We start from the raw sequence: 57,671 nt of genomic DNA, 5'->3' as shown, positions 1-57,671 counted from the left end.
GCTGGCCGGCAGGCTCGACCGGACCGATCAGTCGGCGTACGCGACCAGCGAGGTGAGAGATGAGCTTCACCACCCGGCCCACCCTCCAGGGCACCTTCGGCATGGTGTCGTCCACACACTGGCTGGCCTCCCAGTCGGCGATGGCCGTACTGGAGGACGGCGGCAACGCCTACGACGCGGCCGTCGCCGGAGCCTTCGTGCTGCACGTCGTCGAACCCCATCTCAACGGGCCCGCCGGCGAGGTTCCGGTCCTGCTCGCCCCGGCCGGCGGCGAGGTACGGGTGCTGTGCGGACAGGGCGTGGCGCCGGCGGGCGCGACCGTCGCCCACTACCGGGCGCTCGGCCTGGACCTCGTGCCGGGCACGGGACCGCTGGCCGCCGCCGTGCCCGGCGCCTTCGACGCCTGGATGCTCCTGCTGCGCGACCACGGCACCAAGGACCTCGACGACGTCCTGAAGTACGCCGTCGGGTACGCCGAGCACGGCCACGCGCCCGTGGAGAACGTCGGCGCGACCGTGGAGACCGTACGGGAGCTGTTCGAGACGGAGTGGACCTCGTCGGCCGAGGTCTACCTCGCGGGCGGCCGGGCACCGCGCCCCGGTGCGCTCCTGCGCAATCCCGCCCTTGCCGCCACCTGGAAGCGGCTGCTCGCCGAGACCGCCGGGGTGGGCGGCCGCGAGGCGCGGATCGAGGCCGCGCGCGAGGTGTGGCGGTCCGGATTCATCGCCGAGGCGCTGCTGCGGCAGTCCGCCCGGCCCACCCTGGACAGCAGCGGCGCCCGCCACACCGGCACGCTCACGGCCGCCGACCTCGCCGGCTGGTCCGCGACGTACGAGACGCCGGCGACGTACGACTGGAACGGCTGGACCGTCTGCAAGGCCGGCCCCTGGAGCCAGGGCCCGGCCTTCCTCCAGCAGCTCGCGCTGCTCCCGCCCGAACTGCCCGCGTACGGCTCCGCGGAGTACGTGCATCTGCTGGTCGAGGGCTGCAAGCTCGCCATGGCCGACCGGGAGGCCTGGTACGGCGACGCGGCCGAGGTCCCGCTGGCCGACCTGCTGTCGGCCCCCTACAACGCCGGACGCCGGTCGCTGGTCGGCGACAAGGCGTCGTACGAACTGCGGCCCGGCAGCCCCGGCGGCCGGACCCCACGGCTGAGCACGCGCGCGTACGACATCGCCGCCGACGAGCCCGGGTTCAGTCCCCTGGGCGTGGGCGAGCCGACGGTCGCCGGGGCGGAGGTCGGCGCGGACGGGCTCACCCGGGGCGACACCTGCCACCTCGACGTCGTCGACCGGTGGGGCAACATGGTCGCGGCCACGCCCAGCGGCGGCTGGCTGCAGTCCAACCCGGTCGTGCCCGAGCTGGGCTTCCCGCTCGGCACCCGGCTGCAGATGACCTGGCTCGACGAGGGCCTGCCGAACGCGCTCACCCCCGGCCGCCGCCCCCGCACCACCCTCACCCCCTCGATCGCCCTGCGCGACGGGGTGCCGGTGCTGGCCTTCGGCACACCCGGCGGCGACCAGCAGGACCAGTGGCAACTGCACTTCTTCCTCGCCGTGGCCCTCCACGCGCGGGTGCGCGGCGGCCTCGACCTGCAGGGCGCGATCGACGCCCCGAACTGGCACAACGACTCCTTCCCCGGTTCCTTCTACCCGCGCGGCATGCGGCCGGGCAGCGTCACCGTCGAGTCCCGGATGCCGACGGAGGTGGTGGAGGGGCTGCGGCGGCGCGGCCACGACGTCACCGTCGGCGGCCCCTGGTCGGAGGGGCGGCTGTGCGCGGTCGCGCGTGACCCCGGGACCGGAATCCTGTCGGCCGCCGCGAACCCGCGGGGGATGCAGGGGTACGCCGTGGGCCGCTGACCGGGGGGAGCGCCCCGCGCGCACCGGTTCTTCATCCCGATTCCGCCTGGTGTGCACCGGCGGGGTGGGGATTGTCAGTGGGACGTGCTCTCATGGACGCATGATCGAGGACAGGGAACCCATCGACGGCATTGACGAGTTTCTCGCCCGCCGCTCGGCCGACGTGGAGGAGGCGGTCCGCAAGGCCGCCGCGGCCGAGATCATGCCCCGCTTCCGGCGGCTCGCCGCGCACGAGGTCGACCAGAAGGCCGGACCCCACGACCTGGTGACCGACGCCGACCGCGGCGCCGAGCGGTTCCTCACCGAGGCCCTCGGAGCCCTGCTGCCCGGTTCGGTCGTCGTCGGCGAGGAAGCGGTCCACGCCGACCCGGCGACGTACGGGGCGATCCAGGGCGACGCGCCGGTGTGGATCGTCGACCCCGTCGACGGCACCCGCCAGTTCGTGCGCGGCGAGGACGGCTTCTGCACCCTGGTCGCCCTGGCCCACCACGGCGTGCTGCTCGCCTCCTGGACGTACGCAGCGGCCCGCGACCAGTTGGCCACGGCCGTGCGGGGCGGCGGCGCCTTCCTCGACGGCGAGCGGCTGTTCGCCGGCCCGCCCGCCCCCGGCCGCGACCTCGAGGTGGCCACCTCCCACCCCGACTACACCACCGACGAGCAGAAGCGCGCCCTGCTGGCTCTGTGGACGGGCGGCGTCGCGCCGCGCGCGTGCGGATCGGCGGGCCTGGAGTATCTCGCCATAGCCCGGGGCGAGTCGGACGCCACGGCCTTCTCCTGGGAGGCGGCCTGGGACCACGCGGCCGGGCTGCTGCTGGTCGAGGAGGCGGGCGGCGCCCATCTCACCCTCACCGGCGAGCCGTTCCGCATCACCGGCGGCAACTCCCTGCCGTTCACGGCGGCTCGCGACGCGGCGACGGCCCGCCGGGTGGCGGACCTGCTGGCGGGAAGCGGCCCTTCGGCGGGCTGACGCGGGTGCCCCACCGGCCCGGGGAGGCTTTTCGGCGGGCGGGCGGCCGCTGCGGGTGGGGGGCTCGGGGCCGACGCTCGGCGGGCGGTCGCGGGCGCCGCGTTCGGCCCCCGCGCCGAGGGGCTTGTCGTACCCCCGGCATATCCTGAACCCGGGGGCCGCCGGTCTGCGGGGGCCTCCCGCTGACGAAGGGGTCGGAAGTGCCGTCGATGCTCGATGCGGTCGTGGTGGGAGCGGGGCCCAACGGGCTGACCGCCGCAGTGGAGCTGGCCAGACGCGGTTTCTCCGTGGCGCTCTTCGAGGCGAAGGACACGGTCGGCGGGGGAGCCCGCACCGAGGAGCTCACCCTTCCCGGCTTCCGGCACGACCCCTGCGCCGCCGCCCACCCCCTCGGCATCAACTCCCCGGCCTTCCGCGCACTGCCCCTCGAGCGGTACGGCCTGCAGTGGCTGCACGCCGACCTGCCGATGGCCCACCCCTTCCCCGACGGCAGCGCCGCCGTGCTGTCCCGGTCCGTCGCCGAGACCGCCGCCTCCTTCGGCCCGCGCGACGCGGGCGCGTACCGCAGGCTGGTCGAGCCGTTCCTGCCCCGGTGGGACACCCTCGTCCGCGACTTCATGTCCCTGCCGCTGACCGCGCTCCCGCGCGACCCGGTCATGCTCGCCCGCTTCGGCCTGGCCGGCCTGCCCCCGGCCGCCTGGCTGACCCGCCGTTTCCGCGACGAACCGGCCAAGACCCTCTTCGCCGGTCTCGTCGCCCATGTCATGGCACCGCTCAGCGGCTTCGCCACCGGCGCGATCGGCCTGGTCTTCGCCCTTGCCGCGCACGCCCGCGGCTGGCCGCTGGCCCGCGGCGGCTCCCAGGCGATCTCGGACGCCCTCGCCGCGTACTTCGAGGACCTCGGCGGCAGCGTCCACACCGACTACGAGGTCAAGCGGCTCGACGACCTGCCCCCGGCCCGCGCCTATGTCTTCGACACCTCGCCCACCGCCCTCGCCCGGATCGCGGGCTTCGGCGGGTACTACGCGGGCTACAAGTACGGCCCCGGCGCGTTCAAGATCGACTACGCGCTCGACGGGCCGGTTCCCTGGACCGCCGCGGAGGCCCGCTCCGCCGGCACCGTCCAGATCGGCGCGGACAGCGCGGAGATCGGCGCCGCCCTGCGCGCCGCCTCGCGGGAGCACCGCGCTCCGGACCGCCCCTTCCTGATCACGGTCCAGCCGGGCGTCGTCGACCCCACCCGCGCTCCGGCCGGCAAGCAGGTCTTCTGGGCGTACGGCCATGTGCCGCACGGCTGGAGCGGAGACCTCACCGACGTGATCGAGCGTCAACTGGAGCGCTTCGCCCCGGGGTTCCGCGACCGCGTCCTCGCCCGGGCGATCGCCGGCCCCGCCGAACTCGCCGCGCGCAATGCCAACTACGTGGGCGGAGACATCGCTTCGGGCGCGGTCTCCGGTCTGCAGATCATGCTCCGGCCCAGGCTGACCCTCTCGCCGTACACCACCCCGCACCCGGCCGTCTTCATCTGCTCCTCGGCCACCCCGCCGGGCCCCGGTGTCCACGGCATGTCGGGCCACAACGCGGCGAAGGCGGTGTGGCGGAGACTGCGGCAGACCGCGTAGGACGACGAAGCCCATTGAATGTTCAAATAGAATGGGTAGAGTACGGCACGCTCCGAAGTCGCCTGCCGATTCCCGGAGTTCCCGCGCGCCGCGCGGTCCGGTCGAGGCCCGCGCCCCCTCACCCCGCCCAGGAGGCCGACGCGCATGACCTCCGTACACAACCTTCCACCCGCACCCGCCGACCCCCGTGCCGTCCTCGACTCCGCCGCCCTGCCCGAGCCGGCCCGGGTCTGGCTGCGGGAGGCCGCGGCGAGCGTCGCCGTCCGGCCGAACGCGATCCGGGTCCTCTTCCCCGCCGCACGCAGACGCTGCGGGCAGCAGCCTCTGGACGCGCAGTGGAGCGTCGACGAGGCGGCCCGCGCCGTCCTGCTGATCTCCCTGCCGCAGCGCGGCCAGGACCTCGCCGACCAGGTGGCCGTCCTGTTCCGGCACGGCGACCCGGCCGAACAGCGGGCCGTGCTCAAGACGTTGCCCCTGCTCGACGACCGGGAGGCCGCACCTGACGGGGCCTTCGGTGAGATGGCCCTGACCCTCGTCCGGGAGGCCCTGCGCGGAGCCGGCGCCGATGTCCTCGAGGCCGCACTCGGGCCGTACGCGGCCGCCCGGCTGCCCGACCCCGAGTATCGCCGAGCCGTCCTCGGGTGTGTCCTCGGCGGGATCCCCCTCGACCGGGTGGCCGGGCTCGACACCCGCGCCGACCGTGAACTCGCCCGCATGCTCGCCGACCTGGCCCACGACCGGATCGCCGCGGCCCAGGACGTACCGGCCTGCGTCTGGCCGCTGGTGCGCGCCTTCCCCGACGTCGCGGACCTCCTCGCCGCCCGCGCCCGCGTCCTCGCGTCCACCGTGCCGGACACGGCGGCCCGTGCCCTCGCCGCAGCCGAGGAACTCGCCGCGGCCCAGGAACTCGCCGCGGCCCAGGAACTCGCCACGGCCGACGGACTCGCGGCGCCGCGCGAAGAGGCCTGACCGCCTGACGTCCTCCGGCCGCCGCGCGGACCGAAATCCGCCGGTGGCCCGGCGGCCCGCCTGGTATAGACACGGGCATGACCACCATCACGCTCGTGCAGGGTGACATCACCGAGCAGTCCGTGGACGCCGTCGTCAACGCGGCGAACTCCTCGCTGCTCGGCGGCGGTGGCGTCGACGGCGCCATCCACCGCCGGGGCGGCCCCGCGATCCTGGAGGACTGCCGCCGTCTGCGCGCCGGCCACTACGGCAAGGGCCTGCCCACCGGTCGGGCGGTCGCCACGACCGCGGGCGACCTGGACGCGCGCTGGGTCATCCACACCGTCGGTCCCGTGTACAGCGCGAGTGAGGACCGCTCGGCGTTGCTGGCCTCCTGCTACCGCGAGTCCCTGCGGGTGGCGGACGAACTGGGTGCCCGCACGGTCGCGTTCCCCGCGGTGTCGGCGGGCGTCTACGGCTGGCCGATGGACGACGCCGCCCGGATCGCCGTGCGGACGGTCCGTGAGGCGGAGACGGACGCCGAGGAGGTGCGGTTCGTGCTGTTCGACGAGGAGGCGTACGACGCGTTCGCGCGGCAGGTCCGATGAGCCGGCGGTGACACGCCGCCGGACGGCACATCCTGAAGATCCATGGCAATCCCGACATATTGTCTGAATATGACGAAATGCCATGTTCTGTATCTGGCGTGCACCGCCGCGATCGTCGGGACGTCGCTCGGTGCCGCCCCGTCGGCCGCCGCCCGGACGGCCCATGTGGTCCGGCCGGGGGAGTCGATCCAGAAGGCGGTCGACGCCGCCGTACCGGGCGACACCGTTTTCGTCGCCCCCGGGACCTACCGCGAGAGCGTCACCATCGGCACCGACCGGGTGACCCTGCGCGGCGCCGGACCCCGCACCGTGCTCCAGCCGGCCCCCGCGGCGACCAGGGCGGCCGGCACCTGCGCCGCGGACGGCAACGGCATCTGTGTGACCGGGACGAAGGACCGCAAGGTCCAGGGCGTCACCGTCACCTCCCTCACCGTCTCCGGGTTCACGAAGAACGGCGTCTACGCGAGTGCCACCGACGGGCTGACCGTGCGGAGGGTGACAGCGGAGAAGAACGGGGTCTGGGGCATCGCCGCCGAGGGCTCGGTGCGCACCGCGTTCCGCAGCAACACCGCGCGGGACAACGGCGACGCGGGTCTCTTCCTCGCCAACTCGGTCAAGGAGGAGCAGGGTGCGACCGACACACAGGGCACCGTGGTCCAGGGCAACCGCATGGAGGGCAACCGGATCGGCGTCACCGTCCGCCGGCTGCGCGACCTCACCGTCGCCCGCAACCGGATGACCGGCAACTGCGCGGCCGTCTTCGTCGTCGGCGACGAGAACAAGCCGAAGGCCGGACTTGTCACCGTGCGCGACAACCGCATCGAGCGCAACAACAAGTCCTGCCCGAAGACCCCGCGACTCGACGCCCTCCAGGGCTCCGGGATCGTCCTCACCGGCGCCGAGGACAGCCTGATCACCCGGAACGTGATCACGGACAACGCGGGCAGCTCCCCGCTCTCCGGCGGCATCGTCCTGTTCAAGAGCTTCGTGGGCACCACCAGCGAGCGGAACCGGATCAGCGGCAACGTGCTGAGCGGCAACTCCCCGGCCGACCTGGTCAACGCCGACACCGGCCAGGGCAACACCTTCGAGGGCAACTCCTGCCGGCTGTCCCGGCCCGCGGGCCTGTGCTGACCGGCCGCACCCACCCCTCCACGGCCGCACCCACTCCACCAAGGAAGGAAGGCGGACATGACGACCGCTGAAACCGCCGTGACCGCTGAGACCGCCCCACCGCCGTCCATGCGGCTGCGGGAGCTCGTGTTCGGTGCGGCCTGCGCCGCCGCACTGCGCGCCGCCGCCCGGCTCGGCGTCGCCGACATCCTCGGGGACGCCCCCCGGACGGTGGAGAGCCTCGCCGCCGATGCGCACTGCGCGACGGGCCCGCTGCGCCGGCTGCTGCGGACCCTGACCTGCTACGGCGTCTTCACCGAACGCCCCGACGGCACCTTCGCCCACACCGAGATGTCCCGGCTGCTGCGCGAGGACGACCCGCACAGCCTGCGCAACATCGCCCTGTGGTGCACCGAGCCGTGGACCTGGGACGCCTGGCCGAGGCTCGACGAGGCGGTGCGCACCGGCGGCAACGTCGTCCAGAACCTGTACGGCAAGGAGTTCTTCACCTATCTCAACGAGGACGCCCCCGAGTCCGCCGAGATCTTCAACCGTGCCATGACCACCTCCAGCGAGCAGTCGGCCCGGGAGGTCGCCGCCCTGCTCGACCTGTCGGGCTGCACGTCCGTCGCCGACATCGGCGGCGGCCAGGGGCACGTCGTGGCGAGCCTGCTCGACAAGTACCCGGCGATGCGGGGCAGCCTGCTCGACCTGCCCCGCGTGGTCGACCACGCCCTGCCCCGGCTGCGCGACGGCGGCGACCTCGCGCACCGCGCCCGGATCGTGCCCGGCGACGTCCGCGCGGCCGTACGCGTCAGCGCCGACGTCTACATCATCAAGAACATCCTGGAGTGGGACGACGCGAGCACGGCCCGCACCCTGGCCAACGTCATCGGCGCGGGCGGCCCCGGCACCCGGGTCGTCGTCATCGAGAACCTCGTCGACGACACCCCGTCGATGCGCTTCAGCACCGCGATGGACCTGCTGTTGCTCCTCAACGTGGGCGGCGCCAAGCACACCACCGAGAGCATGGTGAGCCGGATCACCGACGCCGGCCTGGTCATCGACGACATCCGGCCGGTCAACCCCTATCTGCACGCCTTCGACTGCCACGTCCCGGAGTGACGCGGCGGTCCCCGAAACCACCGGTCGCCGGGCCCGCAGCGTCGCGGGCCCGGCGGCCGGTGACCCCGGCGGGCTCAGCCGGCCGGGTCGCGCTCCCAGAGGTAGAAGCGCCGCGCCATGGCGTCCTTGGGGGAGCGCCAGGTCGCGGGGTCGTAGGCGCTGACGTACGCCGACAGGCGCTCGCTGACGTCCCGGAACTCCGGATGACCCGTCACCTTGGCGATGGCCGGTCCCGGCTCGCGCTCGGACTCGATCAGATGCATGTACACGTCGCCGAACTCGAAGAGGCTGCGCCGCACGACACCGACCAGGTGCGGCAGCTCCCCCCGGTCGGACTCCTCGAACACCTTGGCGATGTCCGGGGCGGACCCCGGGGCCATCCGGGCGACGATCAGGGCTTGGTGCATGGGGGAGTGTCCTCCGTCCGGCTCAGTCGGTCAGGCCGCGAGTGGTGCCCCGCTCGGCGGCGGCCTTCTCGATGCGGTCCCGGATCAGGGCCATCTGGACCTTGGAGTTCCGGTTGATGTTGTCGGTCATCCACTCGTCGTCGACCGGCGCGTCCGGCTTCATCGCGAAGTCCTGCGTCCAGATCATCCGCACTCCGGCCGGCACCTCCTCGTACCGCCAGTGGATGTCCATGTGGGCGAACGGCCCCGTCTCCACCCGGCGGGCCCGCACGCTCAGCGTGTCGCGGTCCGGCTCGCGCTCGGAGACCCAGCTCCACACCTTGCCGTTCTCGTCCGGGTGCATGGTCAGCCGGAAGGTCGTCCGGTTTCCCTCCCGGGAGAGGACCTCCACCGAGGCGTACTCGGTGAAGAGCCGCGGCCACCTCTCCAGGTCGTTGGTCATGTCCCAGACCAGGTCCAGCGGGGCGGCGATGGTGATCTCGTTCTGCGTGTGTCCGGTCATGGCGTCACGCCCCCGCCGGCAGCGCGCTGTTCACCTGGTCGAGGAACTCCCGCGGTGTGCGGCAGCGCTCCAGGTCCACGTCCAGCGCCGTACCGAACCGGTTCTCCAGCTCGCCCACGATGCCCAGCATGCCGAGCGAGTCGATGCCGAGGTCGCCGAACTCGCCGTCGGCGTGCTCCTTCAGCAGTTCCGGCGCGACGGTGATCCCGGCGGCCTTCTTCATCAGCCCGGCCAGCTCTTCCACGGTGATGCGGTCACTCATGCGGTACCTCTCCTCTGTGGTGTGCCCCGCTACGAGGCATTGGCGGCGCCGTGCCGCAGCACCAGCGCCGAGTTCGACCCCATGAGGCCCCGGCTGAGGACCAGCGCCGTGCGCACCTCGGCGGTACGGGCACGGCCGGTCACCAGATCGAGGTCATGGCAGATGTCGAACACGTGGGGGGTGGGCGGGATCAGGCCGTGCTCCATCGTCAGGACGGCGGCCGCGGCGTCCAGCACCGGCGCCCCGCCGTAGGCCCGGCCGATACCGGTCTTCGGCGCGGTGACCGGCACCTTCCTGCCGTGCGCGCCGAGCGCGTCGGCGAGGGCGAGGGCCTCGGCCCGGTCCGCCTCCGGCACTCCGAGGGCGTCGGCGAAGACCACGTCGATCTCCTCCGGCGCGCAGCGCGCCTCCGCGAGCGCGCCCCGGATCGCCTGCGCGAGCCCCTCCCGGGAGTCCGCCCAGCGGGACGCCCCGGTGAACGTGGCCGCATGGCCCTCGAGGGTGGCCTGCACCCGCGCGCCCCGCTCCCGGGCCGAGCACTCCGCCTCCACCACGAACATCGCACCGCCCTCCGCGGGCACGAACCCGCAGGCGGCGTCGGTGAACGGACGGTAGGCACGCGACGGGTCCTCGACGGTGCTCAGCGCGTCGTAGCCCAGCTGGCAGACCACCGAGTACGGGGCGAGCGGCGCCTCGGTCGACCCGGTCACCACCACATCGGTGCCGCGCCGCACCGCCCGCGCCGCGTGCGCGAGGGCGTCCAGACCGCCCGCCTCGTCGGCGGCGACGACCGAACAGGGCCCCTTGAAGCCACGGCGGATGGAGATCTGGCCGGTGCTCGCGGCGTAGAACCAGGCGATCGACTGGTACGGCCCCACGAACCGGCTGCCCTTCCCCCACAGCTGCTGCAGCTCCCGCTGGCCGAACTCGCCGCCGCCGGAACCGGCCGCGGTGACCACGCCCACCGAGTACGGCGCGTCGACCGTGTCGGCCCGGCCGAGCCGGGCGTCGTCCAGCGCGAGATCCGCCGCGGCCATCGCGAAGTGGGTGAACCGGTCCGTCTGGACGAGGAAGCGCTCCTCCACGGCGGCCGCCGGGTCGAAGTCCCGGACCTCGCCGGCCACCCGCAGCGGCAGGTGCTCGCACCCGTCGCGGGTCACCCGGTCGAGGACGCTGATGCCTTCCTGGGTGGCCTTCCAGAAGGCCCGGGTGCTGGTTCCGTTGGGCGCCACGACACCGATTCCGGTGACGGCGGCACGCCGTGGATGCGGTTCGCTCATCGTGTCCTCTCCCTCTCCCTCGGCCGGGTCAGGACCACCGCGGACTGGAACCCGCCGAACCCGCTGCCCACGGAGAGCACACTGTGCAGCGTCCGTTCGCGCGCGACCCGCGGCACGTAGTCCAGGTCGCACTCGGGATCGGGGGTCTCGTAGTTCGCGGTGGGCGGTACCACCTGGTGGGCCAGGGCCAGGACGCAGGCGACGACCTCGATCGCGCCGATCGCGCCCAGCGAGTGACCCACCATGGACTTGATGGAGCTCATCGGAGTGGCGTGGGCGTGCTCGCCCAGGGCCCGTTTCACCGCGGCCGTCTCATGACGGTCGTTCTGCTGGGTGCCCGACCCGTGCGCGTTGACGTAGTCGATCGCGGTGGGGTCGAGGCGGGCGTGGTCGAGGGCGGACTCGATGGCCCGCGCCATCTCCAGGCCCTCCTTGGTCAGGCCCGTCATGTGGTAGGCGTTGCCGAAGGTGGCGTAGCCGCTCAGCTCGCAGTACACGTGCGCGCCGCGGGCCTTGGCGTGCTCCAGCTCCTCCAGCACCAGGACGGCGCCGCCCTCGCCCATGACGAACCCGTTGCGCTCGGCGTCGAAGGGGCGAGAGGCGTGCTCGGGGTCGTCGTTGTTCGGCGAGGTGGCCTTGATCGCGTCGAAGCACGCCATGGTGATCGGGGAGATCGGCGAGTCCGACGCACCCGCTATGCAGACGTCGGCCCGGCCCTCCTCGATCGTGTGGAAGGCGTACCCGACGGCGTCGAGCCCCGAGGTGCAGCCGGTGGAGACCGTCTGCACCGGGCCGCGCGCCTCGAACCGCTCGGCCACCGTGGCGGCCAGCGTGGCCGGCGTGAACGCCCGGTGCAGATGGGCGTCCGCCTCGCGGTGGTCGACGTCCCAGCGCTGCCCGCGGTGGCTGACCAGGACGTAGTCGTGCTCCAGGCGGGTGGTGCCGCCCACCGCGGTGCCCAGCGACACCCCGACCCGCCAGGGGTTCTCCCGGGCGAGGTCGAGACCCGCGTCCTTCACCGCCTCCGCCCCGGCGACCAGCGCGAACTGTATGTACCGGTCGCTCCGGGCGATCTGCTCCGCGTCCAGGCCGTGCGCGGCCGGGTCGAAGTCGCACTCCGCGGCGATCCGCGACCTCAGGCCGGCCGGGTCGAAGAAGGTGATGCCCCGCGTCGCGGTCCGCCCGTTCGAGAGCAGGTCCCAGAAGGCCGGCGCACCGATGCCGCCCGGGGCGACCACGCCTATGCCGGTGACCGCCACCCGCCTGGTCACGAGACCACCTCGGCGGTCTCCTCTGTGTCCACGTGTCCCAGCGGCGGGCTCGGGGCCAGCGGACCGAGGTGGAAGACGATCCGCGCCTCCACCTTCCCCACGTTGCGGAAGCGGTGGCGCATGTGCATGGGGATCAGCAGCCCCTGCTCCGGCTGCAGCGGCACGGGCTCGCCGTCGAGGTCCACCTCGAGCCGCCCGCAGAGGACGTACACGAACTCCTCGGAGTACGGGTGGTAGTGCTCGCCGATGCGGTCACCGGGCTGGATCAGGGCCACGCCCATGAAACCGCTGGTGGAGCCGACCGTGGCCGGGGTGAGCATGGCGCGCAGGTCACCGCCGCGCCGGGTGTTGGGCTCGACCTCGCTGAGATCCACGACTCTGGGACGGGAATGGTTCACGACGTTGCTCCGATCGTGTGCAGTGCGGACAGGCCGGACGGGCCGAAGAGGACTGACGGGTTCAGGCCTCGGGTGAACGGCGGTCGGTGACGAGGGCCATCCGGGCGGGCCCGGCGGAGCCCTTCGCGGCCGCGGTGTCCAGCAGCTTCTTCAGCTCGGCGGCCTTCGGCGCGAGCGCGGGGTCGTCGGCGCCGTGGCCGCCGCGCACGTCGACCAGCCGCACCACGACGTCGTCGCGCTGGAAGATCGTGCTGCGCACCACCGGGCCGTTCGGGTCGTCCGCGGCCGTCTCGTCCTGCCGGGCCAGCAGCTGGGCCAGCTCCAGGCCGCGGCCGGCCCGGGCCGGGTAGTACAGCGCGAGCCGCTCCGCCTTCGGGTCGTCCTGGTCCGCCGTGACGTGGTGGACGGCGGGCAGCGCCGCCCGGGTGAAGAAGACCCGGGCGGAGTCGGGGTCGTCGAGGTCCCGGTCCTGCTCCAGGTACGGGTTGATGGCGTCCTCGACGGCCCGCACCTCGGGCTGCCGGGCGACATGGCGCAGCGCCGCGAGCAGGTCGCCGCGCACCTCGATCGCGCGGACCACCCGGTTGCCGTGCATGAACAGGGACGTGCGGCAGAGCCGGGTGGTGTCGTCGACCTTCGGGTCGGGGGAGGCGTAGTCGGAGAGGATGCTCGCGACGGTCTCCTCGCTGCCCGGCTTGACGGTGAACGTGAGCGCGTGCCGGATCACCCCGTCGCCCATGCGGGGCGCGGACTGCAGGGTGCGGTCGGCGGCCGACGCCGGGCCACCGGTCTCCCGTACGACGTGGAAGCGCAGCGAGCGGGTGTCGCGCACGCAGTTGTGCAGCGGCTTCACCATCTGCACGTGTTCCTCGCTGTTCACCCAGGTGAGGAACGGCGGGGCGCTCTCCCACTCGCTGGTGATCAGCCACTGGGAGGGGTTCTCGATCGACTGGCACAGCTGGTCGCTGACGTGCCCGGGGACGGAGGCGACCTGGTTGCAGAGCTGCTCGTACGCCTCCAGGAACTGCTGCTGGGCGCCGTCGTAGACGTCCACCAGCAGCACGACCCGGAGCCGGGAGCCGTCGAACACGGACTGGGAGACCCGCTGCGACACCTGGCGGGTCAGCGGGGCGGAGGCGGGAGCGGAGGTGGTGGTCATGCGGCACATCTCCTTCGGAGGCGGGTGAGCGCTGCGAGGCGGACGTGACTCGATCCTGGGCCGGTCCCCACGGGCGCGCGATTCGGATGGACTACGTGGGTGACCGGCCGGCCCCCTGGGGGTGACGGAGGCTCACCTGAGATGGGCGAAGACCACCAGGTTGTCCGTGTAGTCCCGCACCGAGCGGTCGTACGCACCGGCGCAGGTGATGAGGCGGGCCTCGGCCCGGGGCGTGTCGCCGTAGACCCGCCGGCTGGGGAAGTCGTTCTTGGCGAAGGTCTCCACGCTGTCGACCTCGAAGTGCGCGGTGCGGTGGTCGGTCCGCAGGACGTCGAAGACGTCGCCCTTCCGGAGTGCGCTCAGCCCGGCGAAGACGGCGGCGGAGGTCTTCGTGTCGACGTGCCCGGCGATGACCGAGGTGCCGGTCTCGCCGGGGGTGGGGCCCTTGGCGTGCCAGCCGACGAGGTTGGTGTCGGCGGCGGGCGGGGCCTCGAGCCGGCCCTTCGCGTCGGTGGCGAGCGGGGTGAAGGGTGCGTCCACCGAGATCCTGGGGATGCGCAGCCGCACGGGTGTCGACCGCGGCAGATGCGGGCCCAGGGGCTGTCCGCCGCGCGCGGCGGGGACGGCGGAGCGCGGGGCGCCGGAGGAGTCGGCGGACTCGACGGCCCCGGGTGCCTGCGGCGCCTGCCGCGCCTGCGGCGGGCGGGACGAGCCGGACGACGACGGGTCGTTTCCGCCGACCAGGCTCACCGCGAAGATCAGCAGCGCCGTGGCGCACAGCACGGTCAGCGACGAACGGGACCCCTGACCGGCCGGCTCCGGGCCGTCGAGGAGGGGAGAGGAAGGGGGGACTGCCATCGAAGAACACCTCGGCTGGGGCACTGCGGGGATGCGGCCAGGACAGGGGGTGGGGCGGGGTTACGGGGAGGGGTGACGGCACTGGAGGGCCGGGGGGGCGGGGGGAACGGGTCGACGGTCCGGTCCCGGAAACGGCCGGCGCGGGTCGGACCGGCGGCCGCCACGCGATGCACCGGTGGCGGCCGCGGCTCTATCGCGTCCGGCACGGATCAGGCCAGACCGTGCGCCGACTTCTTACGGCGCGCGGTGTACAGGCCCGCTCCGGCCACCGCCAGGACTGCCAGACCGCCCGCGGTCACGGCAGGCGCGGCCAGCGCGCCGCCGCCGGTGTGCACCCCGCCGCTGGGCTTGTCCTTGCCGCCGCTCCAGGATCCGCTGTCCTCCTTGGACCAGGACGAGTCCTCCTCCTTGCTCCAGGAGGAGTCCTCCTCCTTCGCGCTGTCCTCCTTGGCCCCGTCCTCCTTGCTCCAGGAGTCCTTGCCCTTGTCGTGACCGTCGTTCACGGCGGTCAGCGCGCCGCCACCGGCGTGGACGCCGCCGTGGGGCTTGTGCTCCTTGCCACCGTCCTCCTTGCTCCAGCCGGAGTTCGCCTTGTCGTACGACGACGACTCCTCCTTGCTGTAGGAGGAGTCGCCCTTCTCCCAGTCACCGTCGGCCGCGTACGCGGGAGCGGTGACGGCGAGGACGGCCGAGGCGGCCGCCGTTGCCAGGATGATGCGAGCAGAACGCATATTCGGGTTCCTTCCGACACGGCCGGGCAGCTGTCGTTTCGTCAGCTGGAATGACCCGGCCCTGACGTGATCCACCGTCAGTCACCTCGGGCGCTGCCACCACTCGGGGCGCTCACGCGGGTGAAGGGACCCGGCAAACGAGTCGGCCGGCAGCGCGGGGGCTGCCGGCCGACGGGTCGCGCTCGGTGATGGTCAGGGGCTGGTCCGGGGCAAGGACAGTACGGCGGCGAGCGCCTGACGCAGCGTCGACTCGGGGTCCGCGTCCGGCCCCTCGGCACGCCAGGCGACGAAGCCGTCGGGCCGGACGAGTACCGCGCCCCCCGGTGCGACGCCGTGGCACTCCCGCCAGTCCGCCCCGCCCTCGGGCGTCAGCTCGGCATCGGGCCCGGCGCCCACCCGGTAGGGGACGAGCGGCACCGTCAGCCGGCCGGCGAGCCGCAGCGCGGCCTCGTGCCAGCCGGCGTCCGTCCCGGCGTCGCTGAGCAGGACCGGCGACCGCTCGTACAGGTCGAGGGTGGAGATCCGCTCGCCCTGCCGCCGCACCCACATGTGGGGTGCCCGGCTGCCGGGCTCGCCGGTCAGGGAGAGCTGCTCCGGGACGACGGGGGTCTCGGGGTCGGCGCCGACGACCGCGCCCCGCGGGTAGCGGTAGCCGAGGGCCACGTTGAGGATGCCGCGCTGGGGTCCGCCGCCGCCGGCGCCCGGCGGGGGCGCGAAACCGGGGTGGCTGTGCTCGGCCGACCGGGCGGCCGCACGGGCGCTGGTGGCCTCGGCCACCGGGCGGCGCTCGGCGTCGTAGGTGTCCAGCAGTCCGTCGCCCGCCCAGCCGCCGAGCACCGCCGCCAGCTTCCAGGCGAGGTTGTGGGCGTCCTGGATGCCGGTGTTGGAGCCGAAGGCGCCGGTGGGGGACATCTCGTGCGCGGAGTCCCCGGCCAGCAGGACGCGCCCGGACCGGTAGGCCCGGGTGACGCGCTGGGCGGCGTGCCAGGGCGCCTTGCCGGTGATCTCCACGTCCAGGTCGGCGACCCCGACCGCCCGCCGGATGTGCTCGACGCACCGCTCGTCGGTGAAGTCCTCCATCGTCTCGCCCTGTTCGGGGTGCCAGGGGGCGTGGAAGACCCAGTGCTCGCGGTTGTCCACCGGCAGCAGCGCGCCGTCGGCGTCCGGCCGGGTCAGGTAGCAGACGATGAAGCGGCGCTCGCCCACCACCTCGGCGAGGCCGCGCGAACGGAACGTCATGCTGACGTTGTGGAAGAGGTCTCCGGGCCCGCTCTGCCCGATGCCGAGCGCCTCCCGCACGGGGCTGCGCGGCCCGTCCGCGGCGACGAGGTACTGGGCGCGGAAGGTGGTGTGCTCGCCCGTCTCACGGCTCTTGACCAGTGCGGTGACCCCGTCGGCGTCGGTGTCGAACGAGAGGAGTTCGGTGCCGAAGCGCAGATCGCCGCCGAGCCGCTCCGCATGGTCGAGCAGGACCGGCTCCAGGTCGTTCTGGCTGCACAGGCACCAGGCGCTCGGGCTGAACCGGGCCAGCCCGCCCCCCGGGTCGATGTTCTTGAACAGCCACTCGCCGGCGTCGCCGACCAGGGTGGGCGTCTGCAGGATGCCGTGGTTGTCGGCCAGTGTCTCGGCGGCCCGGTGGATCGCCTCCTCGACGCCGGCCACCCGGAACAGTTCCATGGTGCGGACGTTGTTGCCGCGGCCACGGGGGTGGATGGAGGTGCCGGTGTGGCGTTCCACCAGGGTGTGCCGTACCCCGAGCCGGCCCAGGAAGAGCGAGGTCGACAGCCCCACCAGGGAACCGCCGACGACGAGGACAGGGATCTCGTGGACACTCTCGCCGGTTCGGCCGGCGCTTTCGTTCGTCATTCCCCATGCATTGCCCCGCACGGCGGACCGTGCCCCGGCGGGTACCCGCTTCACCCGCTTGACCCAGGCGATTCACCGAGCTGACAGGGGTGGTGACGCCTGCGCAGGTGAACGGGTGGCGCCGGCCGGCGCCACCCGTGAGGAGCATCGCCTGCTCAGCCCTCGATGCGGTGCGTGGTCCAGAACGACGTCAGGTCCGTGGTCGTGGCGGCCTGCGCGGCCGCCTTGAACTCGGCGGTGGTCGAGACGCCGTACCAGTGCGCGGTGGCGTAGTCCTTCAGGAGCTTGGCCATCGCGGTGTCGCCGATGAGGCGGCGCAGGTCGTGCAGGGCGCACTTGCCGTAGGTGTAGACGACGGTGCCGTACCGGGAGGAGTGGGCGTCCCAGTAGGCCATCGAGTTGGTGATCTTCTCGGCCGCCGAGGCCCACGAGACGCTGTTCCAGCAGTTGGTGCCGGTGCTGCCCAGGGCCAGGTCGGTGGAGTAGTCGGTGAACGACTCGTCCAGCCAGGGGCTGTTGTACTCGTCGTCGCCGACGATGCCGTACCACCACTGGTGGCCGATCTCATGGGTGAGCGCGGTGGTGCTGACCAGGTCGAGGACGAATCCCGGGTACTCCATTCCGCCGAACCAGAAGTTGTTGTCGATGACCGCGTCCAGCTCGCCGTACGGGTAGGCGCCGAAGCGTGCCGCGTGCGCGTCGACGGCGGTCTTCGCGGTGGTGAGCATCGAGTTCGCGCTGCTCGAGCTGATGCCCGAGACGGAGTAGACGTTCACCGGGACCCCGGCGGTGGAGGTGCCGGAGATCTTGGTGAACGGCCCCGCAGCCCAGGCGAAGTCACGGACCTTGGACGCCGTGGCGGTGGTGATCGTACGGCCGCTGGTGCCGGCGGTGTCGACCGAGGTGCCGGTGGCCGGGACCAGCAGGGTCGTCGGGTGGTCGAGGGTCACCTTGAAGTCGGCGGCCAGCGAGTAGAAGGACTCGCCGTTGTTCGTGTACGGGTCCAGGTGCCAGCCCGCCCCGTCCTTGACCGCGAGCACGGGCAGCGCGTTGCCGACGAAGCTGAACGACCCGTCGTACCCGAACCGGTCGGCGCCGCTGGGCACGGTGATGCCGAGGTCGAAGCCGACGGTGGCGCTCTGTCCCTGGGCGAGGGGAGCGGACAGGGTGATCGGCAGGGCGGTGCAGCTCACCGAGAGGGAGCCCGCGGTGCCGCCGGTGACGTTGGTGACCGTGACCGGCATCGCCGAGCAGGTGCCGTGGTAGTTGTCCCACAGCCGCAGGTACACCTCGCTCAGCGGGGTCGCGGAGGCGTTGGTGAAGGTCGCGCTCTCGTGCCCGGTCCAGACCGTGCCGGCGGTGTTGCTGCTGAGGCTGACGGTGTACGACGGCGAGACCGGCGTCCGGGTCGAGTCGGCGGGCGGGGTGGTGCTGTCCGCCGTGTTCAGGGCGATGTCGTCGAGGACGAAGCTGGACTGGAGGCTGGAGTCCTCGGTGCCGGTGAAGGCGAGGGTGACGGTCTGGCCGGCGAACGCCGACACGTCGATCGACTTCTGGACGTACCCGGTGTTCTTGTCGAGGTTCGAGTACGTCGCGAGGGTCGTCGAGCCGATCTTGGCCGTGAGCTTGTCGTACGCCGTGGAGGACGTCGTCTCGGCGGTGTCGATGTGCAGCCAGAAGGTGAGGGTGGCGCTCGCGCAGCCGGACGGGACGGTGACGCTCTGGGAGAGCGTGTCGGTGTGCGTGCCGCCGGTGCCGTCCAGCCAGGCGTAGTGGGTGCCGCCGTGGGCGCTCTGGCCGGTGCGGTCGGTGATCACGCTCGTGGACGACTGGGTCCAGGCGGTGGCACCGCTTTCGAAGTCGCCGGCCGCGACCACCTGGGCCGGGGTGCAGGCGGCTTCCGGTGCGGCCGTCGACGGGGGCGCGGACAGGACGAGGGCGGCCGTCGCGGCGAGGGCCAGGGCACTCGCGGCGAAGGCCTTGCGGGGGGTGGGTCTCACTCGGGGCTCCTTGTGGGGTTGTGCCGAAGGGAGAGCAGCGGTGAGCGACGGGTGGGGGAAGCCTGACAGATTTGACAAGTCCATGCCATAACAACAGGGCAAAGGAATCTCGCAGCGGGCGGCCGCTCCGCCGGCCAAGCCGACGAATCTCACACCCCCCAGAGCCCCGCTCACAGCCGCTCCGCCCCTGCTGTGCGCCACCCTTAACTCCCGGCGCCCCATCAGGGAGACACCTGCGTAATGCACACTTCGTACCGTCGACAAGGCCCTCACCAGGGCCGTTCAGCAGAAGGCGGCAGGACGAAAGGGGCGCCCGTGGCCGTGCCGGACCCGCGGACCGACAGCGCTACGAAGGTGCGCACGGTCTGCTCGTACTGCGGTGTCGGCTGCGGCATGGTCCTCGACATCGGCCGCGGCCCCGACGGACGCCGCGGCGTGCTGAAGGCGTCCGGTGACAAGGAGCACCCCGCGAACCGCGGCCGGCTGTGCACCAAGGGCGCCACCACCGCCGACCTGCTCGCCGCCCCCGGCCGCCTCACCACCGCCCTCGTCCGCGCCGAGCGCGGCGAGGAGCCCGAGCCGGCCCCCGTGGACACGGCCGTCGCCGAGACCGCACGCCGGCTGCGGGCGATCGTCGACGAGCACGGCCCCGACGCCGTCGCCCTCTACGTCTCCGGCCAGATGAGCCTGGAGGCGCAGTACCTCGCCAACAAGCTCACCAAGGGCTATCTGCGCTCCAACCAGATCGAGTCGAACTCCCGGCTGTGCATGGCCAGCGCCGGCACCGGCTACAAGCTCTCCCTGGGCGCCGACGGCCCGCCCGGCTCGTACGAGGACCTCGACAAGGCGGACGTCTTCCTCGTCATCGGCTCCAACATGGCCGACTGCCACCCCATCCTCTTCCTGCGCATGATGGACCGGGTCAAGGCGGGCGCCAAACTGATCGTCGCCGACCCGCGCCGCACCGCCACAGCCGCCAAGGCCGATCTGTTCCTGCAGGTCAAACCGGGTACGGACCTCGCCCTCCTCAACGGGCTGCTGCACCTCCTGCACGCATACGGCCACACCGACCCCGAGTTCGTCGCCGCGTACACCGAGGGCTGGGAGGCGATGCCGGAGTTCCTCGCCGGCTACCCGCCCGCCACCGTCGCCGAGCTCACCGGCATCCCCGAGGACGACCTGCGCGAGGCGGCCCGGCTGATCGGCGAGGCGGGCGAGTTCACCAGCTGCTGGACGATGGGCCTGAACCAGTCCACGCACGGCACCTGGAACACCAACGCCCTGGTCAACCTGCATCTCGCGACCGGCAAGATCTGCCGCCCTGGCAGCGGCCCCTTCTCCCTCACCGGCCAGCCCAACGCGATGGGCGGCCGCGAGATGGGCTACATGGGCCCCGGGCTGCCGGGCCAGCGGTCCGTCCTGGTGGATGCCGACCGCGCCTTCGCCGAGGAGGTGTGGGGGCTGGAGCCCGGCACGATCCGCGCCGACGGCGTCGGCAAGGGCACCGTCGAGATGTTCCGGAAGATGGCCGACGGCGACATCAAGGCCTGCTGGATCATCTGCACCAACCCCGTCGCCTCGGTCGCCAACCGCCGGACCGTCATCGAGGGCCTGGAGGCCGCCGAGTTCGTCGTCGCCCAGGACGTCTTCGCCGACACCGAGACCAACGCCTACGCGGACGTCGTCCTGCCCGCCGCCCTGTGGACCGAGACCGAGGGCGTCCTCATCAACAGCGAACGCAACCTGACCCTCGCCCGCGCGGCCGTCGACCCGCCCGGCGAGGCCACCGCCGACTGGCGGCTCATCGCCGACGTCGCCCGCGCGATGGGCTACGAGGACGGCTTCCGCTACGACAGCGCCGAGCAGATCTTCGAGGAGATCAAGCGCTTCCACAACCCGCAGACCGGCTACGACCTGCGCGGAGTGACGTACGACCGACTGCGCGAGACCCCCGTCCAGTGGCCGGCCGCCACCGCCGACGGCCCGGACCGCAACCCCATCCGGTACGTCGACGCCGACGGCTCCCTCACCTTCGCCACCCCTTCCGGCCGTGCCGTCTTCCACGCCCGCCCGCACCTCGCGCCCGCCGAGCTGCCGGACGACGACTACCCGTTCGTCCTGAACACCGGCCGGCTCCAGCACCAGTGGCACACCCTGACCAAGACCGCCAGGGTCGCCAAGCTCAACAAGCTCGACCCCGGCCCGTTCGTCGAGGTCCACCCCGAGGACGCGGCCGCGCTCGGCCTCACCGACGGCGACTCCGTGGAGGTCGCCTCCCGGCGCGGGCGCGCCGTGCTGCCCGCCGTCGTCACCGACCGGGTGCTGCCCGGCTCCTGCTTCGCGCCGTTCCACTGGAACGACCTGTTCGGCGAGTACCTCAGCGTCAACGCGGTGACCAGCGACGCGGTCGACCCGCTGTCGTTCCAGCCCGAGCTGAAGGTGTGCGCGGTGTCGCTGACGAAGGTGTCGACGCCCGTGACCGTGCAGTCGCCCGTCGTCCCCGAGCCGGCCCCGGTGATCGTCCCGACGACGGTCCGGCCGGCCGCCTCCGCCGCCGCCGTCTTCGGCCTCGACCCCGCCCCGCCGCCGGTCCTGACCGAACGCGAACGCCAGTACCTGGTCGGCTTCCTCGCCGGCATCCCGGCCGGCGCCCCCGGGGTCCCGGTCCTGCCGCCGGACGCCCCCTTCAGCCCCGAACACGCCCTGTGGGTCAACGGCACCCTCGCCGGCATGTACTCCCGCACGGGCGCCGCCCCCGCTCCCGCGCCGCAGGAGAGCCCCGGCCGCCGGGTCGTCGTCCTGTGGGCCTCGCAGACCGGCAACGCCGAGGAGTTCGCCGCCACCACCGCCGAGCGCCTCACTGCGGGCGGCCACGCGCCCTCCCTCGTCGCCATGGACGAGGCCGACCCCGCCGCCCTGCCCATGGGCGCCGACCTGCTGCTGATCACCAGCACCTTCGGCGACGGCGACGCCCCCGACAACGGCGCCGGCTTCTGGGACGGCCTCGCCGCGCTGGACACCGGGCTCCTTCAGGGCCGCCGCTACGCCGTGCTGGCCTTCGGGGACTCCTCCTACGACGACTTCTGCGGGCACGGCCGTCGCCTGGACGACCGCCTGGACGAGCTCGGCGCCGTACGGCTGGCCCCGCGCACCGACTGCGAACCCGACTACGAGCCGCAGGCCGAGGCCTGGCTGGACCAGGTCCTCACGGCGCTGAAGGAGGCCACCGAGTACGAGGCCCCCACGGCCGCCGTCGTCACCGAAGCCCCGTCCACCCCATCCGCGACCACCGCCCCCGCACGCCCCAAACGCCCCGAGCCCGTCACCGCCCGCCTCACCGGCAACCGGCTGCTGAGCCTGCCCGGCTCCGGCAAGGAGGTGCGCCGCTTCACCTTCGACACCCGCGACAGCGACACCCCCCTGGTGTACGAGGCGGGCGACGCCCTCGGCGTACGGCCGCTCAACTCCCCGGCGCTGGTGGAGGAATGGCTGAACGTCACCGGCCTGGACGCGCACACGCCGGTGCGGGTGGCCGGCGTCGGCGAGGTGGCCGTCGGCGAGGCCCTGCTGCGGCACCTCGACATCACCCGCATCGGCCCGGCCCTGCTCCGCTTCACCGCCGACCGCACCCGGGACCCGCGCGAGCTGCGCAAACTGCTGCGACCCGACAACAAGGGCGAGCTGGCGAAGTGGTCGTGGGGCCGGCAGGCCGTCGACGTGGCCGCCGAGTTCGGGATCCGGGCCGGCGCCCAGGAGTGGGCCGAGGTGCTGGGCAGGCTCCAGCCGCGCCTGTACTCCATATCCTCCAGCCCGCTCACCGACCCCCACCTGGTCTCGCTCACCGTCTCCGTGGTGCGCTACGAGAACCTGGCCGGCCGCCCCCGCCAGGGCGTCTGCTCGCCCTTCCTCGCCGACGCCGCACCCGGCACCGAGGTCCCGGTCCACGTCCAGCGCTCCCCGCACTTCCGCCCGCCCGCCGACCCCGCCACCCCGATGGTGATGGTCGGCCCCGGCACCGGTGTGGCACCCTTCATCGGCTTCCTCGAGGAGCGCCGCGCCCGCGGCCACCGCGCGCCCAACTGGCTGTTCTTCGGCGAACAGCGCCGGGCGACGGACTTCTACTACGAACAGGAGCTGACCGCCCTCCGGGCCGACGGCACCCTCCACCGCCTGGACACCGCCTTCTCCCGCGACCAGCGCGCCAAGGTGTACGTGCAGGACCGGATGCGCGAGCACGGCGCCCATCTGTGGTCCTGGCTCCAGGACGGCGCCCACTTCTACGTGTGCGGCGACGCCTCCCGCATGGCCAAGGACGTCGACCAGGCCCTGCGCGACGTGGCCGTCGTCCACGGCGGACTCGGCGAGACGGAGGCGGCGGCATATGTGAAACAGCTGGCCGCTGACAAGCGGTACGTGCGGGACGTGTACTGACGGTATTCGGCCATCGTGGCGTGTCCATGAGCGCTTTCCAAACAGGAGTGGACAAGATCTGACACACCTTCCGTGCAGAGCCGCACGGTCCTCCCCGAGGAAGGTCGTGGTCATGTCGCACCCGCACGAGCCGCCCATGAGCCGGTCGTTCGTCAGCCGCCGCCGACTGCTCGAAGGGTCGGCCGCCGCGCTCGGCGCGCTCGCCCTGTCCGGACCGCTCGGCTCGCCCCGGGCCGCCGCGGCGGACGGCACCGGGGAAACCCCCGAATGGAACGGCCGCATCGACGTCTTCCGGATCGGCACCGAGGACCCGCACACCACCCTCATGCCGTACGCGACCCTCGCCCAGGCCCTCGCCGCCGACCGCACCCGCTCGCCGTGGCGGATCGGTCTGGACGGCACCTGGAAGTTCGCCCACGCGGACCGCCCCGACGACCGCGACCCCGACTTCCACCGCACCGACCTCGACGACAGCGGCTGGGACACCATCCCGGTGCCCTCCGCCTGGCAGCTGCACGGCTACGACCGCCCCATCTACATCAACATCACCTACCCGTGGTGGGGCGCCAACGGCCTGGGCGAGGACGCCCAGCCGCCCTCCGCGCCCACCCGCCACAACCCCGTGGGCCAGTACCGCCGTACCTTCACCGTCCCGCGCGACTGGACGGGACGGCGGACGTTCCTCCACTTCGAGGGCGTCAAGTCCGCCCACTACGTGTGGATCAACGGCGAGCTCGTCGGCTACCACGAGGACTCCTACGACCCCGCCGAGTACGACATCACCGACCACCTCCGGGCGGGCACCAACCAGATCGCCGTCGAGGTCTACCGCCACTCGGACGGCGACTGGCTGGAGGACCAGGACATGATCCGGCTGAGCGGCATCTTCCGCTCGGTCTACCTGTACTCCACCCCGGCCGTGCACCTGCGCGACTTCCGCCTCGACACCCCGCTCGGCGACGACCACCGGACGGCCGACCTGTCGGTCACGGCGAGCGTGCGGGACTACGGCGGCCAGGGCGGCGGCCGGTACTCCGTCGAGACGCAGCTGTACGACGCGGGCGGGCACCCGGTGTGGCCCCGGCCGCTGACCCGGGCCGTCACGCTGGGCGCCGGAGCGGAGACGACCGTACAGGCCGCGCAGGCGGTGCCCGCGCCGCGCCTGTGGTCGGCCGAGGACCCGTACCTCTACACCGCCGTGCTGCGGCTGCGCGACCCGGCCGGCCGGGTGACCGAGACGCTCTCGCACCGGGTGGGTCTGCGCGAGTTCGCCCTCAGGGACGGGCTGATGCGCATCAACGGCAGACCCGTCTCCTTCCGCGGCACCAACCGCCACGAGATGCACCCGGCCCGCGGCTCCGCCCTCACCCGCGCCGACCTGGTCGAGGACATCCGCATCATCAAACGGCTCAACATCAACTCCGTCCGCACCTCGCACTACCCCAACAACCCGCAGTGGCTGGAGCTCGCCGACGAGTACGGCCTGTATCTGGTGGGCGAGACCAACCTCGAGACCCACGGCATCCGCGGCGAGTACCCCGGCGACCACGCCGACTGGACCGCGGCCTGCGTCGCCCGCGCCCAGAACATGGTCCACCGCGACAAGAACCACGCCTCCGTCGTCATCTGGTCGCTCGGCAACGAGGCGGGCGGCGGCTCCACCTTCACCGCCATGCACGACTGGATCCGCTCCTACGACACCACCCGCGTCATCCAGTACGAGGGCGACGACCGCCCGGGCATCAGCGACATCCGCTCCGAGATGTACGACTCCCCGTCCCGCGTCGAGCAGCGGGCGAAGGACACCGCCGACACCCGGCCGTACGTGATGATCGAGTACTCCCACGCGATGGGGAACTCCAGCGGCAACTTCAAGAAGTACTGGGACCTGATCCGCAGTCACGAGGTGCTGCAGGGCGGCTGGATCTGGGACTTCGTCGACCAGGCCCTCAGCTGGCCCACCCCGGCCCGCAAGCTGCTCACCGAGACCGGCCCCGCCGCGCTCAGGGGCGAGATCATCGCCCCCGCCGGCACCTTCACCCGCGAGGACGGCGTCTCGGGTGGCACGGTCTTCGCCCGCGACCCCCGCCTCGACCTCACCGGATCCCTCACCCTGGAAGCCTGGATCACCCCGCACGTCACCGGCTACCACCAGCCGGTCCTCGCCAAGGGCGACACCCAGTACGCGCTGAAGCAGTCGGGGCGGACCCTGGAGTTCTTCATCCACGGCGACGGCCAGTGGATCACCGCGAACTGGACGGTCCCGGAGGACTGGACCGGCCGCGAACACCACGTCGCCGGCGTCTTCGACGCGGACGCGGGCACGCTGACCCTGTACGTCGACGGCGAGGTACGGGCCACCCGCACCACCACCCGACGGCCGAGCACCAACACCGCCTCCCTGTCCCTGGCCACCGACGTCGACAACCCGACCCGCGAGTTCAGCGGCACCGTACGCCGGGCCAGGGTGTACGCACGGGCCCTCGGCGCCGCCGAACTCGCCTCCACCGGCCGTGGCCCCGCCGACGACGGCGTCCGGTTCTGGTTCGACGCCGCCACCGCAGGCCTCACCGAGAAACGCCCCCGCGACAAGACGTTCCACGCCTACGGCGGCGACTGGGGCGACAACCCCAACGACGGGGCCTTCTCCGGGGACGGCATCGTCACCGCCGACCGCGGGCTCACCGGCAAGTCCGCCGAGGTCAAACGCATCTACCAGGCCGTCCAGGTGACCGCGGGCGCCTCGCCCGGCGCGGTCACCCTCACCAACGAGCACCTCTTCACCAACCTCTCCGCGTTCGACGGCCGTTGGGCGCTCGTCGCCGACGGAAGGACGGTCCAGCGCGGCAGGCTGACCCGCGACCAGCTGGACGTCCCGCCACTGACCGGCAAGGCCGTCAGCGTCCCGGTCCGGCTGCCCGCCGCCCCCGCGCCCGGCGCCGAGTACTTCCTCGAACTCTCCTTCACCCTCAAGGAGCCCACGCCCTGGGCCGACGCCGGCTTCGAGATCGCCCGGCAGCAGCTCCCGCTCGACGCGGGCAGCCCGCCCGTCAGCCCGGTGCCGCTCACCGACGTCCCGCCCCTCTCCCACGCCGACGGCGACACGACCGTGACCGTCACCGGCGAGACCTTCTCCGTCACCGTCGACAAACGCACCGGCGTCATCACCTCCTACCGGTCCGGCCGCACCGACCTGATCGTCTCCGGTCCCGCCCCCAACTTCTGGCGCGCCCCCACCGACAACGACCGCGGCAACGGCCAGCACACCCGCAACCAGACCTGGCGCGACGCGGGCGCCCGCCGCACGGTGACCGGCGTCGCCGTCCGCGCCCTGCGCGACCGGGCCGTCGAGATCAGGGTCACCGGCACCCTGCCCACGACCACCGAGTCGGCGTACACCACCACCTACACCGTCTTCGGCAACGGCGAGATCAAGGTCGACAACACCCTCCACCCCGGCGCCGCCTCCCTGCCCTACATCCCCGAGGTCGGCACCCTGCTCCTCCTGCCCGGCCGGCTGGAGGAGCTGCACTACTACGGCCGCGGCCCCGAGGAGAACCACTGGGACCGCAACGACGCCACCGACGTCGGCCTGTACTCGGGCACGGTGACCGGCCAGCGGACCTCCTACCTGCGCCCGCAGGAGAACGGCAACAGGACCGACGTCCGCTGGGCCGCCCTCACCGACCGCGAAGGCAACGGACTGCTCGTCTCCGGCGAACCGCTCCTCGAGGTCAACGCCTCCCACCTCACCCCCGAGGACCTCTCGGTCGGCGCCCGCCACGACTACCAGCTCACCCCGCGCGCCGAGGTCGTCCTGCGCCTGAACCACCGGCAGATGGGCGTCGGCGGCGACAACAGCTGGGGCGCGCACACCCACGACGAGTACAAGCTGTTCGCCGACCGCGACTACTCCTACACCTACCGACTGCGCCCGCTGAGCGGCGTGGACAAGGCCATGGCGGCCTCGCGCCGGCCCACTGCGACGGGGTAGCACGCCACGAGCGGGAAGCCCTGGGTACCGTTTCCCGACGGAAGCAGGAAACGGTACCTACGGAAGAGGGAACCACCCATGGCCGAGCAGGACGAACGCTTCGACGTCGTGGTCCTCGGGGCCGGACCCGGCGGCTATGTCGCCGCGGTCCGCGCCGCCCAGCTGGGCAAACGTGTCGCGGTCGTCGAGGAGAAGTACTGGGGAGGCGTCTGCCTGAACGTGGGCTGCATTCCCACCAAGGCCCTCCTGCGCAACGCCGAACTCGCCCACATCTTCACCCACGAGGCGAAGACCTTCGGCATCAAGGCCGACGGACAGGTCTCCTTCGACTACGGCGAGGCCTACCGCCGCAGCCGCAAGGTCGCCGACGGCCGCGTCAAGGGCGTCCACTACCTGATGAAGAAGAACAAGATCACCGAATTCGACGGCCGCGGCACCTTCCTCGACCCGCACACCCTCCAGGTGACCGGCTACGACGGCGAGACCCGCACCCTCGGCTTCGAGCACTGCATCATCGCCACCGGCGCCACCCCCAGGCTGCTTCCCGGCACCCGCCGCACCTCCCGCGTGGTGACGTACGAGGAGCAGATCCTCGCCGAGGACCTCCCGCAGTCCGTCGTCATCGCCGGCGCGGGCGCGATCGGCATCGAGTTCGCCTACGTGCTCCACAACTACGGCGTGAAGGTCACGATCGTCGAGTTCCTCGACCGCGTCGCCCCTCTCGAGGACGCCGAGGTCTCCGCCGAACTCGCCAAGCAGTACCGCAGGCTCGGCATCGACGTGCTCACCTCCACCCGCGTCGAGACGATCGACGAGTCGGGACCGCAGGTCCGCGTCACCGTCACCGGAAAGGACGGATCCCAGCAGATCCTGGAGGCCGACAAGGTCCTCCAGGCGATCGGCTTCGCGCCGAACGTCACGGGCTACGGCCTGGAGAACACCGGCGTGCGCGTCACCGAACGCGGCGCCATCGACGTCGACGGCCGCTGCCGCACCTCCGTGCCCCACATCTACGCCATCGGCGACGTCACCGCGAAGCTGATGCTCGCGCACGCCGCCGAGGCGATGGGCGTGATCGCCGCCGAGACCCTCGCCGACGCGGAGACCATGGAACTCGACTACGCGATGATCCCGCGCGCCACCTACTGCCAGCCCCAGGTCGCCAGCTTCGGCTACACCGAGGCCCAGGCCAGGGAACTGGGGTACGACGTCAAGGTCGCGAAGTTCCCGTTCACCGCCAACGGCAAGTCGCACGGCCTCGGCGACACCACCGGCTTCGTCAAGCTCATCAGCGACGCCCGGTACGGCGAGCTCATCGGCGGCCACCTCATCGGCCCCGACGTCACCGAGCTGCTGCCCGAACTCACCCTGGCCCAGCAGTGGGACCTCACCGTCCACGAGGTCGCCCGCAACGTCCACGCCCACCCCACCCTGGGCGAGGCCGTCAAGGAGGCCGTGCACGGCCTGGCCGGCCACATGATCAACATGTAGGCCGGCCGGGACTCCCGGCGGGGCCGTTCACCCGGACGGTCCCGCCGCACTCGCCCTCGCCGCACGCCCGGGGTCTGCTGGCAGCAGTCACAGCACCCCAGCGACGGACGAGGGAGCCCTCCATGCCCGACTCAGGTGGCGCCGCCGACGCCGAGCTGGAAGCACTGAGAGCACGCATCGCGGCACTGGAGGCGGAGCGAGCCCCCCGCCCCTCCCACCACCGGATCCGCTCCATCGTCGCGGTCGTCCTCATCGTGCTGGGCTGCATCCTCGCCCCGCTGGGCGTGGTGGCCGCCTGGACGTCGAGCATCGTGGGCGACACCGACCGCTATGTCGACACGGTCGCCCCGCTCGCCTCCGACAAGGACATCCAGAACGCGGCCGCCAACCGTGTCACGAACGCGGTGATGGAACATCTCGATCTCACCGCACTCCTCCAGGACGCCGCCCCGGCCCAGCGCCCCCTGCTGGAGAAGGCCCTCGGCAAACTCGGCCCCTCCCTCGAAAGCGCGGTCCGCAGCTTCGTGCACGACAAGGCACAGGCCGTCATGGCCTCCGACGCCTTCGAGACGATCTGGACCGACGCCAACCGCAGGATCCACAGCGCCGTCGACAAGGCCCTCACGGGCAGCGGCGGCGGCGCGGTGAAGATCGAGAACGACTCGGTGAACCTGGACCTCGCCCCCGTCGTCGACCAGGTCAAGAAGCGGCTCGTCGACTCCGGCATGACGGTCGCCGGGAAGATCCCCGAGATCCACACCGACTTCACGGTCGTCAGGTCCGACGACATCGGCAAGGTCAAGACCTACTTCCGGCTGCTGGAGCTGGCCGGCGTGTGGGTGCCGATCGTGTCGGTCCTGCTGGTCGCCGCCGGCGTGGCGCTCTCCTCGCACCGCCGCCGCGTCCTGATCGTCTCCGCCCTGTGCTTCGCCTTCGCCACCCTCCTCCTCGGCGTCGCCCTGACCGTGTTCCGCGTCGTCTACCTCGACGCCCTCCCCGCCTCCGTCTCCCAGGGCGCGGCCGGCTCCGTCTACGACACCCTGACCCGCTTCCTGCGCACCGGAGTGCGGGTGGTGGTCGCCCTCGGCGTCGTCATCGCCCTCGCCGCCTGGCTGACCGGGCCCGGCCGGCATGCCCGCCTCGTCCGGCACCTGTGGCACGCGGGGCTCGGCGCCGTCCGCTCGGCGGCCGACCACGCCGGTCTGCGCACCGGCCCCGTCGGCCCGTTCGTCCGCCGCTACCGCACCTGGATCACCTGGATCCTCACCGGGGGCGCCGTCCTGGCCTATGTGCTGTGGCCGTACCCCACCGGCTGGGTCGTCGTCGGCCTGGCCCTCGCCCTCCTCTTCGCCCTGAGCATCGTCGACTTCCTGGCCTGCGAGACCCCGCCCGCGGAGACGGCGGCGCCCGCCCACGGAAGGGACGCCCCCACATGACCGCCCAGCCCCACGGGCCGACCGGCCACACCCAGGGCGAGATCGGCACCGCCTGGTCCACCCCTCCCGGCGGACCGCACCGGCCCGCGCCCGCCGCGCACGACGGCTCCGCCACCGGCGGTGTCGCCTTCGCCGGCGTGCTCATGCTGTGCGGGGGTCTCCTCGCCGTCCTCCAGGGCGTCGCCGCCCTCGCCGAGGACGACGTCTACGCCCGCCTCGGCGCCTACGTCTACGAGCTGAACCTCACCGGCTGGGGCTGGATCCACCTCGTCCTCGGCATCCTCGCCACCGCGACCGGCGCCGCCCTTCTGAAGGACCTGCGCCGGGCCCGCCCCGCCGGCATCCTCCTCGCCGGCCTCAGCCTGGTCGCCCAGTTCCTGTTCCTGCCGTACCAGCCGCTCTGGTCGGTGACGGTCATGGCGATCGACATCTTCGTCATCCGGGCGCTGGCGGCCGGACCGCGTCCCGCGGTGCCGCAGGACAGCCGGGGTTGATGTCGGATTCCCGCCAGCGCCGGGGGTGTCGGTGGCCGAAGCTTGACCCATGCGGAAAGCGATGCACACCGACCGGGAACGCTGCGTGCGCGCCGTGCAGTCGAAGGACGCGCGGTTCGACGGCTGGTTCTTCACGGCGGTCCTGACCACCGGCATCTACTGCCGGCCGAGCTGCCCCGCGGTGCCGCCCAGGCCGGAGAACATGGTGTTCCACCCGAGCGCCGCGGCCTGCCAGCAGGCCGGTTTCCGGGCCTGCAAGCGCTGCCGCCCCGACACCAGCCCCGGCTCCCCGGAGTGGAACCAGCGCGCCGACCTCGTGGCCCGCGCCATGCGGCTGATCGCCGACGGCGTCGTGGACCGCGACGGCGTGCCCGGCCTCGCCGCCCGTCTCGGCTACAGCACCCGCCAGGTCGAACGCCAGCTCCTCGCCGAACTCGGTGCGGGCCCCCTGGCACTGGCCCGCGCCCAGCGCGCCCAGACCGCCCGGCTCCTCGTCGAGACGACCGCGGTCCCCATGGCGGACGTCGCCTTCGCGGCCGGCTTCGCCTCCGTGCGCACCTTCAACGACACCGTCCGCGAGGTCTTCGCGCTCTCCCCGACCGAACTGCGCACTCGTGCGCTCAAGAAGGGACCGGCGCCGACGGCCCCCGCCGGCACGCTCCAGCTCCGCCTGCCCTTCCGCGCCCCCCTCAACCCCGACAACCTCTTCGGCCACCTCGCCGCGACCGCCGTACCGGGCGTGGAGGAGTGGCGCGCCGGAGCCCTCCGCCGCACGCTGCGCCTCCCCCACGGCCACGGCGTGGTCGCCCTCACCCCGCACCCCGACCACATCGGCTGCCGCCTCACCCTGTCCGACCTGCGCGACCTCACGGTCGCCATCAGCCGCTGCCGGCGCATGCTCGACCTGGACGCCGACCCGGTCGCCGTCGACGACCAACTGCGCACCGACCCGCTGCTCGCCCCGCTGGTGGACAAGGCACCGGGCAGGCGGGTGCCCCGGACCGTCGACGAGGCGGAGTTCGCCGTGCGCGCCGTGCTGGGCCAGCAGGTCTCCACGGCGGCCGCCCGCACCCACGCGGCCCGCCTCGTCACCGCGCACGGCGATCCGGTCGACGACCCGGAAGGCGGTCTCACCCACCTCTTCCCGACCCCCGAGGCGCTGGCCACGCTGGACCCCGAGTCCCTGGCGATGCCCCGCACCCGCCGCGCCACCTTCACCACCCTGGTCCGTCAACTGGCCGACGGAACACTTCACCTGGGCCCGGAGAGCGACTGGCCCCGGACCCGCGCCCAGCTCCTCGAGCTCCCCGGCTTCGGCCCCTGGACGGTCGACGTGATCGCCATGCGCGCCCTCGGCGACCCCGACGCCTTCCTCCCCACCGACCTCGGAATCCGCCGCGCCGCCCGGGAGTCGGGTCTCCCCTCCACCCCGGCGGCCCTCACGGCCCGCGCCGCGGCCTGGCGCCCCTGGCGGGCGTACGCGGTCCAGTACCTGTGGGCGACCGACAGCCACCCGATCAACTTCCTGCCCGTGCAACGGAGTCACCCGTGAAACAGCACACCGTCACCGACAGCCCGTACGGCCCCCTCACCCTCGTCGCGGACGACGGCGTACTGTGCGGCCTCTACATGACCGAACAGCGCCACCGGCCACCCCAGGGGACCTTCGGCCCGCGCGACGACACGCCGTCCGGCTTCGGCGAGGCGCAAGAACAACTCAAGGCGTACTTCGCCGGTGAGCTGAAGGAGTTCACCCTCCGACTCGAGCTGACCGGCACCCCGTTCCAGCAGTCCGTCTGGGACCGGCTTCGGCAGATCCCCTACGGCGAGACCCGCTCCTACGGCGAGCTCGCCGAGGCCCTCGGCAACCCGGGCGCGTCCCGCGCGGTGGGTCTCGCCAACGGCAGGAACCCCATCGGCATCATCGTCCCCTGCCACCGGGTCGTCGGCGCGAACGGCGGCCTCACCGGCTACGGCGGCGGCCTGGACCGCAAGCAGCGCCTGCTGGCCTTCGAGAACGGAACGGCCCTGTTCTGAACGTTCAGGAACCTTCAGGAACTTTCAGGAACCTTCAGGAAAGTTCAGGAACGTTCCTGAACGCCTCTACTCGCTCAGCTCCCGCAGCACCCGGGGCAGCGCGGTCCCGATCGGCTCCCGGACCACCTCGTCGGCGATGTCGTCGTACGGGGTCGGCTCGGCGTTGACGATGACGAGGCGGGCGCCGTGCTCGGCGGCGACCCGGGCGAGGCCCGCCGCCGGCTGGACCTGGAGGCTGGTGCCGACGGCGAGGAAGACGGTGCACGCCTTGGAGATGGCGACGGCCTCGCCGAGGACCACGGGGTCGAGGCTCTGGCCGAACATGACGGTCGCCGACTTCAGGATCCCGCCGCACCGCAGACACGGCGGATCGTCCTCGCCGGCCTCGACCCGGGCGAGAGCGTCCGCCATGGGGCCGCGGGCATGACACTTGGTGCACACGAACTCCCGTGCGGTGCCGTGCAGTTCGAGCACCTTGCGGGCGGGCAGCCCGGCGAGCTGGTGCAGCCCGTCCACGTTCTGCGTGATGACCCGCACCGGCACCCCGGCCCGCTCCAGCTCCACCACGGCCCGGTGCGCCGTGTTCGGCTCCGCCCGCAGCGCGCGGTTCCCCCGCCGCATCTGCCACGAGCGCCGCCGGATCTCCGGATCCCGCATGTAGTACTCGTACGTCACGAGCTTCTCCGCCTCCGGGTCCTTCCGCCACAGCCCCTGGGGCCCGCGGTAGTCGGGGATGCCGGAGTCCGTGGAGACGCCGGCCCCGGTGAGGATGGCTACGAGGGGCTTGGACATGGGGTCGAGGGTAGGACGGGGGATCAGGGGGGCGCGAACGGATATCCGGAGGCCTCAGCCCACCCGGTGGCCGTTCTCCAGCTCGACCGCGCCCGAGCCGTCGGCCAGCGCGTCCAGCGCGGCCAGGACGCGGCGGCCCAGCGAGCCGAGCAGATGCTCAAGGATCTCCTCGCGCGGGACCAGCCGCCAGGACAGCAGCTCCTCCTCCTGCAGACGGATCGCCCCGAGGTCGTCCGCCGTGAGGACGCCGCCGTCGTAGACGTACGCCACGAGCGGCGGCCGTCCCTGGCCGGTCGCCCAGTCCACCGTGAGCAGCCGTCCGAGCGGACGGTCGAGGCCGATCTCCTCGAGCGTCTCGCGGCGCGCGCCCTGGCGCGGGGACTCGCCCTCGTCGGACTCGACGGTGCCGCCCGGCAGTGCCCAGCCCTCGCGGTAGTTCGGCTCGACGAGCAGGACCCGGTCCTGCGCGTCCCGGAAGAGGACGGCCGCGCCGGCCAGGACGCGGGGCAGGGAGGCGATGTACGTGGCGAAGTCGGAGGCGCTGGAAGTAGTCACCTCCGCAGGGTATCCAGCACGGGCCGCCCGCCCCCGCCAGGTTCATCCGTACGTACGACAGTCCGCCCGTACCCGGGCGCCCCGCCGCCCGGAGCGCTGTCAGCCCGCCTCCGCGAGCCGCAGGGTCCGCTCCGCCAGCTCGCTGATCCGCACCCCGTCGAAGCCGAACACCGCGCTGCGCACGGTGTCCTCAAGCGGGTCCTTCCAGTGCGCGGGAATCGCCCGCGCGCCGGTCAGCACCCCGGCCACCGAACCCGCCGTCGCCCCGTTGGAGTCGGTGTCCAGTCCGCCGCGCACGGTGAGCGCGACGGTACGGGTGAAGTCGCCGTCGCCGTAGAGGAGCCCGGCGGTGAGGACGGCCGCGTTCGGGACGGTGTGGATCCAGCCGAGACCGGCCGTCTCCTCGCTCATCGTGGTGAGGGTGTCCTCCCAGGCCAGCCCGGCGTCGTGGAGGGCGGCCACCCGGCGCACGGTCCGGGCCAGGCGGCTGCCCGCCGGTACGACGGCCAGCGCCTCGTCGAGCGCGTGGCGCACGTCCGGCGCGGTGAACGCCGCCGAGACCAGCGCCGCCGCCCACATGGCGCCGTACACCCCGTTGCCCGTGTGTGAGAGCACCGCGTCCCGGCGGGCCAGCGAGGCGGCGCGGCGCGGGTCACCGGGGCAGGCCCAGCCGTGCACGTCGGCGCGGATGAGGGCCCCGATCCACTCCTGGTAGGGGTTGTCGTACGTGGCCGTGAGCGGCGGTCTCAGACCGCTCGCGAGGTTGCGGTAGGCGGCGCGCTCCGCCGTGAACGTCTGCAGATACGGCAGCCGCAGCAGCCACAGGTCGCCCACCTGCTCGGTGCTGAAGCCGAAGCCGTGCGTCTCCAGGAGGTCCAGGCCGAGGATCGCGTAGTCGATGTCGTCGTCGCGGCAACTGCCGTGCACACGGCCGCGTACACAACTGCGCCACTCCGGCCGCAGCGCCCGGGCCGTCTCCTCGGTGGGCGGCTCGGGGAGGTAGTCGACGAGGGGCAGGGCGCCGGCCTGCCGCAGATAGCCGTCGATGCGTGCGCGCGTCCACACCTCGCCCCGCTCGACCGGCTTGCCGAGCATGTTGCCCGCGATCCGGCCCAGCCAGCCGCCGAGGACGCGGTCGGCGAGATCGCGCGCGGTGCCCACAGGGGTCATGGCTCCGGTCTACCCGATTCCGGGCGCCTTCGCGCGGGTTTCGGCACGGTCCACAGACGGCCCTCAGGGTTGGTCCAGGGTGCGGGTATCGCATGACGGCGGGGGCGTCCGCCGGTTAAGGTCGCAGCGGCGCGACCGGCCCTGACGTGCGCGGGGCCCGTACAGCAAGGGGAAGAAACGGTGGCGGACACTGCAGCGCAGGGCACCCCGCGGGTGCTCGTGGCCGCGGACAAGTTCAAGGGGTCGCTGACGGCCGTACAGGTCGCCGAGCGGGTGACGGCCGGGCTGCGCCGGGTCGTGCCGGACGCCGAGGTGGAGGCACTGCCGGTCGCCGACGGCGGCGACGGCACGGTCGACGCGGCCGTCGCGGCCGGGTTCGAACGCCGGGAGGTACGGGTCGCCGGCCCCCTCGGGCACGAGGTCACCGCCGCGTTCGCGCTGCGCGGCGGCACCGCGGTCGTGGAGATGGCTGAGGCGAGCGGGCTGCAGCGGCTGCCGGCCGGTGTGTTCGCGCCGCTGACGGCATCGACGTACGGCTCCGGAGAACTGCTGCGGGCCGCGCTGGACGCGGGCGCGGCGACCATCGTGTTCGGCGTCGGCGGCAGCGCGACCACCGACGGCGGCGCGGGCATGCTGTCGGCGCTCGGGGCGCGGTTCCTGGACGAGGACGGGGAGCCGGTCTCCCCGGGCGGCGGCGGCCTCGCGGACCTGGCCCGGGCCGACCTCTCCGGCCTGGACCCGCGGCTGTCGTCGGTGGAGCTGATCCTCGCCAGCGACGTCGACAACCCGCTGACCGGCCCGAAGGGCGCGCCCGCCGTCTACGGGCCGCAGAAGGGCGCCTCCCCGGACGACGTCGAGGCACTGGACGCGGCGCTCGCCCACTACGCGGAGGTGCTGGAGGCGGCCGTCGGCCCGAAGGCGGCGGAGTACGTGGACGCGCCGGGCGCCGGGGCCGCGGGCGGCATCGGGTACGGCGCGCTGCTGCTCGGGGCCCGCTTCCGGGCCGGCATCGAGGTCATGCTCGACGTGCTGGGCTTCGCGCCGGCGCTGGAGCGGGCCGAACTGGTGATCACGGGCGAAGGGTCGCTGGACGAGCAGACCCTGCACGGCAAGGCCCCTGCCGGGGTCGCCGCGGCGGCGCGTGCCGCGGGCAAGGACGTCGTCGCGGTGTGCGGCCGGCTCGCCCTGCCTCCCGAAGCCCTGGGCCGGGCCGGGATCCGCAGGGCCTACCCGCTGACGGAGGTCGAGCCGGACGTGGCGACCTGCATCGTCGACGCCGGGCCGATCCTGGAGCGGGTGGCGGAGCTGATCGGGCGGGACTACCTGCTGTGAGGGCGGCCCGCTACAGCGGGGTCAGTGTGCCGTCGGCCGCGCGGTAGAAGCTGCCGCCGGTGTGGCCCCACACCCGGTACTTGTTCTGGAGCCAGTGCCTCGAGATCTCGTGCACGACTTCGGCGGCGCGCTCCCAGACCACGGAGTGTCCCGCGCCCTCCAGCTGGAACATCAGCTTCTTCGGCCCCTTCACGGCCGAGTAGAGGGCCGGGACGGAGAAGCGCACGGTCGGCGGGACCGGGGAGCCGGCCGGGGTGTTGACGGTCCGGTCCAGTTCGCCGTGGACGATGACGAGGGGGACCCGGTCACCGAGGACATGGGTGCCCGTCGGGTTCTGGTACGGCGCGGTCTCGTTGTTCCAGCCCCACCAGTAGGAGTTGCGGTACCGGTGGATGCCCTCGGCCCCGCCGTCCGGCAGCGGGCTCCCCCAGGAACTGCCGACCGGGTCGTTCGCCATCATGGCGGCCCACGCCCGGTCCACCATGTCGGGGTCCCGCTGGAACACGCTGCCCTGCTCGCGGTCCCACGCGAACTTGAAGCCCCTCTTGTCGCTGACGTGCATGGGGAAGCCGAAGGTGACGGGCGGCTGGGACACGGGCAGTACGGCGGCCTCCGCCGGCCTGCCGAACGGGTTCGCGGCGTCTTCCGACCAGCGCCCCAGCGGCGGGTAGACCGGGGCGAGCAGGAACAGGCTCTTGACGTGCTCGGGGTGCTGCAGGGTGTAGGGCCCCATGACCGGCCCGGCGGCGGACCAGCCGATGAAGTCGATCGGGGTCGTCATGCGGGGCAGCGCCTTGATGAAGGCGACCACCGTGGCCAGCTCCGCCCACTCGCTCTCGGAGTTGCCCAGCTCGTGCGGATACAGGGGCGGGCCGGTGTACGGGACCGGCAGGGGGTTGGGGGTCAGCACTCCCCGCTGCGCCGGATTGGCGTTACGGGGTTCGTCCATCTTGGGGCGGGGCGAGCGTCCGTTGCCCTGCAGGTCCATCAGGAACACGTCGTAGTGCAGCGCGGCCAGCTGCTGGGCCCAGCTGTACGTGATGTCGGACCCGGGGCCGGTCAGGTCGTACCCGGCGACCACCGGCACGCTTCTGCCGTGCAGCATCAGCACGGGTGAGCGGGGCTGGTGGCCCTGGGTGCCGTCGTACTCCCGGACGAAGAGGTTCACCTCGTCGCCCTCGTTCGCCGGAATCCTCGAGATGTGCGGGACCAGATGGTCCTTGGCGGTGGGTGCGGGCATGGTCGCCCTCCGATCCATCCTGATATGACAAACCGTGGGATTCCCCCTGATTCCACCGTCCTCTGCTTCCTCACAGCCTGCAACTGGGCATCGGAGCCAGGTAGTTGACCGGTCAAACGGGTGTGGCCCGAGCCTGGGGGGCTCGGGCCACACGCGTCGGCGGTGAGGGGGTCAGGGCAGCTGGGCCGCCCGTGCCTCGCGCCGGTTGCCGCGGAAGTTGTTCACCCGGCGGGCCGTGGCGAACAGCGGGATGACCGCGCCCATGACCAGCTCGAGCGCGCAGCCCGTCTGCAGGAGCAGCTGGCCGCTCGGGGCGTCGAAGGCCCAGGCCGCCAGCAGGCCCATGGACAGCACGATGCAGGAGAGCACCACGCCGGCGAGGCGGCCCCGCGGCTTCGGGTACTCGACCCGGCTCACCATCAGCCACGCCGTGCCGAGGATGGCGAGGAGCGTGGCCACGAAGGGCAGCTCGAGGAGCACGATCGAGACGACCGTCAGCGCGCCGAACGGGGAGGGCATGCCCTGGAACGTGCCGTTCGGCGGGCTCACGCAGGAGAAGCGGGCGAGCCGTAGCACCACTGCCAGGAGGACGACGATCGCGCCGACCGCGGCCACTCTCTGGTGCGCGTCGTCGGCGACCATGCCGTAGACCAGGACGAAGTACGCCGGGGCCAGGCCGAAGCTGATCAGGTCGGACAGGTTGTCCAGCTCGGCGCCCATGGGGGAGCTGCGGAGCTTGCGCGCGACGAGGCCGTCGAAGAGGTCGAAGACCGCCGCGCAGAGCATCAGGATGACCGCCGTGGCCGCGCTGTGGCGGGCCATGCCGGTCTCCTGGTCGCCGGTGAGGTGCGGGATCAGGATGCCGGTGGTGGTGAAGTACACCGCCATGAAGCCGCACGTGGCGTTGCCGAGGGTGAGGGTGTCCGCTATCGACAGGCGGAGAGAGAGGGGCATCTCCTCCTCTTCGTCCACCTCGTCGGCCTCGGGAACCCAGCCGGCCTGTGTCTCCGGGTCAATCACGGTCAATGCGAGTCACCCCCGCCACGGTCTTCTGCCCGACCTCGACCGCGACGTCCACGCCCTCGGGCAGGTAGATGTCGACGCGCGAGCCGAAGCGGATCAGGCCGAGGCGGTCGCCCTGCTCGACCTTCGTGCCCTCGGGGATGTAGGGCACGATGCGGCGGGCGACGGCGCCGGCGATCTGGATCATCTCGATGTCACCGAGCTCGGTGTCGAAGTGCCAGACGACGCGCTCGTTGTTCTCGCTCTCCTTGTTGAACGCCGGGACGAAGCCGCCGGGGATGTGCTCGACCGAGGTCACCGTGCCGGAGAGCGGCGCGCGGTTGACGTGGACGTTGAGCGGGCTCATGAAGATCGCGACCCGGGTCCGCCCGTCCTTCCACGGCATGATGCTCTGCACCACACCGTCGGCGGGGGAGATGACCCGGCCCGCGGCGATCTCGCGCTCGGGGTCGCGGAAGAACCACAGCATGCCCGCCGCGAGAGCGGTGGCGGGCACGGCGACGGCCTTGGCGACGCCCGAGCGGCGGGCGCGGACCAGGCTGACGGCTGCGGTGGCGACGGTCGGCAGAAGCCACGGCGATGCTCCGCGCGCGAGGCGTGCGCCTACCAGGCGGTCGCGGTGTGCAGAGGTTTGGCTGTGGGGCATGGATGACCTTCGTAGCGGATGATGCCGCGCTTCGACGGGGGGACGGCGGCTTTCCGGCGATCGTAGCGGTTCAGGACCGCAACTGGGTAAGTCACGAAGCCGAGTCGACGGCGGGGGCGGGCTGACGGGGTGTGATCTTCTTCTCGAAGAAAACACCCCCAACCCTGACATCTCGCGGACATCTATCCCTGGAACCGATACTCCTCGAGCAGTCTGCGCCCGATGATCATTTTCTGGATCTCGGCGGTGCCTTCCCCGATCAGCAGCATCGGGGCCTCCCGGTAGAGGCGCTCGATCTCGTACTCCTTGGAGAAGCCGTAGCCGCCGTGGATCCGGAACGCGTCCTCCACGACCTCCTTGCAGTACTCGGAGGCGAGATACTTCGCCATCCCTGCCTCGAGGTCGTTTCGTTCGCCGGAGTCCTTTTTGCGTGCCGCGTTCACCATCATGGCATGCGCGGCCTCGACCTTGGTAGCCATCTCGGCCAGCTTGAACTGGATCGCCTGGTGCTGGGCGATCGCCTTGCCGAAGGTGTGCCGCTGCTGGGCGTACCGGACGCCCAGCTCGAACGCACGCTGTGCGACGCCGCAGCCACGCGCGGCGACGTTGACCCGGCCCACCTCGACCCCGTCCATCATTTGGTAAAAACCTCGGCCGGTGACCCCGCCGAGCACCCGGTCGGCGGAAAGCCGCAGGCCATCCATGATCATCTCGGTGGTGTCGACGCCCTTGTAGCCCATCTTCTCGATCTTGCCGGGGATGGTGAGGCCGGGGCGGACCTCTCCGAAGCCGGGCTCCTTCTCGATCAGGAAGGTCGTCATCGACTTGTGGGGGGCGGTGCCCTCGGCGTGTCCTTCGTCACTTCGGACCAGGACGGCCACCAGAGACGACGTACCGCCGTTCGTCAGCCACATCTTCTGGCCGTTGAGGACGTACTCGTCGCCGTCCTTCACCGCCTTCGAGGTGATGGCGGACACGTCCGAGCCGAGGCCCGGCTCCGACATCGAGAACGCGCCCCGGATGTCGCCGGCCGCCATCCTCGGCAGGAAGTGGTCCTTCTGCTCCTGCGTGCCGTGCTGCTTGAGCATGTACGCCACGATGAAGTGCGTGTTGATGATGCCGGAGACCGACATCCACCCGCGGGCGATCTCCTCGACGCAGAGGGCGTAGGTGAGGAGCGACTCGCCCAGCCCCCCGTACTCCTCGGGGATCATCAGGCCGAACAGGCCCAGTTCCTTCAGGCCGTCGACGATCTGCTGCGGGTACTCGTCGCGGTGCTCCAGCTCGGTCGCGACCGGCAGGATCTCCTTGTCCACGAAGTCGCGGACGGTGGAGAGGATCTCCTGCTGGACGTCGGTCAGACCGGCGGTCTGGGCGAGACGGGCCATGGCTTACTTCTCCTGCTGCTTCGGCTCGGGGCGGCCCGGCTGCTCGCCGCCGCGCTCCTTGATGTACGTCTCGGTCGGCACCATCACCTTGCGGCGGAACACGCACACGAGCGTGCCGTCCTGCTTGTAGCCCTTGGTCTCGACGTACACGATCCCGCGGTCGTCCTTCGACTTCGACGGCCACTTGTCGAGCACGGTCGTCTGGCCGTAGACCGTGTCGCCGTGGAAGGTGGGCGCCACGTGCTTGAGCGACTCGATCTCCAGGTTGGCGATCGCCTTGCCGGAGACGTCCGGGACGGACATGCCGAGCAGCAGGGAGTAGATGTAGTTCCCGACCACGACGTTCTTGCCGAAGTCCGTCGTCTTCTCGGCGTAGTTGGCGTCCATGTGGAGCGGGTGGTGGTTCATGGTGAGGAGACAGAACAGGTGGTCGTCGTACTCGGTGACCGTCTTGCCCGGCCAGTGCTTGTACGTCGCCCCGACCTCGAACTCCTCGTAGGTGCGTCCGAACTGCATCGCGCTCAGGGCTCCTTAGTCGCCGGGGATCTCGAACTTCGACGTGCGCTGCATGCCGGCGGCCCGGCCCTTGCCGGAGATGACCAGCGCCATCTTGCGGCTGGCCTCGTCGATCATCTCGTCGCCGAGCATCGCGGAGCCCTTCTTGCCGCCCGCCTCGGACGTGTAGTAGTCGTACGCGTCCAGGATCAGCTCGGCGTGGTCGTAGTCCTCCTGGGAGGGCGAGAAGATCTCGTTGGACGCCTCGACCTGGCCCGGGTGCAGCACCCACTTGCCGTCGAAACCGAGAGCGGCGGCGCGCTGGGCGACCTCGCGGTAGCCGTCGATGTTGCGGATCTGCAGGTAGGGGCCGTCGATCGCCTGGAGGTCGTTGGCGCGGGCGGCCATCAGGATCTTCATCAGGATGTAGTGGTAGGCGTCCGCCGGGTAGCCGGGCGGCTGCTCGCCCACGACGAGCGACTTCATGTTGATCGACGCCATGAAGTCGGCCGGGCCGAAGATGATCGTCTCGACGCGCTGGGAGGCCGTCGCGATCTCGTTGACGTTGTTGAGGCCCTGGGCGTTCTCGATCTGCGCCTCGATGCCGATCTTGCCGACCTCGAAGCCCATGGTCTTCTCGATCTGCGTCAGCAGCAGGTCCAGGGCGACCACCTGCTGGGCCGTCTGCACCTTCGGCAGCATGATGCAGTCGAGGTTCTGCCCGGCACCCTCGACGACCGTCACGACGTCGCGGTACGTCCACTCGGTCGTCCAGTCGTTGACGCGCACGACCCTCGTCTTGCCGGTCCAGTCGCCCTCGTTGAGGAACTTGACGATGGTGTGCCGCGCCTCGGGCTTGGCCAGCGGCGCGCACGCGTCCTCCAGGTCCAGGAAGACCTGGTCGGCGGGGAGGCCCTGGGCCTTCTCCAGGAAGCGCGGGTTGCTGCCCGGTACGGCGAGACACGAGCGCCGGGGACGCAGGCGGTTGACGGTCATGCGGGGACCTCCAGGGGGTCGAGCTTGTTCGCTTTCCGGATCTCGTCGACGATGCGGCCGATGATTCCGGTGATGTCGAAGTCCTTCGGGGTGAAGACCGCTGCCACTCCGGCTGCCCGCAGCTGCTCGGCGTCCCCATTCGGGATGATGCCACCGGCGATCACCGGTATATCTGTGGCACCGGCCACACGGAGGCGGTCGAGCACGTCCGGCACGAGCTGGGCGTGCGACCCCGACAGGATCGACAGGCCCACCGCGTGCACGTCCTCGGCGAGGGCCGCGTCCACGATCTGCTCCGGGGTGAGCCGGATGCCCTGGTAGACCACCTCGAAGCCGGCGTCACGCGCGCGTACGGCGATCTGCTCGGCCCCGTTGGAGTGTCCGTCCAGGCCCGGCTTGCCCACCAGGAACCGCAGTCTGCCGGTGCCGAGGTCCTTCGCCGTCTCCTCGACCCGTCGGCGCACCTCGGACATCGCCGAACCTTCCTCCGCGGGCACCGCGACCGGCGCCGAGGAGACGCCCGTGGGGGCGCGGAACTCGCCGAACACCTCGCGCAGGGCCCCCGCCCACTCGCCGGTCGTGACCCCGGCGCGGGCGCACTCCAAAGTGGCCTCCATCAGGTTGTCGGTGCCCTTGGCGGCCTCCTTCAGCCTGTCCAGCGCCTTGCAGGGGCGCGGATGGTTGAAGGGTGCCTGGTAGCGGGTGTCGCGCCAGTGCTGGAGCGAGGCGACGACCCGGGCCTCGACGGCCGGATCGACCGTCTGGATGGCCGTGTCGAGGTCGGCGGTGAGCGGATTGGGCTCGGTCGTCTCGAAGATGTTGACGCCGACGATCTTCTCCCGGCCGGATTCGATACGGGCGCGGCGCTCGGCGTGCGAGGACACCAGCTGCGACTTCAGGTAGCCGGACTCCACGGCGGCCATCGCGCCGCCCATCTCCTGGATCCGCCCGATCTCCGTGAGGGACTCCTCGACCAGGTCGTCGACCTTCGCCTCGACGACCTTCGAGCCCTCGAAGATGTCCTCGTACTCCAGCAGGTCGCTCTCGTGGGCGAGGACCTGCTGGATGCGCAGACTCCACTGCTGGTCCCAGGGGCGGGGCAGGCCCAGGGCCTCGTTCCACGCCGGGAGCTGCACGGCACGCGCGCGTGCGTCCTTGGAGAGGGTCACGGCCAGCATCTCGAGGACGATCCGCTGGACGTTGTTCTCCGGCTGCGCCTCGGTCAGACCCAGCGAGTTGACCTGGACGCCGTAGCGGAACCGGCGCTGCCGGGGGTCCTCGATGCCGTACCGCTCGCGGGTGACCTTGTCCCAGATGCGGCCGAAGGCGCGCATCTTGCACATCTCCTCGATGAAGCGGACGCCCGCGTTGACGAAGAACGAGATCCGGGCGACGACATCGCCCATGCGCTCCTGCGGCACCTGTCCGGAGTCCCGGACGGCGTCCAGGACCGCGATCGCCGTCGACATCGCGTACGCGATCTCCTGGACCGGCGTGGCGCCCGCCTCCTGCAGGTGGTAGCTGCAGATGTTGATCGGGTTCCACTTCGGGAGGTGGGAGACCGTGTACGCGATCATGTCGGTCGTCAGCCGGAGCGAGGGACCCGGCGGGAACACGTGCGTGCCCCGCGACAGGTACTCCTTGACGATGTCGTTCTGGGTCGTGCCCTGGAGCCGGGTGACGTCCGCCCCCTGCTCCTCGGCGACGACCTGGTAGAGCGCCAGCAGCCACATGGCGGTCGCGTTGATCGTCATCGAGGTGTTCATCTGCTCCAGCGGGATGTCCTGGAACAGCCTGCGCATGTCACCGAGATGCGCGATCGGCACGCCGACCCGGCCGACCTCGCCGCGGGCGAGGATGTGGTCGGAGTCGTAGCCGGTCTGCGTCGGCAGGTCGAACGCGACCGACAGACCGGTCTGGCCCTTGGCGAGATTGCGCCGGTACAGCTCGTTGGACGCCTCGGCGGTGGAGTGGCCGGCGTAGGTCCGCATCAACCACGGCCGGTCCTTCTGACGCTCGCTCATGTACGCCTCTCAGATGTCGCGGCTGTGCCTGTCGGTCCGCTCCGCCGGCGCGTCACGGAACAGGTTGATGGCGTCGATGTGCCGGGCGCGCTTCTCCTCGTCGCGCACACCGAGGCCCTCCTCGGGGGCCAGGCACAGGACGCCGACCTTGCCCTGGTGGAGGTTGCGGTGCACGTCGTAGGCGGCCTGTCCGGTCTCCTCCAGCGAGTAGACCTTCGACAGAGTGGGGTGGATCTTGCCCTTCGCGACGAGCCGGTTGGCCTCCCAGGCCTCGCGGTAGTTGGCGAAGTGCGAGCCGATGATCCGCTTCAGCGACATCCACAGGTAGCGGTTGTCGTACTCGTGGTTGTAGCCGGAGGTCGAGGCGCAGGTGACGATGGTGCCGCCCTTGCGCGTGACGTAGACGGACGCGCCGAACGTCTCGCGGCCGGGGTGCTCGAAGACGATGTCGACGTCCTCGCCGTCGGTGAGCTCGCGGATGCGCTTGCCGAAGCGCTTCCACTCGCGCGGGTCCTGGTTGTGCTCGTCCTTCCAGAACTTGTAGTCCTCGGCGGTGCGGTCGATGATCGCCTCCGCGCCCATGGACCGGCAGATGTCCGCCTTCTGCTCGCTGGAGACGACACAGATCGGGTTGGCGCCGCCGGCCAGCGCGAACTGGGTGGCGTACGAGCCGAGGCCGCCGCTCGCGCCCCAGATCAGCACGTTGTCGCCCTGCTTCATGCCGGCGCCGTTGCGGGAGACCAGCTGCCGGTAGGCGGTGGAGTTGACCAGACCGGGGGCGGCGGCCTCCTCCCAGCTCAGATGGTCCGGCTTCGGCATCAGCTGGTTGGACTTGACGAGCGCGATCTCGGCGAGGCCGCCGAAGTTCGTCTCGAAGCCCCAGATGCGCTGCTCCGGGTCGAGCATGGTGTCGTTGTGGCCGTCGGACGACTCCAGCTCGACGCTGAGGCAGTGCGCGACGACCTCGTCGCCCGGCTTCCAGGCGTTGACGCCGGGGCCGGTGCGCAGGACGACGCCGGCGAGGTCGGATCCGATGATGTGGTACGGCAGGTCGTGCCGCTTGGTGAGCTCGCTGAGGCGGCCGTAGCGCTCCAGGAAGCCGAAGGTGGACAGCGGCTCGAAGATCGACGTCCACACGGAGTTGTAGTTGACCGAGGAGGCCATGACGGCCACCAGGGCCTCGCCCGGGCCGAGCTCGGGCAGGGGAACCTCGTCCAGGTGGAGCGACTTGCGCGGGTCCTTGTCGCGGGTGCTGATCCCCGCGAACATCTCCGTCTCGTCCTTGTGCACGGTGATCGCGCGGTACGACTCGGGGAGTGGCAGGGCGGCGAAGTCGGCCCGCGTCGCGTCCGGCGACTGGATCGCGTCCAGGATGTCCTGAGTGGTCACGGTGTTGCCTCCGGCGGTGAGCGCCCTGAGGGAGGGGCGCTGAGGGTTTCGTCGGTGTGCTGCTGAGGGTTCGGGAAGTGCCGTCGGTTCGGCGGTGGTGCTGTTCGGCAGCGCTTTGTGGCGCGGGAGGTTGCCTGTGACGCAGGCGTCCGGGCGCGCAGGCCATTGGCTTGCGGGGACAGCCGGCGTACGAAAGGTCTCTGCACGCCGGCCGCCCGGACACCTTCACGGTATGACACCCCGTGTCAGGTGGCAAGGCACTGAGTGCCAGTACCTGCCCTCAGATGAAATCTTTACGTAACAAATGAGCGATGATCGATCGAACGGGGCCGGAAATCCATCCGAAAAGAGCCCCTGACATGCCAAAACGGCCACCCGGTGGGGTGGCCGTCCGTGCAGCTGGGTGGGCGGTTCAGCGCTCCTTGAGGGCCTGCTCGATGGTGCGCATGACCTCGTCGAGCGGGGCGTCGGTACGGGCGACCGTCACCAGCACCTCGCCCTGGGGCGACACCGTCGCGGGCGCCTGCGCCGAGGGGGAGCCGGTGCTGCGGCCCGCCCCGATGCCGGTCCCGAAGGTCCGGCGGACGATCGCGAAGGCATGGTCGAGCTGGGCCTCCACATCGCCCTGGCCGCCCGCCCTGAGCCAGCGCCGCAGCACGTGGTTGTGGGCGGTGACCACCGCGGACGCGGCGACCTCGGCGAGCAGCGGGTCGTCGTTGGCGTCGTCGTCGTGCGCGTGCTCGTCGAAGTGACCGAGGAGGTAGCGGGTGAAGAGCCGCTCGTAGCGGGCCACCGACGCGATCTCCGCCTCGCGCAGGGTGGGCACCTCGCGGGTCAGCTTGTAGCGGGCGACCGAGATCTCCGGCCGGGCCGCGTACATCTTCATGACCTCCTTGATGCCACGGCACACGGTGTCGAGCGGATGCTCGTGCGCCGGGGCCGCGTTGAGCACCGCCTCGGCACGGATCAACGTGTCGTCGTGGTCGGGGAAGATCGCCTCTTCCTTGGAGCGGAAGTGGCGGAAGAAGGTGCGGCGGGCCACGCCGGCCGCGGCCGCGATCTCGTCGACGGTGGTCGCCTCGTACCCCTTGGTGGCGAACAGCTCCATGGCCGCGGCCGCCAGTTCGCGGCGCATCTTGAGCCGTTGGGCGGCCGCGCGGCTGCCCGCGGCACTCTCCGGCGCGTCGGGCGTGGCTGGTGTACGTGAGGACCTGGCGGGCTGGGGCATGACCCGAACGTACTGCATGTGCGCAGCTCGGTGCGCAGGTCCGGGGTTTCCCCCGCCCTTGACGGGCGGGGGTCCTCCGGTGGGGCCGAGCAGGCCGCCCCAGTCCCGGTCGTCCTCGTACCGGTCGGCGGCGCCGTCAGCGGCGGGCATATTCGCGGAAGCCGCGGCCGGTCTTGCGGCCGAGGCAGCCCGCGGCCACCAGGTGCTCCAGGAGCGGGGCCGGGGCGAGCCCCGGATCGCGGAACTCGCGGTGCAGGACCTTCTCGATGGCGAGGGAGACGTCGAGGCCGACGACGTCCAGCAGTTCGAAGGGGCCCATCGGGTAGCCGCCGCCCAGCTTCATCGCGGCGTCGATGTCGTCGAGGGACGCGTAGTGCTCCTGGACCATCTTGATCGCGTTGTTGAGGTACGGGAACAGCAGCGCGTTGACGATGAAACCGGCCCGGTCTCCGCAGTCGACGGCGTGCTTCTTGATCCGTCCGCACACATCGTGAACCGTCGAGTGGACGTCCTCGGCCGTCAGCACCGTACGGACGACCTCGACCAGCTTCATGGCCGGCGCCGGGTTGAAGAAGTGCATCCCGATCACGTCCTGCGGACGCGAGGTGGCGCGGGCGCAGGCGACGACCGGCAGCGAGGACGTGGTCGTGGCGAGGACGGCGCCCGGCTTGCACACCTTGTCCAGCGTCGCGAACAGCTGCTGCTTGACCGCGAGGTCCTCGGCGACCGCCTCGACGGCCAGGTCGACGTCGGCGAAGGCGTCGTAGGACCCGGCGGGGGTGATCCGCTCCAGGGTCCGCGCGGCGGCCTCGGCGGTCATCCGGCCCTTGTCGACGGAGCGGGCCAGGTTCTTGCCGATACGGGCCTTCGCCGTCTGCGCCTTCTCCTCGCTGCGGGCGGCCAGGACGACGTCGTAGCCCGCCTTGGCGAACACCTCGGCGATGCCGGAGGCCATGGTGCCGGAACCGGCGACGCCGACGCCGCGCACCGCACGGCCCGGGGAGCCGGCCCCGTCGGACACGGGCGTCAGCGCGTCCGGGACGACCGTCGCGCTGCCCGGCGCCTCGTAGGTGTAGAAGCCGCGGCCCGCCTTGCGTCCCGTCAGACCGGCCGCGCTGAGCTGCCCCAGGATCGGGGCGGGCGCGTGCAGCCGGTCGCGGGACTCGGCGTACATGGCCTCCAGGACCGTACGGGCCGTGTCGACGCCGATCAGGTCGAGCAGCGCGAGCGGGCCCATCGGCAGTCCGCAGCCGAGCCGCATCGCGGCGTCGATGTCCTCGCGGGAGGCGTAGCGCGACTCGTACATCGCGGCGGCCTGGTTGAGGTAGCCGAACAGCAGCCCGTCCGCGACGAACCCGGGGCGGTCGCCGACCGCGACCGGCTCCTTGCCGAGGTCGAGGGCGAGGTTGGTGACGGTGCTGACGGCGGCCGGCGCGGTCAGCACCGAGGAGACCACCTCGACCAGCTTCATGGCGGGCGCCGGGTTGAAGAAGTGCAGGCCGAGCACCCGCTCGGGGCGCGCCGACTCGGCGGCGAGCCGGGTGACGGACAGGGCGTTGGTCCCGGTCGCGAGGATGGTCTCCGGCCGCACGATCCCGTCGAGTTCACGGAAGATCTGCTGCTTGATCTCGTACGACTCCGGCACCACCTCGATCACCAGGTCGGCGTCGGCCGCCGCGCGCAGGTCGGTGGAGGTGCGGACCCGGGCGAGGGTGTCGGCGCGCTCCTCGGCGGTGAGCCGGCCGCGGTCCACGGCGCGGGCGGTGGAGGCCTCCAGGGCGGCGTGCGAACGGGCCGCCTGGGCTTCGCTGATGTCGATGCCGATCACCTCGCGGCCGGCCCTGGCGAGGACCTCGGTGATACCGGTGCCCATGGTGCCGAGGCCGATCACGGCGATCGTGCGGAGCGGGGAAGCAGGGGTGTGGGACAGGGGAGTGGCCATCGCGGGACTCCAGAAAAGAGGGTGACGACTGGGAACGCCCCCGGGTGCGCCGGGAGACCTCTGGGAGGTCCGGGCGCACCGGGTGCCGAAGAATCGAGTGCGGGTGTTGCCGGGCTGCGAGCGCACACGCCCGGTTCCGGTTGCCGGGAGCGCGCACACGCCCACCGAGCGAACGGGAGATCCGACCGGCCCTGTCCCGTGGCCGGGTCGTACAGCGGTACGAGGTACCGAACCGACTTCTCTCACGGAGGCTGCGTCACCAGGCCGCCGTGAGAGGTGCAGCGAGTGGGTGACTCGCTCGTCTGAGCTTAACCGGTCGGTAACGAGCGCGCCAGCCCTGCTTCTGTGACGTGTCCCGCCTCGCGCCCCGGGCCGCCCGGGGGTCACGAACGGCCGTCCGACGGGTCCTTGCGGCGGAGATGGAGGTAGACGGGGACGCAGGCGCCGACGCCCGCGACGCCGACGCCGGCCAGTCCGACGTACACCCCGGCCAGGACGGAGTGGTGGGCCAGCTGCTGGATGCCCAGACAGACGGCGACGAGGGAGCCGGTGATCAGCAGGGCGACGGTCGTCCTGACGGCGAGGAGCGCGCGGCGCGCACGGCGCACGGCGCGGGGTTCGCCGCCGGCCCTCGGGCGCGGGCTCGGTATGGCCGTGGGCGGATGCCCGTCCGGCGCGCCGTCGTGCTCGGTGACGTTCTCGTTCCCTGGGGTGCCGTGGGTGGCCATCGTCGTGCGCTTTCTGTGCGGGTGGATCGGGGTGGGGCGCGGGTGCGCCACCGCTCCGGGCGCTCGGGCCGGGAGCGGCGGCGCCGTCAGGGCGTCAGCCGGCCAGTGCCTCCGCGCCCTCGAGTGGTGGCGCGTAGGTCCGGCCGCCGCGCACGGGCGGACCGACGGTGCCCTCCCTGCGGGATCCGCGGGCGGGAACACCGCTGTCGTGAGTGCCGCGTTCGCGGCCCTCGTCGTGTTCCCGCGCCGGTGCGGCCTCGGGTCGGCTGCCCTCCCCGTGGAGCATCCGGCCCAGGACGACGAGGCGGGCGACCGCCCCGGCCGGCAGGTGCCGCAGGACGAGCAGGGCTCGTCCCGCGGTGAACCCCTCGCGGGCGGCGGTGTCGAAGTACAGCGGTGACGCCCACGGGGCCTCCCGGGGATCGCCCCCCTGGGCCCGCCGCCGGATCTCGGCCTCGATGTCCTCGAAGTACCGGGCGTCGGTCTCCAGCCACTCCTGCGGAGTGGGCGGAGCGGCATGGTCGATCAGACGTGCCGTGCGACGGTACGCCGTCACCTGGGGCATGCCTTCTCCTTTCTTCGTTCGGTCTCGACGTCGAAGAAGCCCTTCTCGAGCTCCTCCACACAGACGCCGGCAGCTGTCAGGCGTTTCCTGGCCCGCTTCATGAGCCTGCTGGTCCACCCCTGCGACCGCCCCAGGACCCCGGCGGCCCTGGCGTTGGTCCAGCCCAGGACGGCCACGAGCCGGTAGACCGCCCGCTCCCGCTGTGGCAGGTCGTCGACCGCGACCAGCCAGGGGCGGAACCCGTCGTCCACCTCGCCGAACCGGAAGCCGTACAGGGAGGTGAGGGGTATCAGGTGCACCTGGCCCGGGCCGGGGCGGCCCGCGTGCTCCCGCATGGCGTCGGCCGCGAGCTGCATGCTGACGTCCATGAGCCGCTCGTACGCCTCCTCGAGGCCGATGTCCGCGGGCAGGCGGGGCAGGGTCCTGGCGAAGGTCTCCAGGGTGATGGCCGCGACGTTGCAACGCGGGTCGTCGTAGGCCTCGAACGTGTCGAACTGCACCTGATGGAACAGATTGAGCATCAGTTCCCGGTGGTGGGACGGGTCGAGAGACAAAGTCGGACTCATTCGTTCAGGGCCCTTCGGACAAGAAACGACGGCGCCGCCGGCGCCTCGGTGCAGGAGCTCTCCGGCTCGCATCGATGGGTCACATCATCAGGGGGGTGGCCGGGGACCCTTTCCTGTCGGTCCCTCTGTCATCTGATGACTCGTTACTTATCAGTAGCAACGCTTCTTGATCGCTTTCTGGCAGCCCGCTGTGCGTGGCCAGGGGCAGGTGGGAGCGTGTCGACGGAAGCCGCTCCGCTGGTGATCGGGCGGCTCCGTCGCACTGTTGACCGGGATAGTACTGATGCCGCTGGTCATGTCTTTCTGCTGCCGGGATTCACCCTCGCGAACGATCGCCATTCGAAAAGTCGCCGAACATAGTCACCGCTGAGCGGAGTTGTTCCTTCTCCTTGCTCCGGCTGTCCGAGGCGCGCGTCATTGCCGCACGTCACTGGTCACAACGGGGTCGCGGAAGAGAGGGTCCCGCGCGCCTCCGGGGAAGGGCGGGAGAGCGGGTGCGCCCCCGGCGGGGCTCGCGACACGGCAGGCGATGCGCCCGCTCGTGCTTCCGTGCGCCCTCGCGCGCCGGACGGCCGCCGGGCCCACGGCCACCGCCCCGGGACCTGTCCTAGGCTCGGCCCCATGGACGAAGAGTTGCGGGCGCTCACGGAGCGCTTACGGAGGGAGTCGGGTGGCGCCGCGCTGTACGAGCGGCTGGCGGGCACACCGGACCACGACGAACTGGCGGGCGTGCTCACCGAGTCGGGGCGGCCGCTGTGGGCCCGGGAGGTCGCCGCCTTCCGGCTGGGACTGGTGGGGGACCGGCGCGCCTTCGAGGCGCTCGTCCTGTTCCTCAACCACCGCGACCCGCCCCGCTGCGCCTCCGCCGCCTACGCCCTGGCCCGCCTCGGCGACCCCCGCACCGCGCGCGCTGCGGCCACCCTCGCCACCAACGAACTGCGCGTCGCCTACGCCCTGCACCCCGTCCGGCTGCTGGTCGAACTGCGCGCGCCGGAGTCCGTGCCCGCGCTGATCACCACGCTCCGGCGGCGGCTGACCCCCCACGATCCCTACCGGCGGGTGGCGCTCGCCTGCGTGGAGGGCCTCGGCGCGCTCGGTGACGACCGCGCCCGCGCCGTACTGAACGAGGCCCTCGCGCATCCGGCGCTCGCGGAGGCGGCCGTGCACGCGCTGGCGCGGATTCCCCGGCAGCGGTGAGCCGCCGGGGACGGGTGCTCAGCCGCGGAAGCCCAGCAGTCCGTGCAGGGTGACGCCGCGGGCCGTCCGGGAGGCGGCCTCGGAGCCCAGCGGCCGGGGGTCGGGCCGGGCCGCGCACACCGCGTCGACCGAGCCGGTGCCGCGCGGGACCGTGCCGTCGGCCAGGTACTTCGCGAGGTGCTGGTCCAGGCAGGTGTTCCCGCTCAGTGTGACGCCGTGGTTCCCGCCGCCCTGCTCGACCACGAAGCTTGAACCGTGCAGCAGGGCGTGGACCAGCGCGCCGCCCTCGTAGGGGGTGGCCGCGTCGTTCGTCGCCTGGAACAGCAGGGCCGGCGGCGGCTCCCAGTTGGTGATGTCCACCGGACCCCGCGACCTGGTCGGCCAGAACGCGCAGGGCGCGTTGTACCAGGCGTTGTTCCAGGTCATGAAGGGCGCCTTCCGGTAGGTCGCCCAGTTGTCCCAGCGCCACTCGTGCCAGTCCCGCGGCCAGGAGGCGTCACGGCACTGCACCGCGGCGTAGACGCTGTAGCCGTTGTCCCCGGCGGCGTCGACGGCGGCGAAGCGCTCGTACGCCTTCACCAGCGGGCCGCTGTCCCCGTGGCGCGCGTACGCCGCGAACGCCGCGGCGAGGTGCGGCCAGTAGCCGTTGTAGTAGCCGCCGGGCAGGAAGGTGTCCTCCAGCTCCGCGGCGCCCACCTTGCCGCCGGCCGGCTTCCCGGCGAGATCCGCCCGCATCGCGTACCAGCGGGCCTCGACCCGCTCCGGGTCCGTGCCGAGCCGGTAGACGTCGTCGTGCTTCGCGATCCACGCCATCAGGGCGCGGTGACGGTCGTCGAAGGCGAGGTCCTGCGTCAGGTTGTCGTCGTACCAGACGCCCGTGGGGTCGACGATCGAGTCCAGCACCAGCCGCCGCACCCGCTGCGGGTAGAGCTTCGCGTAGACCGCGCCGAGGTAGGTGCCGTACGAGTAGCCGAAGTAGCTGAGTCTCGGCGCGCCGGTCGCCGCGCGGATCGCCTCCATGTCGCGTACGGCGCTGAGCGTGTCGATGTACGGCAGCACGCGCGCGTACTTCGTGCGGCACGCCTCGGCGAAGGCCCGCGCCCGCTTCAGGTTGGCCCGCTCGGCGGCCGCGCCGGCCGGCACCGGGTCCGGGCGCACGGGGGCGAAGTGCCCCGGCCGGCAGTTCAGCGCGGGCCTGCTCCTGCCCACGCCGCGCGGGTCGAAGCCGATGACGTCGTACTGGGCGGCCACCGCCTTCGGCAGCGCCGAGGCGACGAAGGAGGCGAGGGACAGCCCGCTTCCGCCGGGGCCGCCGGGGTTGACCAGCAGCGGCCCCTGGTACGTCTTCGCGGTGTGCGGGACCCGGGACAGCGCCAGGGTGATCCGCTCGCCCCCCGGGTCGTCGTGGTCGAGCGGCACCTCGAGGGAGGCGCACTGGAGTTTCGGCTGGCCGGTGGTGCCGCACTTCTTCCAGGCGACGTTCGCCGCCCGGACGGCGGGCGAGCCGGTCGCACCGGCGGGCGCGGCGGTGATCGTCCCGGCCACGACGGCGGCGGCGGCGCACAGCACGGCTGCGCGTTTGTTCATGGACTGCTCCCGGAACGAAAGGCGGCCTGGGTGGTCGGACCGTGCAGGTCACGGCCCACGCCGCATCGTTCCGGAAAGATCGTCCGGAAGAACCCGATCTGGTCGTACTTGACCCGATCGGGTCGCCGGATGCGCTCGGACGCGCTCAGATCAGGGTGAGCTGGGTCGGCCCGGGCGCGGTGGGCTCCTCCTCCTGTTCGGGCGGCCGGATCCGGCGGGGCATCCCCGCGTGCGCGGGGCCGATGCCGTACTCCTGGGCCAGCTCGTGCACCTGACGGGTGATCCGCCGCTGGTACCACTTCGGGGCGTAGGAACCGTCCGCGTACAGCCGTTCGTAGCGGCGCACCAGGTGCGGGTGGTGCTGTCCGAGCCAGGCCATGAACCACTCGCGGGCGCCGGGGCGCAGATGCAGCACGAGCGGGGTCACCGAGGTCGCCCCCGCCGCGGCGATCGCCCGCACGGTGGCCCGCAGCCGGTCCGGTGCGTCGGAGAGGAACGGGATCACCGGCGCCATCAGCACACCCACCCTGATGCCGTGTTCGGTGAGGGTCCGTACGACGTCCAGCCGGCGTTCCGGGGCGGGCGCGCCCGGCTCCACGGTGCGCCACAGGGTGGTGTCGGTGAAGCCGACCGATACGGAGATGCCGATGTCGGTGACCTCGGCGGACTGCTTCAGCAGGTCCAGGTCGCGCAGGATCAGCGTGCCCTTCGTCAGGATCGAGAAGGGGTTCGCGTGGTCGCGCAGGGCGGTCAGGATGCCCGGCATCAGCCGGTAGCGGCCCTCCGCGCGCTGGTAGCAGTCGACGTTCGTGCCCATCGCCACGTGCTCGCCGTGCCGGCGCGGTGAGGCGAGCTGGCTGCGCAGCACCTCGGGCGCGTTCACCTTGACGACTATCTGGGTGTCGAAGCCGATCCCGGTGTCCAGGTACGAGCGGCAGCAGTCTCGTCTTCTTCCCCATGCGTTTGCCGGCGAGGCTCGCCGGCGGCGGAAGAATCCGATCTGGATGGGCCTGTGCGTAGCGGGTGAAGAGGTCGGCGGGGACCGATTCGGATCGGCCGAGGTGTACCGCCAGGATGCCCACGCTCGCATCTGCCAGGCGAACTGGAGATCGGCGCACCCAGGGGGCGCTGGGCTTACTGTCAATCCCCTCGAACCGTGGAGACCTTCCTATGCAGCCAGCTCCTCGGTGAGGCTGGCCCAGTAGTCGTGTTCGTAGTCGATCGGGCTCTTGAAGCCGCACACGCTGTGTAGCCGGCGGCTGTTGTAGAAGTCGGTGATCCAGGTCGCGATCCGGATCCGGGCCTCTGCTCGGGTGGCGAAGGTGTGCCGGTGGATGTACTCGACTTTCAGCACGCTGTTGAACGCCTCGCTGACGGCATTGTCGAAGCACGAGCCGACCCGGCCCATGGACTGGAAGACGCCCAGTCGGCGGCAGGCCCGGCGGAACCTCCGTGAGCCGTACTCGCTGCCGCGGTCCGTGTGGAAAATGACACCGCGCACGTCGCCACCGCGGGTCGCCGCGGCCATGTGCAGGGCGGCGACGACCAGTTCGGCATCGTGGCGAGCGCCCATCGCATAGCCCAGCAGGCGGCGGGAGAACAGGTCGATGACCGTAGCCAGGTACAGCTTGCCCTCACCGGTTTCGATCTGTGTCATGTCCCCGCACCAGACCAGGTCGGGTGCCTCGGCGGTGAATTCGCGGCGCACGAAGTCCGGGGCGGCCGGCCGTTTCCCCGGCCGGGTCAGCCCCGCCGACCGCGCACCTTCCGTGCGACCAGGCCGAGCTCGGCCATGAGCTTCGCGATGGTGTTCACCGAGACCCGCCAGCCCTGCCTCACCAGCCTGATCCAGATCTTCGGCGAGCCGTAGGTGCCGCCGGAAGTGTCGAACTCCTCCTTCACCGCTTCGATCAGGTGCTGCCTGCGCAGCTCACGGCGGGTGGGCTGGTGGGTGCGGTGCTTGTAGAACCACGACTCGCTGACGCCCAGGGCACGGCAGGAGACGCGGTGCGAAATGCCGTGTTCGGTCCTGAAGTCGCTGATCACCCCGACGACGGACGCCGGGTCCGCCACGGCTACTTCACCCACAGGACCATGCAGCGTCTGAGGACATCACGCTCCATGACCAGTTCCTTGTTGTCCCGCTTGAGCTGGGCGTTCTCCCGCCGCAACCGCTCCAGCTCGTCATTCCCGCCGGCCGGTACGGTCCCTGCCCGACGGGCGCGGGAGACCCAGCTCGCCAGGGTGGTCTCGTTGATCCCCAGGTCCTCGGCGACCTCGGCGACCTCGGCGATCGTCTTGCCGGTCTCCGTGACGATCCGTACAGCCCTCTCACGGAACTCCGGATCGAACTTCCGTCGCTTCTCCGCCATGACTCCCAACTTCCCCTGCAGTCACGGTCTTCACGCTACGAGGGGAGGGACACACCGAGGCCCGCACGAACACGGCATACCCGCAAGAACAGAGGGGCAAGAACAGGCAACTCTTCCCCGGAACGGCCGTGGCGCCACCAGCGACGCGGCCGCCCGCATGTCCGCGGCGAAACCGAGGCTGTTGCGCTCATGACAAACCATTGCCTCATCTACTAAGCTCCTTAACCGGTTCGTTTCCGTGAATCGACTGGAGTCCCATTGGCATGCCTTGCCGCATGCCGTCCAGCCTGAACGGTCAGTCACCACCGCACACTCGCACGGTAGTTCGTGACCTTGGACAGGCTGTCGATGAAGGGGCCCGTCCGAGGCCGCGTGTGGCTTTCATCCCCCCCAACCACAGAGGAGACCCCTCGTGCGTCTGAAGCTACTCGCCGCCGTCACCGCAGCGGCCGCCGCCACCCTGACGTTCAGCACCTCCGCCCAGGCCAACCACTCCTGGGGCGGCTACCACTGGGCGCGCACCGCCAACCCGTTCACACTCAAGCTCGGCAACAACGTGTCCTCGGCCTGGACGAGCTACCTGAACACCGCCTCCAGCGACTGGTCCAGCTCCAGCGACCTGGACACCTCCGTGGTGGCCGGCTCGACGACCGGCAGCACCTGCGCCGCGACCACCGGACGGGTCCAGGTCTGCAACAGCACCTACGGAACCACCGGCTGGCTGGGCGTAGCCTCCATAACCCTCTCCGGCGGCACCCACATCAACTCCGGCACGGTCAAGGTCAACGACACCTACTTCAACACTTCGACGTACAACACGCCGTCGTGGAGAACCATGGTGATGTGCCAGGAGGTCGGCCACACCTTCGGGCTGGACCACCAGGACACGAACCAGACGAACACGAACCTGGGCACCTGCATGGACTACACGAACAACCCCGACGGTCCGCCCAGCAACCTCCACCCCAACAGCCACGACTACAGCGAACTCTCCACCATCTATTCCCACCTCGACTCGTCGAGCACGGTCAACGGGTCGGAGGCCGTGAAACAGGTCGGCAACGACAAGGCGAGCTGGGGCAAGCGAGTCGCACGTTCCGAGCACGCCGACACGTATGTCCGCGACTTCGGCAACGGCAAGTCAGTCGTCACCTTCGTGATCTGGGCCGACTGATACCCCACCGTCGATGAAGGGGTGGCCGGAGCGATCCGGCCGCCCTGCGCATCTGGGATTCACGTCTGCGCAGTCAGTGCGCTTTTCCGGACTACCGGTAAGACGGTGTCCTATGTGGTGAGGCGGACGAGTCGCTTGTAGCAGCAGACGGCTGCGGCGAGGCCGAGAAAGGCCAGGTAGTTGCGGGAGTGGCGTTCGTAGCGGGGGCTGAGTCGGCGGTAGCCGGACAGCCACGAGATCGTCCGTTCGATCACCCACCTGCGGCGGCCCAGCCGTTCGCCGGACTCGATGCCTTTGCGGGCGATGCGCACGCCGATGCGCTTGCCGCGTAACCATTTCCGCAGGTGAGGGATGTCGTAGGCCTTGTCGGCATGCAGGCGTTGAGGCTTGAAGTGGCGGC

49 protein-coding genes and 1 pseudogene are annotated in these 57,671 nt (G+C 71.7%); 17 read left to right on the top strand and 33 right to left on the bottom strand.

What is annotated here, in order from left to right; translation table 11 throughout:
* Nucleotides 1–59 precede the first annotated feature (59 nt).
* From ABT057_RS09780 to ABT057_RS09750, 7 genes are all read left to right on the top strand, one after another.
* Nucleotides 60–1,862 carry a gamma-glutamyltransferase family protein gene (locus ABT057_RS09780; RefSeq protein WP_352341950.1) on the top strand — a complete coding sequence of 601 codons (1,803 nt, stop codon included), beginning with the start codon at nt 60–62 and terminating at the stop codon, nt 1,860–1,862.
* Nucleotides 1,863–1,962: 100 nt separating this feature from the next.
* Complete coding sequence (locus ABT057_RS09775; protein WP_352341949.1) at nt 1,963–2,829, top strand: inositol monophosphatase family protein; 867 nt, start codon at nt 1,963–1,965, stop codon at nt 2,827–2,829.
* Nucleotides 2,830–3,038: 209 nt separating this feature from the next.
* Complete coding sequence (locus ABT057_RS09770; protein WP_352341948.1) at nt 3,039–4,451, top strand: phytoene desaturase family protein; 1,413 nt, start codon at nt 3,039–3,041, stop codon at nt 4,449–4,451.
* Between the two features lie 144 nt (nt 4,452–4,595).
* Complete coding sequence (locus ABT057_RS09765; protein ID WP_352341947.1) at nt 4,596–5,420, top strand: EboA domain-containing protein; 825 nt, start codon at nt 4,596–4,598, stop codon at nt 5,418–5,420.
* Nucleotides 5,421–5,497: 77 nt separating this feature from the next.
* Nucleotides 5,498–6,007 (top strand): O-acetyl-ADP-ribose deacetylase, encoded by a 510-nt coding sequence (locus tag ABT057_RS09760; RefSeq protein WP_352341946.1) that lies wholly within the window; start codon nt 5,498–5,500, stop codon nt 6,005–6,007.
* 69 nt (nt 6,008–6,076) lie between these two features.
* Nucleotides 6,077–7,141, top strand: a complete 1,065-nt coding sequence (locus ABT057_RS09755; RefSeq protein WP_352341945.1) for a right-handed parallel beta-helix repeat-containing protein — start codon at nt 6,077–6,079, stop codon at nt 7,139–7,141.
* A 57-nt stretch (nt 7,142–7,198) separates the two neighbouring features.
* Nucleotides 7,199–8,245 (top strand): methyltransferase, encoded by a 1,047-nt coding sequence (locus ABT057_RS09750; RefSeq protein ID WP_352341944.1) that lies wholly within the window; start codon nt 7,199–7,201, stop codon nt 8,243–8,245.
* A gap of 74 nt (nt 8,246–8,319) precedes the next feature.
* On the opposite strand, the gene ABT057_RS09745 is transcribed toward ABT057_RS09750, so the two are convergent.
* From ABT057_RS09745 to ABT057_RS09695, 11 genes are all read right to left on the bottom strand, one after another.
* A complete protein-coding gene (locus tag ABT057_RS09745) occupies nt 8,320–8,652 on the bottom strand; it encodes a TcmI family type II polyketide cyclase (protein WP_352341943.1) in 333 nt (110 codons plus the stop codon).
* Between the two features lie 22 nt (nt 8,653–8,674).
* Nucleotides 8,675–9,154, bottom strand: coding sequence for an SRPBCC family protein (locus ABT057_RS09740; RefSeq protein WP_352341942.1), 480 nt, complete (start codon nt 9,152–9,154; stop codon nt 8,675–8,677).
* Nucleotides 9,155–9,158: 4 nt separating this feature from the next.
* A complete protein-coding gene (locus ABT057_RS09735) occupies nt 9,159–9,416 on the bottom strand; it encodes an acyl carrier protein (RefSeq protein ID WP_352341941.1) in 258 nt (85 codons plus the stop codon).
* A 29-nt stretch (nt 9,417–9,445) separates the two neighbouring features.
* Nucleotides 9,446–10,696: a beta-ketoacyl synthase N-terminal-like domain-containing protein gene (locus ABT057_RS09730; RefSeq protein WP_352341940.1), complete on the bottom strand. Its 1,251-nt coding sequence runs from the start codon at nt 10,694–10,696 to the stop codon at nt 9,446–9,448.
* On the bottom strand, nt 10,693–11,967 hold the full coding sequence (locus ABT057_RS09725; protein WP_352341939.1) for a beta-ketoacyl-[acyl-carrier-protein] synthase family protein: 1,275 nt from the start codon (nt 11,965–11,967) through the stop codon (nt 10,693–10,695). Before ABT057_RS09725 ends, ABT057_RS09730 begins: the two co-directional genes overlap by 4 nt.
* Nucleotides 11,964–12,341 carry a cupin domain-containing protein gene (locus tag ABT057_RS09720; RefSeq protein ID WP_502973848.1) on the bottom strand — a complete coding sequence of 126 codons (378 nt, stop codon included), beginning with the start codon at nt 12,339–12,341 and terminating at the stop codon, nt 11,964–11,966. The genes ABT057_RS09725 and ABT057_RS09720 overlap by 4 nt, the downstream gene beginning before the upstream one ends.
* A gap of 85 nt (nt 12,342–12,426) precedes the next feature.
* Nucleotides 12,427–13,524, bottom strand: a complete 1,098-nt coding sequence (locus ABT057_RS09715; RefSeq protein WP_352341937.1) for a SchA/CurD-like domain-containing protein — start codon at nt 13,522–13,524, stop codon at nt 12,427–12,429.
* A 132-nt stretch (nt 13,525–13,656) separates the two neighbouring features.
* A complete protein-coding gene (locus ABT057_RS09710) occupies nt 13,657–14,382 on the bottom strand; it encodes a class F sortase (RefSeq protein WP_352341936.1) in 726 nt (241 codons plus the stop codon).
* Between the two features lie 209 nt (nt 14,383–14,591).
* A complete protein-coding gene (locus ABT057_RS09705; RefSeq protein ID WP_352341935.1) occupies nt 14,592–15,113 on the bottom strand; it encodes a hypothetical protein in 522 nt (173 codons plus the stop codon).
* Between the two features lie 192 nt (nt 15,114–15,305).
* Nucleotides 15,306–16,979, bottom strand: a complete 1,674-nt coding sequence (locus ABT057_RS09700; RefSeq protein WP_352341934.1) for an FAD-dependent oxidoreductase — start codon at nt 16,977–16,979, stop codon at nt 15,306–15,308.
* 155 nt (nt 16,980–17,134) lie between these two features.
* Nucleotides 17,135–18,979, bottom strand: coding sequence for a M1 family aminopeptidase (locus ABT057_RS09695; protein WP_352341933.1), 1,845 nt, complete (start codon nt 18,977–18,979; stop codon nt 17,135–17,137).
* 315 nt (nt 18,980–19,294) lie between these two features.
* Between ABT057_RS09695 and ABT057_RS09690 the strand changes: the two genes are divergently transcribed.
* The 7 genes from ABT057_RS09690 to ABT057_RS09660 all read left to right on the top strand — a co-directional run bounded on the left by ABT057_RS09690 (nt 19,295) and on the right by ABT057_RS09660 (nt 32,862).
* Entirely contained in the window at nt 19,295–23,410 is a 4,116-nt protein-coding gene (locus tag ABT057_RS09690; RefSeq protein ID WP_352341932.1) for a bifunctional nitrate reductase/sulfite reductase flavoprotein subunit alpha, read from the top strand.
* A 112-nt stretch (nt 23,411–23,522) separates the two neighbouring features.
* Nucleotides 23,523–27,404, top strand: a complete 3,882-nt coding sequence (locus tag ABT057_RS09685; RefSeq protein WP_352341931.1) for a glycoside hydrolase family 2 TIM barrel-domain containing protein — start codon at nt 23,523–23,525, stop codon at nt 27,402–27,404.
* Between the two features lie 78 nt (nt 27,405–27,482).
* Nucleotides 27,483–28,895, top strand: coding sequence for a dihydrolipoyl dehydrogenase (gene lpdA, locus ABT057_RS09680; RefSeq protein WP_352341930.1), 1,413 nt, complete (start codon nt 27,483–27,485; stop codon nt 28,893–28,895).
* Nucleotides 28,896–29,017: 122 nt separating this feature from the next.
* Nucleotides 29,018–30,331, top strand: coding sequence for a hypothetical protein (locus ABT057_RS09675; RefSeq protein ID WP_352341929.1), 1,314 nt, complete (start codon nt 29,018–29,020; stop codon nt 30,329–30,331).
* Entirely contained in the window at nt 30,328–30,825 is a 498-nt protein-coding gene (locus ABT057_RS09670) for a DUF7144 family membrane protein (RefSeq protein ID WP_352341928.1), read from the top strand. Before ABT057_RS09675 ends, ABT057_RS09670 begins: the two co-directional genes overlap by 4 nt.
* A gap of 61 nt (nt 30,826–30,886) precedes the next feature.
* The gene (locus tag ABT057_RS09665; RefSeq protein ID WP_352342155.1) at nt 30,887–32,377 is read left to right on the top strand and encodes an AlkA N-terminal domain-containing protein; all 1,491 of its coding nucleotides are present in this window, start codon (nt 30,887–30,889) and stop codon (nt 32,375–32,377) included.
* Complete coding sequence (locus ABT057_RS09660) at nt 32,374–32,862, top strand: methylated-DNA--[protein]-cysteine S-methyltransferase (RefSeq protein WP_352341927.1); 489 nt, start codon at nt 32,374–32,376, stop codon at nt 32,860–32,862. The genes ABT057_RS09665 and ABT057_RS09660 overlap by 4 nt, the downstream gene beginning before the upstream one ends.
* Before the next feature lie 66 nt (nt 32,863–32,928).
* Here the strand turns inward: ABT057_RS09660 and ABT057_RS09655 are convergent, their stop codons facing one another.
* The 3 genes from ABT057_RS09655 to ABT057_RS09645 all read right to left on the bottom strand — a co-directional run bounded on the left by ABT057_RS09655 (nt 32,929) and on the right by ABT057_RS09645 (nt 35,379).
* Nucleotides 32,929–33,654 carry a Sir2 family NAD-dependent protein deacetylase gene (locus ABT057_RS09655; protein WP_352341926.1) on the bottom strand — a complete coding sequence of 242 codons (726 nt, stop codon included), beginning with the start codon at nt 33,652–33,654 and terminating at the stop codon, nt 32,929–32,931.
* A 54-nt stretch (nt 33,655–33,708) separates the two neighbouring features.
* Nucleotides 33,709–34,209, bottom strand: coding sequence for an NUDIX domain-containing protein (locus ABT057_RS09650; RefSeq protein ID WP_352341925.1), 501 nt, complete (start codon nt 34,207–34,209; stop codon nt 33,709–33,711).
* Between the two features lie 99 nt (nt 34,210–34,308).
* Nucleotides 34,309–35,379: an ADP-ribosylglycohydrolase family protein gene (locus tag ABT057_RS09645; protein WP_352341924.1), complete on the bottom strand. Its 1,071-nt coding sequence runs from the start codon at nt 35,377–35,379 to the stop codon at nt 34,309–34,311.
* 213 nt (nt 35,380–35,592) lie between these two features.
* Between ABT057_RS09645 and ABT057_RS09640 the strand changes: the two genes are divergently transcribed.
* On the top strand, nt 35,593–36,711 hold the full coding sequence (locus ABT057_RS09640; RefSeq protein ID WP_352342153.1) for a glycerate kinase: 1,119 nt from the start codon (nt 35,593–35,595) through the stop codon (nt 36,709–36,711).
* Nucleotides 36,712–36,721: 10 nt separating this feature from the next.
* Here ABT057_RS09640 and ABT057_RS09635 read toward each other — a convergent pair whose 3' ends face one another.
* The 13 genes from ABT057_RS09635 to ABT057_RS09575 form a co-directional block, all read right to left on the bottom strand.
* Entirely contained in the window at nt 36,722–37,951 is a 1,230-nt protein-coding gene (locus ABT057_RS09635) for an alpha/beta fold hydrolase (protein ID WP_352341923.1), read from the bottom strand.
* A 171-nt stretch (nt 37,952–38,122) separates the two neighbouring features.
* A complete protein-coding gene (gene pssA / locus ABT057_RS09630; RefSeq protein ID WP_352342152.1) occupies nt 38,123–38,905 on the bottom strand; it encodes a CDP-diacylglycerol--serine O-phosphatidyltransferase in 783 nt (260 codons plus the stop codon).
* A 58-nt stretch (nt 38,906–38,963) separates the two neighbouring features.
* Entirely contained in the window at nt 38,964–39,620 is a 657-nt protein-coding gene (locus tag ABT057_RS09625; RefSeq protein WP_352341922.1) for a phosphatidylserine decarboxylase, read from the bottom strand.
* A gap of 182 nt (nt 39,621–39,802) precedes the next feature.
* Nucleotides 39,803–41,008, bottom strand: a complete 1,206-nt coding sequence (locus ABT057_RS09620; protein WP_352341921.1) for an acyl-CoA dehydrogenase family protein — start codon at nt 41,006–41,008, stop codon at nt 39,803–39,805.
* A gap of 3 nt (nt 41,009–41,011) precedes the next feature.
* Nucleotides 41,012–41,524: a MaoC family dehydratase gene (locus ABT057_RS09615; protein ID WP_352341920.1), complete on the bottom strand. Its 513-nt coding sequence runs from the start codon at nt 41,522–41,524 to the stop codon at nt 41,012–41,014.
* Between the two features lie 15 nt (nt 41,525–41,539).
* Complete coding sequence (locus ABT057_RS09610) at nt 41,540–42,499, bottom strand: HpcH/HpaI aldolase/citrate lyase family protein (protein WP_352341919.1); 960 nt, start codon at nt 42,497–42,499, stop codon at nt 41,540–41,542.
* The gene (locus ABT057_RS09605; protein ID WP_352341918.1) at nt 42,496–44,523 is read right to left on the bottom strand and encodes an ethylmalonyl-CoA mutase; all 2,028 of its coding nucleotides are present in this window, start codon (nt 44,521–44,523) and stop codon (nt 42,496–42,498) included. The genes ABT057_RS09610 and ABT057_RS09605 overlap by 4 nt, the downstream gene beginning before the upstream one ends.
* Before the next feature lie 9 nt (nt 44,524–44,532).
* Nucleotides 44,533–45,912, bottom strand: a complete 1,380-nt coding sequence (gene ccrA / locus ABT057_RS09600; RefSeq protein ID WP_352341917.1) for a crotonyl-CoA carboxylase/reductase — start codon at nt 45,910–45,912, stop codon at nt 44,533–44,535.
* A gap of 412 nt (nt 45,913–46,324) precedes the next feature.
* Nucleotides 46,325–47,140: a TetR family transcriptional regulator gene (locus tag ABT057_RS09595; RefSeq protein ID WP_352341916.1), complete on the bottom strand. Its 816-nt coding sequence runs from the start codon at nt 47,138–47,140 to the stop codon at nt 46,325–46,327.
* 136 nt (nt 47,141–47,276) lie between these two features.
* A complete protein-coding gene (locus ABT057_RS09590; protein WP_352341915.1) occupies nt 47,277–49,082 on the bottom strand; it encodes a 3-hydroxyacyl-CoA dehydrogenase family protein in 1,806 nt (601 codons plus the stop codon).
* A gap of 383 nt (nt 49,083–49,465) precedes the next feature.
* Nucleotides 49,466–49,810 (bottom strand): hypothetical protein, encoded by a 345-nt coding sequence (locus tag ABT057_RS09585; protein ID WP_352341914.1) that lies wholly within the window; start codon nt 49,808–49,810, stop codon nt 49,466–49,468.
* A 94-nt stretch (nt 49,811–49,904) separates the two neighbouring features.
* Nucleotides 49,905–50,375, bottom strand: coding sequence for a hypothetical protein (locus ABT057_RS09580; protein WP_352341913.1), 471 nt, complete (start codon nt 50,373–50,375; stop codon nt 49,905–49,907).
* Complete coding sequence (locus ABT057_RS09575; protein WP_352341912.1) at nt 50,363–50,941, bottom strand: RNA polymerase sigma factor; 579 nt, start codon at nt 50,939–50,941, stop codon at nt 50,363–50,365. Before ABT057_RS09575 ends, ABT057_RS09580 begins: the two co-directional genes overlap by 13 nt.
* A 621-nt stretch (nt 50,942–51,562) precedes the next feature.
* Between ABT057_RS09575 and ABT057_RS09570 the strand changes: the two genes are divergently transcribed.
* Nucleotides 51,563–52,138, top strand: a complete 576-nt coding sequence (locus ABT057_RS09570; RefSeq protein ID WP_352341911.1) for an adenylosuccinate lyase — start codon at nt 51,563–51,565, stop codon at nt 52,136–52,138.
* Between the two features lie 18 nt (nt 52,139–52,156).
* Here ABT057_RS09570 and ABT057_RS09565 read toward each other — a convergent pair whose 3' ends face one another.
* The 5 genes and pseudogenes from ABT057_RS09565 to ABT057_RS09545 form a co-directional block, all read right to left on the bottom strand.
* Entirely contained in the window at nt 52,157–53,725 is a 1,569-nt protein-coding gene (locus ABT057_RS09565; protein WP_352341910.1) for an alpha/beta hydrolase, read from the bottom strand.
* 145 nt (nt 53,726–53,870) lie between these two features.
* Nucleotides 53,871–54,650, bottom strand: a pseudogene (locus ABT057_RS09560) (radical SAM family protein); the annotation flags it as partial.
* A 243-nt stretch (nt 54,651–54,893) separates the two neighbouring features.
* A complete protein-coding gene (locus ABT057_RS09555) occupies nt 54,894–55,472 on the bottom strand; it encodes an IS3 family transposase (RefSeq protein ID WP_352342151.1) in 579 nt (192 codons plus the stop codon).
* Entirely contained in the window at nt 55,469–55,813 is a 345-nt protein-coding gene (locus ABT057_RS09550) for an IS3 family transposase (protein WP_352341909.1), read from the bottom strand. Before ABT057_RS09550 ends, ABT057_RS09555 begins: the two co-directional genes overlap by 4 nt.
* Nucleotides 55,801–56,097, bottom strand: a complete 297-nt coding sequence (locus tag ABT057_RS09545; protein WP_352341908.1) for a transposase — start codon at nt 56,095–56,097, stop codon at nt 55,801–55,803. Before ABT057_RS09545 ends, ABT057_RS09550 begins: the two co-directional genes overlap by 13 nt.
* 412 nt (nt 56,098–56,509) lie before the next feature.
* Here ABT057_RS09545 and ABT057_RS09540 point away from each other — a divergent pair, with 412 nt between their 5' ends.
* Nucleotides 56,510–57,271: a hypothetical protein gene (locus tag ABT057_RS09540; protein ID WP_352341907.1), complete on the top strand. Its 762-nt coding sequence runs from the start codon at nt 56,510–56,512 to the stop codon at nt 57,269–57,271.
* A gap of 110 nt (nt 57,272–57,381) precedes the next feature.
* Here ABT057_RS09540 and ABT057_RS09535 read toward each other — a convergent pair.
* Nucleotides 57,382–57,671, bottom strand: a 290-nt coding sequence (locus ABT057_RS09535) for a transposase (protein WP_352341906.1), incomplete at its 5' end; no start/stop codon positions are given.

It is taken from the genome of Streptomyces sp. NPDC002588, assembly GCF_040295925.1.
Lineage (GTDB): Bacteria > Actinomycetota > Actinomycetes > Streptomycetales > Streptomycetaceae > Streptomyces.
The sequence above is the reverse complement of the archived record's forward strand: the minus strand, read 5'-3'. Positions and strand labels throughout refer to the sequence as shown.

Coding starts and splice junctions, on each gene's coding strand:
- ABT057_RS09780 (WP_352341950.1), top strand. CDS start 60: ATGAGCTTCACCACCCGGCCCACCCTCCAGGGCACCTTCGGCATGGTG.
- ABT057_RS09775 (WP_352341949.1), top strand. CDS start 1,963: ATGATCGAGGACAGGGAACCCATCGACGGCATTGACGAGTTTCTCGCC.
- ABT057_RS09770 (WP_352341948.1), top strand. CDS start 3,039: ATGCTCGATGCGGTCGTGGTGGGAGCGGGGCCCAACGGGCTGACCGCC.
- ABT057_RS09765 (WP_352341947.1), top strand. CDS start 4,596: ATGACCTCCGTACACAACCTTCCACCCGCACCCGCCGACCCCCGTGCC.
- ABT057_RS09760 (WP_352341946.1), top strand. CDS start 5,498: ATGACCACCATCACGCTCGTGCAGGGTGACATCACCGAGCAGTCCGTG.
- ABT057_RS09755 (WP_352341945.1), top strand. CDS start 6,077: ATGACGAAATGCCATGTTCTGTATCTGGCGTGCACCGCCGCGATCGTC.
- ABT057_RS09750 (WP_352341944.1), top strand. CDS start 7,199: ATGACGACCGCTGAAACCGCCGTGACCGCTGAGACCGCCCCACCGCCG.
- ABT057_RS09745 (WP_352341943.1), bottom strand. CDS start 8,652: ATGCACCAAGCCCTGATCGTCGCCCGGATGGCCCCGGGGTCCGCCCCG.
- ABT057_RS09740 (WP_352341942.1), bottom strand. CDS start 9,154: ATGACCGGACACACGCAGAACGAGATCACCATCGCCGCCCCGCTGGAC.
- ABT057_RS09735 (WP_352341941.1), bottom strand. CDS start 9,416: ATGAGTGACCGCATCACCGTGGAAGAGCTGGCCGGGCTGATGAAGAAG.
- ABT057_RS09730 (WP_352341940.1), bottom strand. CDS start 10,696: ATGAGCGAACCGCATCCACGGCGTGCCGCCGTCACCGGAATCGGTGTC.
- ABT057_RS09715 (WP_352341937.1), bottom strand. CDS start 13,524: ATGACCACCACCTCCGCTCCCGCCTCCGCCCCGCTGACCCGCCAGGTG.
- ABT057_RS09710 (WP_352341936.1), bottom strand. CDS start 14,382: ATGGCAGTCCCCCCTTCCTCTCCCCTCCTCGACGGCCCGGAGCCGGCC.
- ABT057_RS09705 (WP_352341935.1), bottom strand. CDS start 15,113: ATGCGTTCTGCTCGCATCATCCTGGCAACGGCGGCCGCCTCGGCCGTC.
- ABT057_RS09700 (WP_352341934.1), bottom strand. CDS start 16,979: ATGACGAACGAAAGCGCCGGCCGAACCGGCGAGAGTGTCCACGAGATC.
- ABT057_RS09685 (WP_352341931.1), top strand. CDS start 23,523: ATGTCGCACCCGCACGAGCCGCCCATGAGCCGGTCGTTCGTCAGCCGC.
- lpdA (WP_352341930.1), top strand. CDS start 27,483: ATGGCCGAGCAGGACGAACGCTTCGACGTCGTGGTCCTCGGGGCCGGA.
- ABT057_RS09675 (WP_352341929.1), top strand. CDS start 29,018: ATGCCCGACTCAGGTGGCGCCGCCGACGCCGAGCTGGAAGCACTGAGA.
- ABT057_RS09670 (WP_352341928.1), top strand. CDS start 30,328: ATGACCGCCCAGCCCCACGGGCCGACCGGCCACACCCAGGGCGAGATC.
- ABT057_RS09665 (WP_352342155.1), top strand. CDS start 30,887: ATGCACACCGACCGGGAACGCTGCGTGCGCGCCGTGCAGTCGAAGGAC.
- ABT057_RS09655 (WP_352341926.1), bottom strand. CDS start 33,654: ATGTCCAAGCCCCTCGTAGCCATCCTCACCGGGGCCGGCGTCTCCACG.
- ABT057_RS09645 (WP_352341924.1), bottom strand. CDS start 35,379: ATGACCCCTGTGGGCACCGCGCGCGATCTCGCCGACCGCGTCCTCGGC.
- ABT057_RS09635 (WP_352341923.1), bottom strand. CDS start 37,951: ATGCCCGCACCCACCGCCAAGGACCATCTGGTCCCGCACATCTCGAGG.
- pssA (WP_352342152.1), bottom strand. CDS start 38,905: ATGCCCCTCTCTCTCCGCCTGTCGATAGCGGACACCCTCACCCTCGGC.
- ABT057_RS09625 (WP_352341922.1), bottom strand. CDS start 39,620: ATGCCCCACAGCCAAACCTCTGCACACCGCGACCGCCTGGTAGGCGCA.
- ABT057_RS09620 (WP_352341921.1), bottom strand. CDS start 41,008: ATGGCCCGTCTCGCCCAGACCGCCGGTCTGACCGACGTCCAGCAGGAG.
- ABT057_RS09615 (WP_352341920.1), bottom strand. CDS start 41,524: ATGCAGTTCGGACGCACCTACGAGGAGTTCGAGGTCGGGGCGACGTAC.
- ABT057_RS09610 (WP_352341919.1), bottom strand. CDS start 42,499: ATGACCGTCAACCGCCTGCGTCCCCGGCGCTCGTGTCTCGCCGTACCG.
- ABT057_RS09605 (WP_352341918.1), bottom strand. CDS start 44,523: ATGAGCGAGCGTCAGAAGGACCGGCCGTGGTTGATGCGGACCTACGCC.
- ABT057_RS09595 (WP_352341916.1), bottom strand. CDS start 47,140: ATGCCCCAGCCCGCCAGGTCCTCACGTACACCAGCCACGCCCGACGCG.
- ABT057_RS09590 (WP_352341915.1), bottom strand. CDS start 49,082: ATGGCCACTCCCCTGTCCCACACCCCTGCTTCCCCGCTCCGCACGATC.
- ABT057_RS09585 (WP_352341914.1), bottom strand. CDS start 49,810: ATGGCCACCCACGGCACCCCAGGGAACGAGAACGTCACCGAGCACGAC.
- ABT057_RS09580 (WP_352341913.1), bottom strand. CDS start 50,375: ATGCCCCAGGTGACGGCGTACCGTCGCACGGCACGTCTGATCGACCAT.
- ABT057_RS09575 (WP_352341912.1), bottom strand. CDS start 50,941: ATGAGTCCGACTTTGTCTCTCGACCCGTCCCACCACCGGGAACTGATG.
- ABT057_RS09570 (WP_352341911.1), top strand. CDS start 51,563: ATGGACGAAGAGTTGCGGGCGCTCACGGAGCGCTTACGGAGGGAGTCG.
- ABT057_RS09565 (WP_352341910.1), bottom strand. CDS start 53,725: ATGAACAAACGCGCAGCCGTGCTGTGCGCCGCCGCCGCCGTCGTGGCC.
- ABT057_RS09545 (WP_352341908.1), bottom strand. CDS start 56,097: ATGGCGGAGAAGCGACGGAAGTTCGATCCGGAGTTCCGTGAGAGGGCT.